Consider the following 57,671-nt stretch of genomic DNA (forward strand, 5'->3'; position numbering starts at 1 on the left):
TAATTTTTCAGCCACCGGAGCTGGAGCTGGTGATGGCGCTGGGCTCGGTGATGGCTCCGGATTTGCTGGAACCGGCGCTGATCCTAGTACCGCAGTTTTCAACACACGAAAGCGCACCATTACTTTTTTATTTTTAGAATCATACACCAACACCTTCACCTGACCATTCTTGCTGCCGGTAGTAATTTTACCAGAGGCCGACACCGTGGCCGCTCCGTAAGTGACTTGGTATCGGTACGGACTTACTCCACCACTGACTCGTAATTGAAATGAAGTTTCAAAAGGCACGGTTTCGTGCGGTGAGCTGGCACTCAGATTTGCAGACCAGCCAAGTGCGGGTATCAAAAGAGTTACTAGAGTTGCTGAGAATAACTTGAACATTCGAGATTCCTCCTGGTTCACTGATCATGAAAGAAACCAGATGGATTTTCCAATTGTTCTTATTTCGGGACTTTGTAAAGACTCATTCTGCGCCCTTGCTAAGGACGCACTGTAAAATGATCAGTCACATACTGCTCAAGATCTTGTTTTGAAGGATTAGATTGAAGCAAATAGATCATTAAGGACTGGGTGCGCACGCTGGAATTGTGGCCATAATTAAAGACACCCGCCGCATAAATATATTCATGCATATAAAGCACCGCGCGCTGGGTTTGATTCATTTTTTTGTAAATATCAATGTCTATGAAAACACGCTCTGCGCGACGTAAAGCCACTTGGGCTTTGTGACAGCCTTCTGGCAAGGGGAAGGGTAAAGCAGAGTCTTTCGCTGCCGCTAAAGGCCCTTGCACGAATGAATCTTGGTCTATCTTAATTTTCAAGGCGGCTTGTTTTACGAGATTCTGAAACCAGGGAACGCGCGCGAGCTTTTTGTCAAAAAAATCGACACCATCTTTAAACGATTGAAGTTTCTCAAATCTTTGCACCTCCGCCGCTACAGGCTGCATGGGCGCCCCAACCAGAGACATCCAGAAATCTAAAACCAGCACTTCTTCCCCTCCTATCGGAGGCGGCAAAGGAGAATTGCAGATAACCGCTTCGCCCCCATTTCCCACGTAAACTCCGCCGCCTGTATTGGGGTCCGCATGTACTCGGAGCGAGCAGAATATCAAAATCAACATCAAAAAATTATTCATAAGCCTCCCCCACGGGAATAACGAAGGATTCAACATGCACGACCTGGTCGGCATCTTTAGCCAATGAAAGTTTTAAAAGATTTTTGTGTAAAGATTTAATTTGTTCAACCACTTCAGCATAGGCCCATTTCGGAATAGACAAGGTCGTCCCTTGAAAATTCCTTTTTTCCATCGCGCCATTCAATAAGGAAAACTGAGCCGACTGCAGCCAGCCCTCATGATAGGCTCTAATGGCTCTAGATGATTCTCCAGGATCAATATTGAGTGCGACCGGGTCATGGGGAACCCACTGCCCATCTTCGTTTTTTACGAGCTGCGCTTTTTCTAGGTTCTGCATAATCTCGAGAAAATTCGGTGTGTCGGGAGAAGCCTTCCAAACTTTGCTAAAACCGTCGTGAAGCTCTTTATTCTTTTTAAGACGTAAACATTCTCGCACGGAAAGATATCTGTAGTCAGAGATAATTTCAGCTGAGCTGACGACACTTTCAGACTCATTAGCTTTACGATCTGAGTCCTGCAGTTGCAGGACTTTTAAAAGCGGATTACGAACTTCTTCGGGAACATCTTGAAGCGCGACCATTTGAAAGAAATAAAGGCGCGAGGAGTGTGACAACTCAAGGCGATCGGCAATTAAAACCGCTCGATCCATCGATAAGGCGCGACGGCCACCTAAAACCCGAGATAACGTTCCCACATCCGGAAACTTAAGAAAGGAGGCAAACTGAGACATGGAAAATTTGGGCCGCTTTTTCTGGCGGTCCTGAAGCACGGCCTCCAGATAGTCCGAGGGCCGATAAAATTTAAAGACGTCGGTATTTTCCATGCGGGCTAGATATTTATCACATGCCTCGTGTTTTGCCATGAAACATCAAAAGCGTTGAAATAATCCCTTGCTCAAGGCGCACTGATGTTTTGCAAGCGCCCCTCGTTTTTTATCGCGGAAGTGTCGATAAATTGTCCATGAAGACATCTCGGACGTTACTGAATACATGTTTTTTTGCCTTAGGCATTTTAATGCCTCTTGAGGTCCTTGCATCCCCGCCACTCCTGAGCTATCAGGGCCGCATCGTCAAATTAGATGGTAGCCCATTAGAATTCCCCAGCGTCAGTTTCTTATTTGAAATTACGTCAGCCTCTGGAACTTGCGTATTATATCGAGAGCAAGTCAATGGAGTAAATATGACAAACTCTAAGGGGGTTTTCGATTCCCCTATCGGCCACTCCCATAGCTATCCAGGATCGCCGACCTTTACCATCTTAGATAGTTTTAACAACCAAGGTTCATTGACCTGCGATGGCGGGCTGCCGTTTAATCCGGCCGCCGACGAAGGACGACGCCTGCGGGTGCAATTTCACGACGGAATTTCATGGCATCGCATTTCCCCGGACACCGTCATTCGCTCCGTTCCCTATGCGGGTTTTAGCCTTGCAGCTCAAAAGTTAGGATCAAACACGGCGGCGGATTTTATTCTAAAAAACACTTTACCCGTGACTCCGTGTGCGGGCACGGAAGTCCTTACCTTTAACGGAACCAGCTTTACATGCGTGACGGATCAAGGAGGCGCCGGAGGTGCCTCGGGTCCTGCCAGCGGAGATCTTTCAGGCACATACCCTTCCCCGACTGTAGCCCTAGGTGCCATAACCCCCGCAAAACTTTCTAACGGCACATCCAGCGGTCAAGTCTTGCGTTACGATGGCAGCGCGTGGAGTTACGCAAAACTGCGTTACACAGATCTGGTGAATGCCGGTGGCACGAGCCCTTGGCCGACCGGCTCTTGCACCGCAGGTCAGTACATTACTTGGGTTTCAGTCTCTGACGGGTTTGGGTGTGCAAGCTTTGTCTCTTCAAATGTGACGACCGCGTTAGGTTTTGTTCCTTTAAATCCGGCAAATAATCTCAGCGAACTAAATAATGCCACAACTGCCAGATCAAATCTTGGATTGGGTGCCATCGCCACTTATGGCATCGCTTCTGGAGGAGCGGTTTTAGACGGAGGAAATACCCTCACCGGTGAGATGAGTATCGGATCCTTATCCGCACACTCCGTGTCGTTACAAACTCAAGGTACAAAAAAAATGACCGTGCTTACTTCAGGCTTCGTGGGTATTGGCACTGAAAATCCGGCGACCACCCTGCACGTGGCAAGCACCATTCCCGATACCACCACTCAGCCCGATCGCGCCGGGTTGATCGTGGATGGCGAAGGCACGGGCTTTGGCGGACGTTTAGCGATACGATCTTTTTCAGACACGCAAGCTGCGCACTTAGTGGCCTATCGCTCGATGGGAACAAAGGCCGCCCCGACGGCGATTACTTCAGGAAAAACTATTTTCAATATCTTTGGCTACGCTTATGACGGCACAGGATGGTCGACCAACACAAACTCTCCCGGGCTCTCGATGGTCGCCACTGAAAATTGGACCCCCACCGCCAAGGCTTCTCGGTTAGGGTTTTGGACCACACCGCCGGGCACCGCCACCGCCGAAGAACGACTGCGAATTACCGCCGAGGGCAAAGTCGGCATCGGGACAACAACCCCTGAAAGCACATTGCAAGTTGCGGGCTATTTACAAATGGCAACGGTTTCTTCAGCCCCGGCCGCGACGGATTGTGATAGTGCCGCCGAATATGGTCGAATCAAGTCTGATCCCACCAATGATCGCCTCTATCTATGTGCCGCGTCCGGATGGACCACGTATATGACGGGCGGTCCCAACACCTGCCCTGCGGGCTTTACTTTGATCGGTGCCGCGGGACTGCCTACAAGTTATTGCATCAGTACCAATGAACGAACAGCGGCGAGTTTTTTAGATGCTAAAAATTCTTGTTATTCAGTGACAAGCACTCGAGGCCCGGCCTCGCTTTGTTCAAATGAACAATGGTATCGCGCGTGCAAAAGTGGGTCGGCCACCGGCATGACAGGGAATGAAGAATGGGCCAGCAATGTTTATCATCTGACCGGAGGGACAGTTTCCGTGGCGACGATGGGGTCTGCAAATTGCGAATCGATGGGCGAAGGCGCGGCGAGTGCGACCCGCGCCTATCGTTGTTGCCTAAATTAAATTATTCTTGCGGAGGTGTCGGAGGCGCCACTTTTTCTGGCCCACCTTCATGCGGGGGTCTTGGGCGAAGACGTCCTTCAGCTCCTTTTTTAGCAAGCTTTGATAGCACCGGATTTTCAGGAATATCAATTTGCTCTAAAACGTCCGCCACACGATTGATGTTGCTGACCCAGTCCGTGATGATCAGTTGATTGTTGATAGCAACGACATTCATTTCACCATCTCTGGATGGCAAAATTCTAAGATCGCGGTTTAACTGCAACACAGAAACATTTTTAGGAGTGTAAACCCACGTATACATACGCTGTGGTTTCATCGAAGGTCTTTTCGTCGAAACTTCTAACATATTTCTTTGCACGTTGCGGGCGCTTTGCACCACCATCACGTCTTCTTGCTTGCTGATGGCAAAGCCATTTAAAGCCAGGCCATTAGACAACTGACTGAAAAATTCTTCTTTGGTAATCGGCTCTTGATTTAAGATCGTGATTTTACCGCGCACGCCGGGATCAATGATGAATTTTTGCCCGGTGGCTTTGGCGTAGTTTTCAATAACTTTTGTCAGCTCTTCAGAGTTGAAATTGACTTTTACTTTGTCGTCGGCAAAGACCGAAAGAGTGGTGAAGAAAACCAAGATAACCGCAATAAGTTTCATAAGGTACTTCCTTTCCCAAAAAGGGTTGAGATTGGGTTTATCAAGGAAGTCTTTCACACACAAAACAAAGATCCGAACCTAGACCTTATGAAGCAGCAGCACAGTTCCAACTTGGAACTGTATTCCCAAAAAACAAAAGCCACGAAATTAACTTCGTGGCTTTTTATGTACCGAATTTTTACTAAAAGAAGCTGGTACCTTAGAATTCCCAAGGTAAAGAGACTGATAGCACGTACGCGTTGTTTTTCGCGTCCGGGCTTAAAGAGCCTGAGCTTTGTTCGTCAAAAGTTTCCATCAAGTATTCAAAGTTCAAACAAATGAATGGAAGACCCGTGAAGCTTAAGCCCAGCTTTGTGCTTTTACCTTTGATTTTATTGTTGTAGTCGTCAAATTTGATTTCATTCATCAATCCATACCCCAACCAACCTCTAAGCAAGATCGGAAAGTCCACTCCCACCACGGCCCATAAAGTGTTGCGTTTCGCGTCCGAATCAGAAACATTGGCCGTGTCAGAATCAAAATTAGCACTCACCGTCGTCGCGTAATCTAACCCCGCCCAAAACATGACAGGTGCCGTCCACGCTACGCGTGCTCCCAAAAGTGTCCCATTCATTTTACCGTCAGCATTGTCTTTAAAAGTCCCCATCTCGTAACCCAAGTAAGGCTCAAGCAAAAGACCGGCATTCGCCGCACTTCCAAATCCTAAAATCAACGCGCACACCGCGAATAGCTTTTTCATCAAACTCTCCTTGTTAAATATCGAACAATCAAAGTTTGAGCCGACTCGCAAAAAGGGTCAATCAAATCACGACCAGCAAAAACTTTTTCGCCAAATCGAACCAATGAGTTTTTATGTTACGCAGGATAAGCATTGCCGTCTTTGGCCATAATGCTCAAGCTCGGGTCAAATGACAAAGGGGCCAAAATGTTAGATGTCGTGCAAAGCGCAGTAATTAACGTAAAGCCGCTATCGCGGTTTTATAGTCGCGACCAAATACGAAACTTCCCGCCACAAAAACATCGGCTTCGTGACATAGCTTCGCAGTTTCGGCGTTGATACCGCCATCGACTTCAATCAGGCAAGACAGTTTCTTAGAGCTGATTTCCTGGCGTAAACGCGAGATCTTGGCAATCTGATCGGCCATAAAGGATTGACCGCCAAAGCCAGGCTCTACGGTCATAACAAGCACTAAATCGCTTAAAGGGAGCAACGGCAGAACCGTGTCCAGAGAAGTTCCCGGACGCAAAGTGATGCCGGCTTTCGCCCCCAACTCACGGATGCGTTTAAGCACCGCCGCGGGATCTTTTGTCGATTCGACGTGAATGGTCAAATAATCACTGCCCGCTTTGATGAAGTCTTCGATGTAGCGTTCAGGTTCTTCAATCATCAAATGAACATCTAAAGGGATCGGAGAAACTTTTTTTAACGACTTCACCACCGGGATACCGATTGTGATATTCGGAACAAAACGTCCGTCCATAACATCCACATGAATCCAGTCCGCCCCTGCTTGTGATACCGCGTGAATTTCTTTTTCTAGATTTGCAAAGTCCGCGGATAAAATTGAAGGCGCAACCATTTTAGATGCCAAGTTTGTCTCCTACTTTAAGATCATGACCTTTAAGAAAATCTTGAACCTTCATGCGGGTGCGCGATTCGGGCTGCACTTCCAAAAGTTTTAATGAGCCTTCCCCACACGCCACCACGATATGATCGTCCGCGATCGCCGTGATAGTGCCGGGTTCTGATTTAGAAGACTGATCTAGGGGCACCGCTTTATGCAACTTCAATTTTTTACCTTGAAGCAAAGTGTAAACGCCCGGCCCATAAACAAAACCGCGCATTTTTCCATCGACCGCACACGCCGAAGTTTTAAAATCAATAAAACATTCTGCCTTATCAATTTTTGGCGCAATCGTAACTTGGGATTCATCTTGAGGAATCGGTCCGATATTGCCGCGCACATAGTCCATCAATTCAACCCGTAAAAGATCGGCACCTAAAACCGCCAATTCATCATGCAATTGCATGGCGTCCATATCTGGGCGAATCTTAACTTTCCGAATGCCGATGATATCCCCGGCATCTAATTTTTTAACCATGCGCTGTAAGGTCACGCCGGATTCTGCATCCAAGGCTTCAATCGCACGCTGAATGGGCGCGGCCCCCCGCCAGCGCGGTAAAATAGAACCATGCACATTCACGCAACCAAAACGGAACGAGCTCATAAAGTCTTCGGTCAGGATTTGACCAAAAGCCACAACGATTCCGACTTCCGCTCCCCAAGAGCGAATTTCCGCAACCGCGGCCGGATCTTTTTTTAAAGATTCAGGGGTCACCACACGAAGACCGTGTTCAAGAGCTAAGGTTTTTACCGGGCTTGGGGTCAGCTGAAGCTTACGACCCGCCGGACGATCTGGTTGAGAAACAACGCCGACAACTTCAAAGTGCTCATCATCAAGCAGCGCTTTCAGGGACGTGACGGCAAATTCTGGCGTCCCTAGGAAACACACGCGCACCTTGCTCACTAGCGTTTGTCCTTGGCTAATTCTTTTTGTTTTTCTTTTTCAGCTTCTTTTTCTTCCTTCACAGGATAGCCGTATTTTTTGATCTGATTTTTAATTTTGTTCGATTTCACAAAGCTTAAATGATCGACAAATAAAGTGCCTTCTAAGTGATCCAGTTCATGCTGCATACAAATCGCCAGCAGACCGTCGGTTTTTACGATGAACTCTTTGCCGTTAATATCAAAAGCTTTCATTTCGATGTAATTAAAACGCTCGACGGTTTCGTAATAACCCGGGATCGACAAGCAACCTTCATCAAAAGTTGTTTTGCCTTCCCCTTTAACGATTTCAGGATTAATCAAGATCAGTGGCTGCGGAACGGCCTTTTCAAGATCCGACATTTCGTCATACTTGTAACGGCGTCCCCCTTCATCTTTAGGACGAGTGTCGATCACGATCATGCGTTTTAATTCACCAATTTGCGGAGCCGCCAAGCCAATGCCGTTCGCATCGTACATGGTTTCAATCATGTCCTCGGACAGCTGTTTAAGCTCTGGGGCAAACTCTTTCACGGGAGTTGAAACTTCCCGCAATTTCGGGTCTGGGAATGTGAGGATTTTCTTGATCATGAGGGACCTCCGAGAGGCCCCCATTATATCAGCGTTTCAGCCTTTTGAGAAGAACCAAGCCTAAAGTGGCCATGATTATATTCGGAGCCCAAGCGGCTACGACCGGCGGTATTGTTCCGTGCTGCCCCAGGGTAATCCCTGACGAATAAAATACGTAATAAGCAAAAACCAGGGCTAAACAAATCCCCACGTTCAGCATAGTTCCGCCGGAACGCGCCCGGCCAACACTGAAAGGAATACCCAATAAACACATCACGATACCCGCAAAAGCAAAGCCAAATTTCGACTGATAGTCGACCTCATAAGCCAAGGTATCAAGACCCGCCTGGCGGTTTTTTTCGATAAAATGTTTCAGTTCTTTTTGTGACATCATGTCGGCGGTTTGCCCGGCACTTTGCAAGTCTTTTGAGTCTTCGGCCATCACGATGTTTTTAGTTTTAAAGTGACTGGTCAAAGGAAAGCTTGATTCTTTAGTAAAGACCGTGACGGTGCCTTTTTCTAGGGCCCATTGCGCCCCTTGGATGCTGACTTCACGAGCCGTGATCATTTGCACCAAGTCCCAGTCCTCGTTAAAGAAATACATCGTCAAACCTTGGGCCTTGTTCCCTTGCGCATTCAAGGTTTGAATATTGAATAAAGAATTTTTTGAGCGATACCAGATCTTGTCCGTTTTAATTGTGGAAAAACGATGCGGCTCTTTTTTTAAGTCGTAATATAAAATATAGTTCTTTTCTTTGATCGTTTTCGGAATGATGCGGTCGGAAGACACGTAACCCACGGCCGAAATCAGCGTCACCCAGATCAGCATGGGTAAAGCCACGCGAAAAAGACTCATCCCCGCGGCAAATAACGCAACGAGTTCATTTGCTTTATTCAAACTTGAAAGCGTTAAGATCGTGCCCAATAAACAGGCGACCGGCAGAAGCTGGCGGATGATTTCAGGGAAATAAAAAAGATAGTATTTCACGAGGGCCGAGGGCGCTACGCCCTTGTATTCGGTCAGGGTGGACATCGCGTCGACGGCAGAAAACAGCGTCAAAAAGACGGCCATGGCCCCCAAAAAGTAGCCCCAAAAAAGCCAGGTTGTATATCGATCGATGCGGTTCACAGCTGCCTACTCCCAGATCACGCTTGACTCATTCAGCCTTTCCGATTTTACTTTTAAGTATGGCTTTACGCGTCTTGCTTGCAGATGAGAGTTCCACAATCAAAAAAGTAATGCAACTGGCATTGTCTGACTTCGCTGTCGAAGTTAAATCCGTGCCCGTGGGACTTGATGTGTTGGCTGTCACAAAGACCTTCAATCCTGATATTATTTTTGCCGATGTTCTTTTGACGAAGCGTTCGGGCTATGAAGTCTGCGCCGATATCAAAATGGATCCTGCGACAGCTCAAATTCCTGTGGTTTTGATGTGGAGCGGTTTCATGGAAATCGACGAAGAAAAAGCGACCACTTGCAAAGCAGATCGCCGTTTAGAAAAACCTTTTGACGCAGAACATTTGCGCTCTATCGTAAATGATTTGGTCGTGAAAACTAAAGCCAATCCGGTCAGTTCATTTTTAAGTTTCCCGGAAATGCCCGAGTTCGAAGAAACTCCGGCCGAAGCAAATGCTCCTGCTGAAGATCGCCTCTCAAATTCGGATGTTTTTGCGATTCCGGAAGTGGAAGATGCTGATGCCTTTTCGGTTCCCGGAGAAGAATTTTCAGCGGTGCCACTGACGAATCCTCGATCTCAAGATGAGGCCGAAGAAGGTGGCTGGGCACACCAAGATTTAACTAAGTTTAAAATTCAAATTCCTGAAGCCGAAAACGATTTCGCCTCGAAATTTGTAATTCCGCAAGATGATGATCTTAACAACGCTCATATCGAAATGGATGGTGAGTTTGAAGAGATCAGCTTTGATAAAAAAACGACGCCCAAGCTTCCGGCCGCAAAACCGGCTCCGCACGCAGCAAAAGGTGGCACTTCAACACCGAATGTCGATTCTTTTGTTAGCAAAGTTGAAAAATCCGTCAAAGAACAAATGATGGAGACTCTGCAAAGAGGATCTGCTGCAGCCAAAGCGCCGGCAGGCCCCGCCACTTCTGCGCCTAATGCTCAGGGTAAAGCGCAATCCAAGGGTGACTTAGATCCACAAATGATGGAAAAGATTATTCGTGAGGAAGCTCGCGAAGTGATCGAGTCCATTTGTTGGAAAGTCCTTCCAGAAATCGCCGAACGCATCGTTCGTGCCGAACTCAATAAGCTCCTCAAAGAAACTGAAAAGAATATTTAGTAGGCCCTTTAGGACCTACTCGTTTTGAGAGGTCCCATCGATGAATTTACAAGAATTGATTCGCGCTGCCATTAAGGAAGACATGCCTCAAGGCGATGTCACCACGGAGTCTTTGGCTTTACGACCTCGCCAAGGACGTGCCCGTCTAAAAGCGAAAGAAGACATCGTTCTGTCCGGCACGATGGCGTTTGAACAATCCATGCAGGCCCTCGAGCCCAATGCACGCGTGAAATGGCATTTTGAAGAAGGTGACGAGATTTTAAAAAATCAAATCATCTGCACGATCGAAGGGGATTTGGTCCAAGTCCTAAAGGCGGAACGCGTGGCTTTAAATTTCTTAGGCCATCTTTCCGGGATCGCCACCTTCACTCGCCGCTTCGTGAAACAGGTTGAAGGCACTAAAACTAAAATCTTAGACACTCGCAAAACAACCCCCGCTTTCCGTGACTTAGAAAAAAAGGCCGTGGTCCATGGCGGTGGTGTGAATCACCGTATGAACTTAAGCACGGCCATCTTGATCAAGGACAATCACATTTCTGTGATGGGTGGTATCACGAAGGCGGTCGAACGCGTGCGCGAGCACAGTCAGCTCAGTGTTGAAGTCGAAGCTAGCACCCTTGAGCAAGTCAAAGAAGCTGTGAGCCTGAAGGTGAACCGCATCTTGCTTGATAATATGAATAACGACATTTTAAAACAGGCCGTGGCTTTGATACCTGCAACTATCGAAACCGAGGCCAGCGGTAATATGAATTTAGAGCGCGTGCGTTCGGTGGCTGAAATCGGCGTGAATTTTATTTCTGTTGGCGCCTTAACTCATTCCGCCCCTTGTGCTGACGTGAGTCTCGTCTTTCATTGGGAGGAATAATGGACAATCCCGTTGCTGACGTTCGCATCGGAAACCTGACCGCCCAATGGGCGGAGAACAACCATCTGTACGTTCATTATCGCACAGAACAAGAAAGCACGAACTCCGCGGCTAAAGATGAAGCTTTCAATGAAAACCTGATGGAAGAAGCTTTATGCCTTTACGTCACCGACCACCAAACCACCGGCCGCGGTCGCGGTAAAAACAAGTGGACGGCCAAAGCGGGCAGCTCTCTATTAAGCTCTTGGTCTTTTTTATTAAACGTGAAACCGCAACCCACGACATCGTGCTTGGTGGGTTTAGCTTTGTATCGCGCCTGCAGCAGTACTTGGCCTTTTTTAGATTGGAATCTAAAAGCTCCGAATGACATTTATGTCGGCAATAAAAAAATTGCCGGCATTTTACTTGAAACCGTCATGCAAGGTGATGATGTAAGACTTGTGATCGGCATCGGCATGAACATCATCTCAGCACCCGAGTCTGTGAACACTTCGACAAGCCTTTTAATGTCTTTGCCTCCTGGCGCGCCCCTTTTAGGTCAAGACTATATGGGCTTTTTAGACCGTTTGCTTTTTGAATTAACCGATGCGGTTTCTCATTGTGAAAATCCTTTAAGTACCACAGACCGCCTGTCACTGATGCAAGCTTTAAACAATCATCCCCTTTTAAAGACGCCGTACACCAAGATGGAATCCGATGGCAGCCTGTGGATAGATGATAAAAAAATAAACTGGATGGAGCTTTAATCATGGCCCTGACCTTTACGCCCTTTCCGGATTTAGGAAAAAGCATTCCGGAATTCAAACTGCCAGCCACCGATGGGAAAACATATTCCCTCAAAGACTTCCCGGCAAACACGCCTGTGGTCGTGATGTTTATCTGCAATCACTGTCCTTACGTGCAAGCGATCGAGGATCGTTTGATTCAGCTTGGGCATGATTTAAAAAAGCAAGGTGTTGCGGTGATTGCGATTTGTTCTAACGATGCAATCAGCCACCCGGAAGATTCTTTTGAAAATTTAAAAAAACGCGCCGAAGAAAAATCTTATCCATTTGTGTATCTGTACGATGAATCACAAAACGTCGCGCGTGAATTCGGTGCCGTCTGCACCCCAGACTTCTTCGTTTACGATAAAGCCCATAAGCTTTCATATCGTGGACGTTTGGATGACAGCTGGAAAGACGCTAGCAAAGTAAAACAAAGAGAACTTTTTGAGGCGGTGCAAATCCTGCTTCAAGATAAGAAAGTTTCCGATCAACAAACAGCCTCTATGGGTTGTTCCATCAAATGGGTTTAGTATGAGATATATATTGGTCTTCGTCGCTGTCGCTATCGCCGCTTTTGGGCTTTTCCTTTCTAACTATTTAGGAGCTTGGAAAGGGGTGGATATCAGCCACGCCAATCAAGGTCCTTATATCACCGTGTATCTTGAACACGTGGGTCCTTACCACAAAGTAAATAAAATTATCGAAAAAGTTGAAAAGTACATGCAAACCCAAGGGGTTACTTGCGGTCGCACTTTCGGTGAATACATGGATGATCCGCAAGTGGTCGAAGAAGCGCGTTTGCGTTCTAAAGTGGGCTGCTTAGTAGAAAAGGTTCCTGAAAATATGCCCGAAGAATTTAAATCCGGCGAAATCCCACAACGTGATTACGTGGTGGCGATCTTTACCGGCTCCCCCGGCATTGGACCTTTGAAAGTCTATCCCCGCGTGAACGACTATATGTTAAAACAAGACATGAAACAAAGTGGACCGGTGATTGAGATTTACGAAATCCATTCAATCACTGAGAAAAATGCCATGACGACCACTTACCTATTCCCGTATCAAAGCAGCAAATAAAGCAGCCTTAAGATTTGGAAAATAAAAAAGCGTATGGTTTTTCGCCATACGCTTTTTTTATTTGGTCTTTGAATTTAAATCTTACTGAATTTCGTATTCCGCAGAAACTTCAACACGAACGCGAACTTGACCGCCAGAAACCTCAGTTGAAACATCAGAAGCTTTCATCATCATTTCCGCACGCGCAAATACCGGACGTGGGCCACCACCATCTGAAGTGGTGTGAGAGATTTTAGAAACGTTGCGGATTTTAACTCCCGCTGCTTTGGCGATCTCTTCTGCTTTGCCTTTAGAAGATCTCACCGCATCACCCAGCGCCGCCGCGATCGCTTGGTCGCGTTTATCTGAATCCCAGTTGATGGATTGAACGTTCACGCCCGAATTGTTGCCTTTTTTCTCGTCGATCAAAGAATCAAGGAAGTTGCCGGCGTCTTCCACTTTGCGGATCACAACCGTCAAACTTTGCGTGACTTGATAACCCGTCAACTGATTGCGCTGAGCTTTTTGGTCGTATTCATAAGTTGGTGACAAAGAGTAGCCAGTGGTTTGGATGTCTTCTTTTTTGATTTTGAATTCATCAAAACTTTTCTTAACTTGTTTGTAAGATTGAGCGGCCAAGCTTTGTGCTTGTTTAGCCGTGTTCGCTTTGCTCCATACAGAGATTTCTAACTGGACCATGTTCGGATCCAGACTTCTTTCTGCCACGCCATTGACAATAATCAAACGATCTTCAGCCTGGGCCGAAAATCCAGCAAAAGTGAATGTCAATAGAGCTGCAATTAAAAACTGTTTCATAAAACGCCCTTTCCTTACATAGAGTCCACGGATGATAAACGAGACTGTCCAGAGGTGCAACATGTCTAAACAATGCTCTTGATCATGAAAATTTTTACGACTTTAATAATGATTCCAACAGGAGAAAACTTAATGAAAAAGATGATTTTAATCGCCACGGCGGCAGCTTTAATGTCTGCAGGCTGCCAAACGACGAAAGACAACCCAAATACAGCTAAAGGCGCTGGTATCGGTGCAGCAATTGGCGCCGTGGCCGGAGCCGTCATTGGTCACCAAACAGGTCGCCGCAACGAAGGTGCATTACTTGGTGCAGCGATCGGTGGTGGTGTCGGGGCTATGGCCGGCAATCGCCTAGATAAACAGCAAAAAGAGCTAGAAAAAATCGCCGAAACAAAAAGAACCGAACAAGGTTTGATCACCAAACTAAAAAGCGACATCTTGTTTGATACTGGTAAAGCGGATTTAAAACCTGCCGCAGTGACCAATATCAACCAGCTTGCAGCCATCATGAAAAAGTACCCAGAAAACGTTTTAACCATCAAAGGTTATACAGATGACACTGGTGCTTCGGTCGTGAACAACCCATTGTCACAACAACGCGCTGAAGCAGTTCGTCGTCAGTTGGTTTCTGCGGGAGTTCCTGCTGCAACAGCTACGGCTATTGGCATGGGTTCTGCTGACCCCATTGATCCGGCTAAAACCAAAGAAGCTCGCGCTAAAAATCGTCGTGTAGAAATTGAAATCACGGTGGATGAATCTAAGATTCCTAAGCAAGCGACAAAATAGTTATTTCAGTAAACCGTGGGCGAGCTCTAAAAATCTCGCCTCGGTCACCTCCGGTGGCCAAGGAATAATCGGGAAATCAAAAGGCTCATCCTCCGCAATATTCCAAGACTTTAAATCCTTCGTGATCAAATCCCGCACTTCGGTCGCTAATAATCTTTTATCAATTTGTTTTACAACCTTCGGCAGTGGTGATTCTAAACCAAACTTCTGCGCGATGGCCCAATGAATGCGCGATTCAATGATTTCAAATTCAGGTAAAAGCGCTTTCACTGGCGAAACCAAGTCCCCGACATAAGCTTCCGTCGCATCGTGAAAAAGCATATGCCGAGCAATATCTTTAGTTGGCGCCACTTCTGCTCCCAGGCAAGAGTGCTGGCCAACGCTGTAAAAAAATCTTGTATGCCCATTAAAGCGGGCCTGACGGGCCAAAGCGCAGGCGATGTCCTGTAAAAGGACAGCCTCGGGATCGGGTTTAAGGATGTTAAAGCGCTTCCCCGAAAGCGTAATAACCCAAGATTTTTCAATGACTTCCGGTCGATTCAGTTTTTCGCTTAAAGCAGGCATTTGTGACATACCCCAAGGGCTTACCAGGTTTTGCGTAAGTCCTTCAATCTCAAAATTTTTTCATGTAGCAGACTTCCCTTGAGCTTTCCCCGGTTTCCCCCTATTTAGACGCCATGCAAAGACGTGACTTCCTAAAAAGCTCCCTTTCCGCGGCCGCTATTTCCTCTTTAGGTTTGCCCAAGATGGCTAAGGCCTCTGCCTGGGCTTCAGAAAATTTGGCGGATGATTTACCAATCGCTCAGATCGACACCCCCTCAAGTATTGATTTTAACGGAGACATGCCGACTCGCCCGCACAATATCTTGTGGGACGTGAACGGCTACTTTGCAAAAAAAGGCGGCGTTCCACCGGTCAGTGAACACCTTGATGTGGTCGTTGTTGGTGGAGGTGTGGCGGGTTTAACGGCGGCTTATCATCTTCGTCATAAAAAAGTGGCGCTGATTGAACAAGACATGCGCTTTGGTGGAAATGCTAAAGGTGAAGTTTATAAAGACGCGGTTTATTCCATTGGCTCGGCTTATCTTTGTGAGCCTGAAGCTGATTCAGATTTAGGAAAACTTTTAACAGAATTAGATATCTGGAAAAAAGGTCGCACCGAATCTGGTGAAGAGACTTCCGTGTTTTTTGGAAACGCGTTCCGCAAACCTTTTTGGGAAGGTGCGAGTGATCCCGAAGCGGCGGCGGACTTTAAAAAATTCCACGCCAAGATGGTAGAAATTTATAACGAAGCTGATTTTGATCACGAAACTTCAGAGTGGGCCAAAGCCAATGATCGCCTCACGATGGAAGAATGGATTCAAAAAGAATTCGGCACCTTACATCCGCACATCATGGAGTATTTGCAGCTTTATGCCTGGAGCTCTTTCGGGGCTTCTTTAGATGAATTATCGGCATTGCAATACTTGGGATTTATTTCGGCTGAAACCGGATCGCTTTTAGTTTTCCCAGGCGGAAACTCTTACGTTCTTCATAAAATGGTGCAAAAAATCCGTGCGGAATCTAAAACGGCCTCTTTGCGTTCGGGCTGCTTAGTCATGCGCGTAAAAAACGAGGGTGACGGCGTCAGCGTCGTTTATGAAAATGCCCTGGGAGAACTCATCCATGTGCGAGCAAAGCATGCTATTCTAGCGTGCCCCAAATACGTAGCTAACTATTTGGTTCCCGAAGCCGGCATGGAAAGATTCAATATGGTTCGCCGCCTGCCATACCGTGCGTATTTGGTGGCTAATTTATTTATTAATAAACCATTCAAAGCCCCGAGCTATGAGCTTTACTGCCTGCGTGGAGAAATGCCGCCGGCACCAAACCCGTCTCGGCCACCCAAACGGAGTTTTACTGACATTTGCTTCGGAACTTGGGCACAGCACGACAAAACCACTCACGGAGTTTTCACTCTGTACCACGGAATTGCTTATGATGGCGCCCGACAAAACCTGTTCATCCCTTCAGCGCATGAGAAATACAAAAACCAATACCTGACGGACATTGAGCCTGTTCTGCGTACATTGGGACTAAATACTCAAGATATTCACGGCATTAGAATGACTCGTTGGGGACACGCTCTACCGGTGGCTCGTGCCGGAATGTTGGTCGACGGAACCGCGGCTGCGGCAAGTGCGAGTGTGGGAAATATCCATTACGCCAACCAAGATAACACGATGAATCCTAGCTTTGAGTCGGCTTTCCAAGCCGCCTTAACGGCCATTCGCCGTGTCGAATAAATTTGTACCCAGAGGCTTGGCATCGACATAGAATTGCTTCATGAGCGATAACAAGGCCCATGTGTTCCTGATGGAATGTGCGGACTTCTCTGAAGCCCGCGTTGCAAAATCTTTCTTAGAGTCCCAAGGATTTCATCCGCATGTGCGCGATGAACAGCTTCGCAGTGTCGCCCCCCATTTAGGAGATGCCTTAGGAAAGTTGATTTTAGAAATTCCAGAGCATGAGTTTTTAAGTGCCTCCCAAGCTTTAGAAAAAATCGAAGCCCCTGAGGTGGCTTCCCCGATCACGGATTCTGAAGAAACTCAAAATCTTGCTAAAAAAAGTCTGTGGAATTCTATTCTGGGACTGATCATCGTGCCGGTGCTTTGCAATGTCTATTCGATGGTCTTGGGTTGGCGAGTTCTCGCACGGGAAATGCCGCTGTCAAAAAAAAGCAAGCAACGTTTAGTTTTGGCAATGTTTATCAATGCCGCCGCTTTTTACTTTTGGCTGACAATCGGTTTTAAAACAGTGCGAAGTGCGTTCACATTATGAAGCGCATGTTTTATTGCACGAGACAATTCATCAAGTTTTTCTTAACTCTCAGATTTTATACTCTATGCGTATGCTTCGAAGTTTGATTCTTTCTTCTTTGATGTTCTGTGCGTCTTCGGGGTTTGCGATGACCATCGTGGGCTTTGATGGTGAACCTTTTTATTTTAAAAACGGATCTGAGGGTATTGCGGGCGCCTGTCATGAGATCATGCAAAAACTGTGTGATAAAGAAAAGCTTCATTGCAAATTTAAAATCGCCTCTTTACCCCAGGTTTTGGAGATGATGAAAACGGGCAAAGCCGACGCGACTTGCCCCCTTTCCGAAACTCAAGATCGCACTGAATACATAGGTTTCAGTAACAAAGTTTTTAAAACTCGTTTTGCATTTTTTGGACTGCCCGATGTGGCGACCAAAGTCATTCAGCTAAAAGATCTTTCGGGGCTTTCCGTCGGCGTAAACACGCCCTCCCGAGTCTCTGAAAGTCTTGAAGAAATACGTCAGAACTCACCTGTGAAATTTGAAATCATCAAGGAAAGTTCCAATATTTCGACGTTGATGCGAGCAGAAAAAATCTCGACCGTTTTGGCCTACATTAATCATGAAATTGCCATGCGCTGGATTGAAAAGTCACACAGCCCCTTAGTCGAAGCACCGCTGAAGGGCGAAATTCTTTCTTACAACATCGGTTTTTCTAAAAAGACTTTGTCGAATGAAAAAATCGCTCGTTATGTGACGTCCATCCAAGAAATAACCGACGATAAAGAAACCCAAGACTCCGTGGCAAAATTAGGTTTAACTTTATGGTCTGAAGCCACCAGCCTAAAAACTGAAGCTGACGTAAAATCCGCTACGCCTGCACCCACCGCCAGCATCGTTCCGGCCTCGACACAAGGCTTAACCCCGTCCGTGACCCCGTCGCCTCTTGCGACCGCAGTTCCTGGTGCTAAAGAAAAATCTGAGAAAGAAGATTCGGAATAAAAAAGCCCCTCGAATCTCGAAGGGCTTTTTTGGCTTGCTTGTTTAAATCGTCCGCGATCTTAAAGACCGCGGATTAAGTTCAACGCACTTCCCGCGCGGAACCATTTTAATTGTTCAGCGTTATAGGTGTGCTTCAGTTCAATATTTTCGGTTGTTCCGTCTTTGTGCTTAAGAACCATGGTCACCGGTTTTCCAGGTGCTAGGTCCTTAAGGTTGATCAAGCTGACCAAATCAGTCTCTTGGACTTTGTCGTAATCTTTTGGATTAGCGAAAGTTAAAGCCAAGACACCTTGTTTTTTCAAATTGGTTTCATGGATACGCGCAAATGATTTTGTGATCACCGCCGTACCACCTAAGAACCTTGGCGACATCGCCGCATGTTCACGTGAAGAACCTTCCCCGTAGTTTTCATCGCCAATGATAACCCAGCCCTTACCTTGTTTTTGGTAATTGCGCGCCACTTGTGGGAACTCGATGTGCTCTTCACCGGTGAGCAAGTTTTTACCTTTACCAATTTCCGCAGTGAACGCGTTATCCGCACCCAACAACATGTTGTTAGAGATGTTGTCTAAGTGACCGCGATAATTTAACCACTTACCCCCCGGAGAGATATGATCCGTTGTACATTTGCCTTTGGCTTTGGCTAAAACCAGGTTGTCCACAAAATCTTTTCCATCCCATTTTGTAAACGGAGCTAGTAATTGCAAACGCTCAGACGTGGGGCTGACCGCCACTTGCGCTTGAGCCCCCGCAGGTTTTTGATAACCTTCGGTGTCAGGGATAAAACCTTGCGCTGGCAATTCAGGCGCCACCGGTGCTTGAAGTTTGATTTTGCCTTTAGGTCCTTGAAGCTCATCGGTCGCTGGATTGAAATCCAAGCGTCCGGCTAAGCCCAACGCCATCACGATTTCTGGGGATCCGATGAAAGCCAACGTCTCAGGGTTCGCATCATTACGTGCACGGAAGTTGCGGTTGAATGACGTCACGATAGTATTTTTAGTACCCGTTTTGACGTCATCACGGCGCCATTGACCGATACAAGGTCCGCAAGCATTTGCCAAGACTGTCGCGCCCACTTCGTTGAACGTCGCCATTTGACCGTCGCGTTCAATTGTTTTTTGGATCTGTGTGGAACCCGGCGACACTAGGAACGGTTGATTCATTTTAACACCGATATCCATAGCTTGTTTGGCGACGAAGGCCGCTCTGCCAATGTCTTCGTAAGAAGAGTTCGTGCAAGAACCAATCAACGCGGAAGAAATCTCGATCGTGTAACCTTTTTCTGCAGATTCTTTTTTAAGGGCCGAAATAGGACGCGCGATGTCTGGAGAGTGAGGACCCACTAAGTGGGGTTCTAACGCTGACAAATCGATTTCGTAAACCTCGTCAAAGTATTTACCTGGATTCGCCATCACATCAGCATCGGCGGACAAAAGATCTTTGTGCCCATCAGCCACTTGTGAAAGCTCAGTACGGCCTGTTGATTTTAAATAGGCCGCCATACGATCATCATAAGGAAACACAGAGCAAGTAGCCCCAAGTTCTGCCCCCATGTTCGTGATCGTGGCTTTACCCGTACAAGAAATGGAAGACGTTCCTTCACCAAAGTACTCAACAATTTTATCTGTTCCACCTTTAACGGTGAGCATTCCGCAAAGTTTTAAGATCACGTCTTTTGCTGACGCCCAACCTTGCAATTTACCTTTTAAGTGAACACCAATAAGTTTTGGATTTTTAACTTCCCAAGGAAGTCCGACCATCACGTCCGAAGCGTCAGATCCCCCGACACCGACGGCACACATCCCCAAACCACCGGCATTCGGTGTGTGAGAGTCTGTTCCGATCATCAAGCCACCGGGGAACGCGTAGTTTTCTAAGATCACTTGGTGAATGATACCCGCACCTGGTCTCCAGAACCCGATGTTGTAACGAGACGATGTTGTCGCCAAAAACTCAAAAACTTCTTTGTTCGACATGTTTGAAGCGTTCATGTCCGCTTCTTTACCTTTGTAAGCTTGGATCAAGTGATCGCAGTGGACTGTTGAAGGAACGGCGGCTTCATCTTTTCCCGCAAGCATGAATTGCAACAAAGCCATTTGCGCCGTCGCATCTTGCATCGCCACACGGTCCGGTCTTAACAATAAGAAACTTTCACCGCGAACAAGCTCTTGATTTTGAGGGTCATCCAAGTGACCAAAAAGAATTTTTTCTGCAAGAGTCAAAGGACGGTTCAAACGGTTGCGGATCACCGTCAAACGTTCTGCGGTTTTCTTGTAAACGTTTTGCACCATCTCGGGAGTGGTTTCGATTTTAGAAGCCATGAGTATTGCCTTTCTGTAAAGAACGGCCCATCCTAATGAAAATCAGTTGAAAACTCAAACAGTTGCACCCCTTTGTGCGAAGCGATAAAGTGCCTCTATGAACCGCGAAATTTTTAAAAATATTGTGATCTTAACCGGTGCTGGAATCAGCGCTGAAAGCGGCATTCGCACCTTTCGGGATCAAGACGGATTGTGGGAGGAGCATCGCATTGAAGACGTCGCGACTCCAGAAGCATTTCAACGCGACCCCGCCTTGGTTCAACGCTTTTACAATCTGCGCCGTGCACAGCTTAAAGATGAAAATGTGCTACCAAATAAGGCACACGAAGCCTTGGCCCGCTTAGAATCAGAATGGGAAGGAAACTTTCTTTTGGTCACGCAGAATGTCGACAACTTGCATCGTCGTGCGGGATCTAAAAACTTACTGCACATGCATGGAAGGTTGGATCGCGTGTTCTGTCAAAATTGTGACGAACACTGGGATCACAGCGAAAATTTGGCGGTGGACGAGGCTTGCATCGCCTGCGGTCGTCGCGGCAACGTGCGCCCCGATATCGTGTGGTTTGGCGAGATGCCCTATCACATGGATGAAATTTACGAGGCTTTAGATAAAGCCGATTATTTTATTTCTATTGGCACTAGCGGCCTGGTGTACCCGGCCGCGGGCTTTGTCCAAATCGCATGGAAAGCGCGAAAGATTGAATTTAATATGAAAGAAACCGGGATCTCCCCGGCCTTTCACGAACACCGCATGGGTCCGGCCACTGTCGAAGTGGACCAATGGGTGAATGAGATTTTAACTGACTAGGCAGATTAATAAGTCGAGTAGCACTTCTTAGATGTCACAACAAGATCGGCATTGCGAACCATGAAGTGGCAAGAGTCTTCGTTGCGGTGAAGGTACACGCGCACGTGCGGCTCAACTTCGCCTTTTTTATTTACGACTTGAGTGTCTTCCGCCTGGATGTCCCAGATTCTTTCTAAAGTGCACATCTCATCAACGCTCCATTTTGCGTTTTTCGCTACAACCTGGATGGCTTGCATATAGCGAGGGATGCCAAAATATTTTTCGCATTTATTTCCCGCAGGAACATTTTGAGCAAAAGCGGCTGAAGAAGCCAAAACAAGAGCCAAAGAAAGAATAATACGCATTGGAACACTCCTTAAATTTGGCCGACAACCTAAAAAAACAGTGCCGGGATGTCAACGCGGGCGGCCCGGGCACCCTTATCGCAAACGGAATGATAATAGCGTGCCCGCCATGGCCCGGCACCCTGTCTAAATCAAAGGCAGATCCAACAGGTCAAAACGCTTATATTGGCCCAGCCCCTGGCATTAGGTTCGCAAGCTTTCGACTCATGCAGATTTTTAAGTACACCTTAATGTTCGTTCTTTCTTGGGTGGCGCTGGCAGAAGCGCGGGTGCCGTATGCTCCCCTGAAAGCCCCGGGGCGCGTTTCTTTCAAGGAAAACATCGTTTACCAAGGCACCGAGGCGACCGAAAGCAGTCCTGCCTGGAAAAGCATCGTGCAAATCCAATTTGCCGATAAAGAAGGTAATGCCACTGCCTGCACCGGGGGCATTTTAAGTGCGAACGCCATCCTGACCGCGGCTCATTGCATTCGTGATACGAATTTAGAATACATTGTCGTTAACTTGTTCCGCGGCGCTAAAATAGTAAGCCAAAAATTTTATACCAAAGGAAATTTCCTAGGCACTCGCAATCCTTCCTATGAACTTTCAGCTTACGATACGATTCACGACACCGCGGTGATTGTTTTAAAAGAAAAACTTTTTGAAGCGTCTTCCGAATATAAACCCTTAGCCATTTTGAATTCGACCACTCGCGCGAAGATTCGTCTTGCCGACACTGTCTATGTGGCGGGCACCGGATTAACGGAGTTAGAGCTTAAAGTCTTAAGCGAAGGCAAGCTTATTCATACCACCGGCTACCTGACTTCATTTGAATCCGAAGATGCCATCGAAGTCGAAGTCACAAAACCTTCCGGTCTTTGCGCCGGGGATTCGGGCTCTCCGATTGTGATGAAGATTGACAACGAATATATCATTGCGGCCATTTCTTCGGCGGTGACACCCAACTTAAGCGATCTTTGCGGGACGACCCTGCATGGCACCTTTATGAGTGCCAGCGAGTCTGAATGGATTCTATCGGCGATCGCCCAGGGTCTGGTTAAATTAAAAAACTAAGCCGGCCTACTCGGCGTAACGCTTTACTTCGTTTCAATAGCGTTAATAACGGAACTTAAAACTTTTTTAGCTCTTTCAATATTCTTTTTCATCGTGCTGGGGTCTTTCAAAGAACCTAGCATTTCATCCGGCGCAAAGCTCATGGTTTGGAAGATCTCAAAGCTGCTAGCGATTTCCGCGCCATGGTCACGGCGCACACTGGGTGGCACCTGTTCTAAAAGATTTTGAATTTCAACGGCGGCACCACCGGTCCCCGACACCACACCCAGAACGGTGTAATAGATGTTTGTCATCTCCACTCCCACTTTGCGGTAATCGTCTTTCTTTAAGGCCGCATCAACGACTTTATAACGTTTTTGGACTTGTTCTTTTAATGTGCGACGACGACGTCCCCATCCAAATTCACGTTGCATGCGGGCTAATAACGCCACGAGAGCACCGCCGTAAATCACGGCCCAAAGCCACGGACGATACAACACGCCGGCTTGAGCTGCGGGTTCCCACGTCGTGATAATTTGGGGCAATTCTTTTTTTGCCGGAGTCGTCGGAGGTGTTTTCACGTCCCCCAGGCGCTGTGAAGATCCCACCGGGGCATTCGGGTTGTTCACGACTTTTAAAGAAATCGCTTCCGTCGTTTTGGTGTAATATTTTTTTGCGACGGGATCAAACATGCCAATCGTCATCGCGGGGATCGTAATATCGCCTTCTTGGCGCGGAATCAAAAGAACTTCGAATTCCTTATAGCTGCGCCCGTTTTTAAAAAATTTTGATTCTGACTTAGAATCGTACTGTTCAATACCTGTTGGCAAATTCATCGCGGGTAAATCAATGACCTTGGCGTTCCCCGCACCTTCAAAGCGTAAAATCAAACTGAAAGGCTGATTCACCGGGACTTGTTGGTTGTCAACTTTCGCGTGCACCTCAAACTGACCAACAGCACCGGTAAATTCTGGCGGACGTCCTTCCACCGGCAACGGATTTACTTTGATCGGCACGCGCGCGGAACTTTTGGTGTATTCATAAGGGCGTCCGTAAAATCCGCCCATGCCTTGATTTAAGATACGCACACGGGATTTGATTTTATACTCATCAATCACCGCCGTGCCCGGCTTGATCGGAAATAACGCGTGGGACGCGAGTAAAGCCTTTTTCCAAGGAACGCCGTTAACGATTTCTTCCGTGAACTGAATTGAAGGAACTTCCTCGATGATCTCTTTCCAGAAGCCTTTAAGGCTTGGGAATTTTAAGCGATCTAAAGTCTCCATTTGACCACGAGTATAAATATACCAGTTGGCCGTCACTTGTTCGCCTTCAAACACCTCAGTTTTGTCGATCTCTAAAGAAATAAAGAAAGCCTCATTGGGATTTGTCGGCAAACTGCGAAAAGCCGCATCCGGAATCCCGACATTGGCTTGCGGCAGTCCTGGCATTTGCCCCATCTGCCCCATGTGCTGCTGCAGTAAACGCTGACGTTGACGCAAAAGCTGATTAAAGATTTCATCTTCGGCACTGAAAGGGTCTTCGTCATCAAATTGCGAAGGACGACCCGGTTGCGGACGCGAGTGTTGACCGGTCCCTTGTGCGCCTACTTTTATCACGATGGGCTGCGTGCGAAAGACTTTACCATCGATAACCACTTCAAAAGAGGAAATGCTCAAGGTTCCCGCACGACGCGGACTGAGCTGATAATAAAACTCTTTACGACGTTGAGTTTCAAACTGCATCCCTTGAGAGGTTTGCACCAGCTTTTGCGCCACCGCCGTTGAAGACGTCGCCCCCATCAACTCAAAACCGTCTAAATCTGGAACACGAGGCTCTTGAATATCGACGTTTTCATTAGAAACCACGGACACCGTCAAAGCGAAAGTATCCCCCAAGCCCACATCATCACGATCCACAGTGGCATTAACGGTAGTATTCGCGAGCCCGACCGATGACAACAGAGTCACCAAAAACAGCGCATTTAAAGCGCAAAATGCAAGGCACGAGGAGGAAGGCGTACTAAAAGTACGTCGACGACGAAGAAACGCAGTCAGTTTGCGTTTTAAATGTGCTGTCTTACCAATCTTTTTCACGGGGGGATTCCTTTATGTCTTGGCGATTGTATTCAGCACGGATTTTTTCTTCCTGCTGTTTTAATTCGCCTAAGATCTTCTTTACATCACTCTCTGACAGCTCTTTGCCTTGGAAAGGGCGAGGTTTGTATTTCGGAGACTGCTGAGGTTGTTTTGGCTTATCGTCTTTTTTATCTTTATCTTCTTTGTCTGAATCTTTTTGATCCTTTTGGTCTTTTTGGTCCTTCGGATCTTTTTGTTCTTTTTGATCTTTGCCTTGACCGCCACCTTGTTGGTCTTGGTTTTCGTCTTTGCTATCGCCTTCACCCTGGCCTTGTTGAGCCATGGTTAAAAGTTCGATATTGGTTTTTACTTCCGTTGAACTTGGAATGATCTCTAAGGCTTTCTGATAAAGGGCTAAAGCCTCATCCACCCGTTTTGCTTTTCCTAAAAGTTGAGCTTGATTAAAGCGCGCCATAAAAACCAAAGAAAGATTTTCTTCTTTCAGCGCTAAATTTTCAGCTTCTTTATAAGACTTTAAAGCTTGTTCGGCTTGTTGTTGCCCCTCCAGGGAAAGGCCTAAATTTAAATGCAAATCCCCGATGAAAGGGTCAAAGCTTAATGCTTGGATGTATTTATCCATCGCCGCGGGGAAGGCTTGCTTTTCAAGAGCTTTATTTCCCTCGCGGTTGAGCTCGAGTGTTCGTAAGTCCGGGCGCCCCGGCCCGCAGCCGACTAAAACAAACAGTCCTAAAAGTGAAATTTTACGCAGTCTCATCATGCGGGTGGCACCTCATAGCGACCTTTCCAGAAAAGGAAGCCTCGACGTCTTTCACCTAAGAAAAGTTCTAATAAAGCCAAAATAATCCCGAACATCAAAAGACTTTGAAATCTTTCTTCGTATTGCGTGGCCATGGTCGAATCAAACTGTGTTCTTTCTAATTTAGAAATATCTTCGACCAACAACTTCGTCTGCTCGCCACCAAAAGTAGCAAAATAGAAACTACCACGGCCCGCTTCGGCCAAGGCTCTTAAAGCATCCCCCTTAACCGTTGTCAGAATGGTTTGTCCTTGGCGATCTTTTTTATATCCTTTTAAAAACCCCATGCCGTCACGAACAGGGATGGCGCCCCCTTTTTCCGTGCCGTAAGCTAAAGAAAAAATTCGAATCCCATCATCCGTCATTTTTTTTGCGGCCTCTAAAGCCCCCGGTTCATGGTCTTCGCCATCAGAGGCAAATAAAATCACGCGGGTGACTTTAACCACGTCATCAGTAGCAGCTCCCCCGCGTTCAAAAGCATCTTTAGCGACTTGCAGAGCTTGCGTGAAGTTTGTCCCTTGGGTGGAAACGGAACCAGGCTCTAAAGATTCCAGATACATTTTGATCGCGCCAGGATCATTGGTTAACGGAGAAAGTAAAGCGGCTGATCCGGCAAAGGCCATAACACCCACTTTATTTCCCGGCATTAAATCCACCAAGCGACTGAGCTCCGCCTTGGCTTGGGCTAAGCGTGATGGTTTTACGTCTTCGGCCATCATACTTTCTGACACGTCGACGGCAAAGATGATTTCCACGCCTTCGCTTTTGACTTGCTGTTGGCTTTCACCCATTTGAGGGCGTGCCAGGGCGATCACAAAAAATAAAACCGTTAAAACTTGTAAGAAAGTTTTAAGTCGGCGTTTCTTGCTTGAAACCGAGCTTGAAAGAAATGGATACAAGCGACTGCCAATGGCCGTTTCCATTTTTTTGCGCGCGCGACGTTCGAAAAAATAACCCATCACGAGGATCGCCGGGATCAGCCACAGATATTGAAAGGCAGCGATGTTTTCAAAGCGAAACATTACGGCACCCTCCTTAACCAGGAACGGCCCAAGAAAAGACCGGCAAAATAAAGTACTAACGCCATGACTAAATAAGGCGGATATTCTTCCGTGTAATTGGTAAATTTATTCACATCAATTTTTGTTTTTTCTAAATTGTCGATGTCGTTAAATACTTTTTTAAGCGCATCCCCATTTTCCGCGCGATAATATTTACCACCGGTTTCTTTCGCCATTCTTTGCAGCAAGTCTTCGTTCACGGTGCTTTCAAAGGGTTGGTAAGTCTTTACCTTCTGACCAAAAATATCGCGCGTGTAAACCGGAATGCGTGTCGGACCATCTTTACCGATACCAATCGAATAAACTTTGATGCCATAACCTTTGGCGATTTCTAGGCCTGTTTCGGGATCAATGGTTCCAGAGTTATTTTCCCCGTCCGTCATAAAGATCATGACCCGGCTTTTTGCTTGGGAATCTTTTAATCGTCCGGCAGCATTAGCCATCGCAACACCCAAAGCGGTGCCATCTTTAATTTTAGCACTGGAAGCACTGGTGATTTCATCTACGCGCTGTAAGATGACTTGATAATCCAGTGTCGGTGGAACCATGGTGAATGACTCCCCGGCAAAAACCACCAGGCCGATGCGATCTGAAGAACGTGCGCTGATAAACTTTTTAATCGTTTCTTTGGCGGCTTCCAGACGATTTAGCGGTTTCATGTCTTCAATCAACATACTGTCCGAAACGTCTAAGCAGATAACGATATCAATCCCTTCCACATTTTTTCGAACCTTGGTGTTCATCGTTTGCGGGCGCGCTAAAGCCATAATGGCTAAAACAAGGGCCAAGGCTTTCAGGAATATAGGCAAATGCATTAAACGTGTGCGCAATGTGGGTGTTACGCCTTTAAGAAGTTCCACCGAACCAAACTGCAGGGTGGGCACTTTCTTTTTTCGTTGCCAAAAGATCCACATCAAGACCAATGCCAGCGGAATCAAAAATAAAAAGGCCCAGGAAGAATGGTAGGTCATTTAAAGGCCTCCATTTTTTCCACCAAAGTGCGGGTGCGCGCGGTGAGGTTTAAAATATCCGTTTCGGATAACTTCGTTTTGTCTTTCGCCCCGTGAGAATATTCGCGGTACAGTTTTTTAATGTCCGCGCCAAATTCTGCAAATAAGCGGGAATGGTATTTTTTAAGATCACGCAAAACGAAACGCTCGCCCCACTCAAAGGCCGGAACGCGGTACTGACGAGTTAAAAATAATAAAAAAGAGCGGTGTAAAGACTCAAAAGCGGCTTGCACGTCTTCCGCTGTTGCGGGCACGCCAAAATAAACCGGGTTTTTTCGCTGCAAGCGTCGTAAGTCTTGATGAAATTGCGAAAGCGGCGTCATGGCCGAGTCATGTTCGCGCAAGCGCTCTAACATCGAACGACGCTGAACCACGCGGTAAATGCGCCCTAAGATCATTAAAAGCACTAAACCAATAACTCCCGCTAAGATCGCCCAGTACAACATCGGCACCGGAAGTTTTGCCGGACCTATGGCGCCGTAAGGTTCTTGTTTGGCTTGTTGTTCGCCAGGCTGCTGGGGCGGCAAAACGCTTTCAATTTTATAAGCAATTTCACCCAAGGAGATAGTTTGAGAGCCATCGGTGATTTTTAAATCAGGAATTTTAAAATCGCCCGCACGATAACCGGTCACTTTAATATCGGCGGTGGTGGGGTTGCGGAATTCAAAACCTAAAAGGTGAATATTGTATTTAAATTCGGGCGGAATGATCAGTTGCACTTTATCGGTTTGTAAATCGCGCGAAAATTCCCCTTCACAGGCTAAAATAAACTCGCGGCCCACCGTGAGCGTATTTTCTTGCAGCCCTTGGACTGCGGGGATTTCCATTTTACATTGAACCGCTGCCATTATTTTCTCTTCTTAAAAAAAGCCACCAAAGGATTGACATAGTCTTCGCTGGATTTCACATCCACACGTTCAACTTGGGAAAGTCTTAATAATTTATCTCTTTGGTCTTTACGCTTTAAAACTTCATCTTCGTATCGTTTTCTAAAATCAGCGGAGGACGTATCCACGGTGACGATCTCTCCGGTTTCCGCATCTTGCACTTCAATCACGCCCATATCAGGCAAGGAATATTCTGCGGCGTCATTCACCACACAAGCGACCACGTCATGCTTGCGCCCCAAAAGGCGCAAACTTTGATCAAAGCTGTGATCCATAAAATCGCTAAATACAAAAACGGTCGCGCGTTTTTTTAAAACCCCCTGCAGGTAACTAAAACCTTGGGAAAGTTTGGTGCGATGACTTTTGGGTTTATAATAAAATAAATCCCGCAACAGACGATTCACGTGACCGCGGCCTTTTTTCGGGGGAACAAAATGTTCCACTTGATCGCTGAACAATAACAAGCCTACTTGGTCATTATTTTTCACCGCCGAAAACGCCAATAACGCCGCCATATGAGTCATAACCTCACCCTTAAAGTAAGGCCCGGTGCCAAAGTCACTGGAGCCACTGACGTCCACCGCGAGGATCAAGGTCAGCTCGCGCTCTTCTTCGAAAGTTTTGATATAAGGTTTTCCGGTGCGCGCGGTCAGCGGCCAAGAAATACTGCGGATGTCATCCCCCGGCACGTATTCGCGGAAATCAGCAAAAGTCATCCCCTGGCCCTTAAAGGCGGTGTGGTATTCACCCGCAAAGAGATTATTCACCAGGCGTCGGGTGCTAATCTCTAAAAGTTTTACTTTTTTTAAGACCTCAGGAGGCAAACTCACTAGGGAACCTCGACTTGGGTTAGAACTTCTTTGATGATGTCATCAGTTTTGATATTTTCAGCTTCCGCTTCATAAGTCAGAATCAAACGATGACGAAGCACGTGGTAAGCAATCGCTTTCACGTCTTCGGCGGTCACATAACCACGACCGCGCAAGAATGCGTGGGCTTTCGCGGCACGGAACAAACTGATGGTCGCGCGCGGTGATCCGCCCACGTTAATCAAATTAGCTAAGCGACTCAGACCGTATTCCGCGGGCTTGCGTGAAGCCATGATGATTTCCACGATGTAGTTTTTAATTTTATTATCCACATAGATTTGATCGGCACGAGCCGAAGCGCGCAGCAAATCTTCTTGCGAAATCACGGGTTGAATTTGTGGTTTTTCGTTTGAACCCATGCGGTTTAAGATCTCTAGCTCTTCACCCTTTCCTGGGTAAGACACGTTGATCTTAAACATAAAGCGGTCCATTTGAGCTTCCGGAAGAGGATAAGTTCCTTCTTGCTCTAGCGGATTTTGAGTTGCAAGTACCAAGAAGGGATTCGCCAATTTATGAGATTCATCACCAATGGTGACTTGTTTTTCGGCCATGGCTTCTAAAAGAGCCGATTGTACTTTTGCCGGCGCACGATTGATCTCATCGGCCAGAACGATATTTGTAAAGATCGGTCCCTTGCGCGGAGCAAACTCTCCTGATTTCGGATTAAAGATCATCGTACCGATCAAATCTGTCGGCAGAAGATCGGGCGTGAACTGGATGCGTTGAAAATCAAGCGAGATCGATTTTGAAACCGACGCGATCGTTAAGGTCTTTGCTAAACCCGGAACACCTTCCACCAGGATGTGTCCGCCTGTCAGCAAACCCATCATGATGCCTTCCACCATTTCTTTTTGTCCGACGACAACTTTATTGATTTCGGTCATCATCTTGTCGATGAATTGCGACTCTTGTTTAATGGCGGCGTTTAGGGCCATGATATCGACTTCGCTCACAGTACATCCTCCTCAAGGCAGATCCCCTCCTATTTCACTGTTTTCCTAGGGAACTCGCAAGCTTAGACTTTCTTAAGCGCTGCTTCCTCTACCCTTGCCAAGGGCCCAAGAAAGTGGGACATTTTTAGCATGCTTAACAACAATACCAAGGTCTGGATTTTCATTCTTTCAAGCTCCTTTGCCCTGCTAATTTTAGGTTATCAGTTGGGCGAAAGACTGGGGCTTTTCGTTGGCTTCCTTCTAGCACTTGCATTAAATTTCTTCGTTTTCTTTTATGGAGAAAGCCGCGTGCTTGCAAAATTAGATGCTCGTCGCGTGAAGGGACAAGATTCTTGGGGCTTGCTTGAAAAAGTTCAGCGTCTTTCAGAAAAATTAAACATGCCCACTCCCGCCGTTTACGTGACCCCGCATGCGGCCGTGAATGCGTTTTGCGTGGGACATTCTTGGAAGCGCGGATCGTTGGGATTCACGGCCGGGCTTTTAAAGTCTTTAAATAATGAAGAGCTTGAAGCCGTCGTCGCCCATCAACTTTGTCATATCCGACGACTTGATACTTTTGCCTTTAGTGTCAGCAGCACGATTGGAAATTCCGTTGTCGGTATGGGTCAGTTTTTTGATTCTTTCATGCCGTACAAATTAAAACTTTTTATGCCGATGCTTTCACCGGTGGGGTGGGTGATTATTAAAACCGTGGTGGGTGAAAAGTCTTTTTTTGAAAATGATTTGATGGCCGCGGATCTTTTAGAAAGCCGCTTGCTACTGGGTGAGGTTTTATGGCGCATGGAAGGTTTAGCCCAAACCATGCCTTTAGAAATCCCCGCCTGCACCAGTCATTTATTTATGGTGAATCCCGAAGGATTCCAGCAAAAGAATTTATTTTTAAAATCTCATCCCTCTATTGAAAATCGCATTCAAAAGTTGATGGGTTATTATCCGATCTAAGACGGACGAAGTAGGAGAATTTTATGCAAGAAAAAATGGAAGCCTCGTTTTCTGTTTTAATTATGTCCATCGCGTCTAGTGCCATTATGGCAATGGGTCTGGCGCCCGATCCTCAGTCCGGGAAAGTTTCTAAAGATAAGGAACTTGCCAGATTCAATATCGACCTCTTAGTAGTCTTGCAGGACAAGACCAAAGGAAACTTGTCTAGCGATGAAGGCAAATTTTTGGAAAACTTAATTAGCGATTTACAAATGAAGTTCGTTTCTGTTTAAGGCCTATTAAGGAGATTCAAGTTTATGAAAAAGATGTTGTGCTTAACGATGTCATTGGTGCTTGCGGCACCTTTTTCTTTTGGACAGACAAAACCGTTACCTCAAGATCCCCCAAAGATGAATCTGTCAGCCCCGTTGCCGGCAAATTTATTTGTTGAACTGGCAAAGGCCATCAACCCGGCGGTGGTGAATATTTCCACTTCGGCTATTCCGAAAAATGTGCGCGGGATGCGGGATCCGATGTTGGATATGCTGGAACAACTGTATGGCTTGCGCATGGGACCTCAAGGTCAACAAATGCCACAACAACAACAGCGTCCTCAGCAAGTGGGTCTAGGCACGGGCTTCATCATTCGTGAAGATGGCTTGATTATCACCAACAACCACGTGATCGCGGGGGCTGACCAAATCAACGTGCAATTAAGCGAAGATTCCAAAGACGCTTATGAAGCAACACTTGTCGGTAGCGACGAGCGCACGGACATTGCGCTTATTAAAATTACACCGAAAAGCAAACTGCCGGTGGCCGTACTTGGGTCATCAGCAAGCCTTGAGGTCGGCGACTGGGTGGCGGCTTTCGGTAATCCCTTTGGTCACGGTCACTCGATGAGTAAGGGAATTATTTCCTCTAAAAGTCGCAACATCACCGAGATTAATAAAATTCCTTTGTTACAAACTGATGCTTCGATCAATCCCGGAAACTCCGGCGGTCCGTTAGTTAACACCAAAGGACAAGTGATCGGTGTCAACTCGGCCATTGATGCGCGTGCGCAAGGTATCGGCTTTGCGATTCCGATTGATGAAGTGAAAGCCATTTTACCTATCCTGGAATCTAAGGGTCGTATTGCTCGTGGTTATATCGGTGCGGTTCTTGGGGATCTTGATCCGGAAGCGGCGGAATACCTGGGGATGGGCGATGTGAAGGGCGCTGTGATTACAAACATGGATCCTAAAGGCCCGGCTTACAAAGGCGGCGCAAAGGTTTACGATATCGTGACGGAATTTAACGGTAAAACCATTCGTAATTCGTTAGACCTGATGGATGCGGTGGCCGATGCACCGATTGGCAAACCGGCTAAGGCCGTTGTTCTGCGCAATAATAAATCAGTCTCAATGAATTGGACTATCGCTGAACGCACCGAGGATAAAAAGATCGCTCCGGTGGCTAAGAAAACTTACTCCGGACAAAAAGCTCCGTTTGATTTAGGATTCACGATTGTTGATCCTAACGCCGATTTGCGCAAAGACTGGGGCTTTCCCGATGATATGAATCAGCCCGTGGTCATTGAAACGGCTCGCGGTGGCTTTGCAAGCAAAGCGGGCCTACGCGTCGGAGATGTTATCTTAGATGTGAACAAACGCCCGGTTGAAAACAGCAAAGATGTTTTGAAACATCTTAAAAAATCCGGCAACACTTTGCGTATTGCGCGCAACACCCGAATCCAAATCATCAATCTTTAAGATTTCATTTCTTAAAAACCTATTCTGACGGCTCCCCGCTTTTGATGCGGGGGCGCTAGCTGACGCGCCACCTACTGCTATATAAATAAGCACCGTCTTAAAAAGAGGCGGTTTTTTGGGGTTTTCGGTCAGTGTCTCGAAAAAACCAGACCTAGGTCTTTAGTTTTTGTCCTGTTCGCCGAGAAGTTGTTAGGACCATAGTATGGCTCCATAGTTCGCAGCAAGAATGGCAACTAAGAAAGGGCAAAGATGAAAGTCACCGAGGTCAAAGTTTTTCCGGTCAATGAAGATCGCCTGAAAGCCTATGTTTCAATCACATTAGATAATTGCTTTGTGGTTCGAGACTTAAAGGTTATCCAAGGTACCAGCGGCCTTTTCGTCGCCATGCCTAGCAAAAAACGCAAAGACGGACAGTTCCGAGATATCGCGCATCCTCTCAACCAAGAGACGCGCGCGATGATTGAAGACCTGGTTTTTGAGGCTTACGAAAACGAATTAAAATCCATGGGTGCAACCCTGGTAAATCTGAAACGCCAAAAGGCGCCTAACAGCGACCATGGCGGAGATGATTACTAACAGGTTCAGACGACTTCCCTCGTGGAAGTGGAGCTCCCTGCTCACTCGCCAAGTATTTCCTTTGAATGTGGAGAGGAAGTACCAAAAGCGCGGCTTGAACCCCGTGGAATGTTTGCCCGTGATTACTTCGGTAATGACGGGCTTTTTTTATCGTCCTATGATGTTTTATATGAACATCTTCATGTACGACGACATCCGAGTTTACTTGCAAGAAAAAATTGCGAAACTTCCCAATCGCGGTCGCGGCGAGGTCGGCAAAATCGCCAAGCACATCGGTGTTCATTCTACCTACATGAGCTTAGTGATGAATGGCTCTAGACACTTATCCCAAGAACAAGCTTTTGATTTAGCTGATTATTTACAGCTGACTGAAATGGAAACGGACTATTTCTGTTTGCTGGTGCAATGGGATCGCGCGGGAACTCAAAACTTAAAAAAACATCTTAAACAAAAGCTTTCCAAACTTCGCGAGGATTCTTTAAATCTTTCAAAACGCCTGAAGCATGACAAAAAATTGAGCGACCAAGAAAAGGCCGTCTTTTATTCAAGCTGGATTTATTCCGCCGTCCGGCTTTTTGCTTCGACCAATGACAAAGGCGTTTCGCTAGAAGCCCTACAAGAAAATTTCGACATCCCTCGAAAAAAACTGATCGAGGTTTTAGAATTTCTGGTCTCTAGCGGTTTACTGATTTTAGAAAAAAATCTTTATCGCCTGGGCACGCAGCAAACTTTCTTAGAAAAAGGCTCGCCCTTTTTATCTAAACATCATGCCAACTGGCGCATCAAAGCTTTGCAGCAAAGTGAGAATATTAGCGAGGACGAGTTGATGTTCACGTCCCCGTTTTCAATTTCCGAAAAAGATTTTTTGCTTTTACGTGAAGAACTTGCCGAATGGCTTAAGAAGTTTTCCGGCATCGTGCGGGACTCCCCGGCAGAAGAAGTCGCATGTTTGAATATCGACTTCTTCCGGGTACAGAAATAGTTTATCGAGTTCGGCGTCCTAAAGCTTTATCCCAGCATGCGCGGGTCTTAAGGTCGTTTTTTCTAACAATCTCTATTCTTCGCTCGAAATCTTCCTCTTCTTGAGGCAAAGCCCACTTAGCATTGTTGACGGCGTCTTCGAGTTTTTTGTCGTCTTGACCCGCTCTGGGGTTAGCACAGAATTTCTTGGTTCTTTGCGCTAAAGCGGCTTCGTATTTAGCAAACAACGCATTCACGTGACGAATATCAGAGCTTGTACGGAATGATCCAAAGCCCGCGCGCTTCACAGCGGTTTGCAATTCGCTTTCCGTGATATCAGGATTGCGGATAGCGCGACTGACTTCGCGAACGCCCTCATCATTGATGCGATCTGGATGATAGTTTTCTTCGTTCACATCGTGGGGATCACTGGTCCGGTGAATCATTTGATACACCAACAGTTCATGAATCACTAAAGCTGGGAAAGATTTTTGGTTGGCTTTAATAAACTCTTTATCAATGCGCACCGCAAGTTTGGACTGGCAAGCGCGCACCACACGGTTTACGGAAAGTGTTGTTTGATTTAAGCAGGCCCCGGTTTGCGCCATTTCTTTTGGCTCCAAATACCAGGTCGTACCTTTGATTCCTTTGCGCAACATTTTAGCGAATGATGGCATTTTAGCTTCAAGCGGTTTTAAGTAAATATCCGCCGCCGCCGAAAGTTCTGCGACCGAGATTTTTTCACTGCCCTTATTTTCATAATCATCAAAAAGCTCATCCCCGACGAAGTTGCCTCCGCCCGCATCCGAGCCCCCTTGGCGCTGTAAAAGTCTTTCGCGGATTTCCGCCTTATCTTGTCCCCAGGCTTGGGCGCGTTCTTGAAGTTCACGCAACTGGGCCTTTTCCTCTGTCGAGAGATCATTCGCGTGCGCAAAAAGCGGCGCTGTCAGGCTTGAAAGTAAGGCCAAACTCAAAATAAAAGACTTCATAGAGTGAACTCCTGATTCGGAGTGAGTAGAGCAATTTGAATACCATTTCATTTTCTATCTCCAGGTTCATAGGTCGAATGCAGCAGGAGGATAGACGCATTGAGTTAATTAATCCGCATAATTTTAGTAAAAAAGTCTCAATATTCGTTACTTTTTGTCATTTTTTGGTGATTTATGTCGTAATTTTAGGCACTTAAGATGTAGATAGAATATCTTCACCAGCCCCATTTCGATTTTTTTTCGAAAACCGCTGTCAGCGGCACTCAAAGCAGCTAACGCACAAAATCTCTTCTTGCCAATGAGGCCGAAAATCCGTAATTTAGCTTTTCGATAAGTCATTATCACTGGGGTATCGTCAAGTTGGTAAGACAACAGATTTTGATTCTGTCATTCGCAGGTTCGAGTCCTGCTACCCCATCCATTTAAACCACCGCAAGGTGGTTTTTGTGTTTGTGGGGTATGACAGTTCACCACCGATGCGGTTCTGCGGAGTGGCATTCCACCATTAACTGGGAACAACCCAACCTATTCAATTTCATTCAAGCCGTACATAGAAAACCAGCTTTGAAATTCAGAAAAGAAAAGACTGCTCTCCTCCACTTGGGGGTTATGGCTACTGTTTTCGAACACTCTAAAAGTGAGCTGCTTAAACATTCCTTTGAGAGAATTCCAAGTCCAGTGAGGTGCCACCTGATAGTCCATTTTTCCCAATACCATTAAAACAGGCTTATCCAAATCTTTAATCAGTTCTTCCACCCTTATATCTCGGAAAACTTCACCATATAGATAATCTAAAGCTGGCATAAAAGCCTCAACACCTTCCCACAGATGGGAAATGTCTTTATCGAAATCCACCCAACTCTTAGCTCGCATAGCTTTGCAAAATAATACAAACTGGTTTGGCATTTTAACGCGCATCTCATTTTCCAATTTTGCCATATCCATTTCAAAACTCCGTTTCCGTCCAGGTGCAGCTGTCTCTTTCCATAACTCCTCCGCATCAGACATGTGAATGCCGTGACTTGGGCCCATAGCAACAATACACACAGATGAAACCCAATTCTGAAACTTGTGAGCATAGCTTAGTGCCATATATCCATGGGCAGAATGACCCATTATACAGATTTTTCCGAGGTTATTTGCTAGCCTAAAATTTTCTATATCCTGCAGGATGACTTTCAATCGGTAGTCGTCGGCAGAGATTTCGCCAGTCACAGAACCAAACCCACGATGATCCAGATAGATCATTCTGTAAGATTCTTCAAACTTTTCATTGAAGGAGCGGCTATAAAAAAGGGCGCTTCCTATCACTAAACACACAGGTTTTCCGGCATTTTGATTATCTATAAAAGACAGGTCAAAAGCACCGGCCTTAAATTTTTTTAACGAATTCATTGCAAGCTCCACTAGTTGTATGATACAACTATTTAGTTGCATCACGCAACTATTTTTGATATAACTCTTTTTAAAAGAGGTTCCATGCCTAAAAAGATTTTAGATTCCCTTATCGGTATCCAAATGAGCCGAACCATGCTGAGCATGAAGCGATATTTAATTGCCGAGTTTGAAGCTTCACAATCTCCATTGTCTTTTGAAGACTGGATGAATCTTTTACCTTTAGTAGAAAATGGATCAATGTCCCACAGAGATCTAGCCCATGTCCTTGGCAAAGATAAGACCACAATATCTCGATTGGTATCGCAATGGATTGAGAAGGGCTACGTAAAGACCGAGCATGATACGGAAGATCAAAGAATTAAACACCTAACCTTGTCTAAAGAAGGAAAGAAGCTCCACAACTCTCTTAACTCTGTCGTTCAAAAAGCTGACAGGGGCTTTCTCAAAGGTCTAGAGCAAAGCGAGTTCGATCTGTTCAAAAAGGTTTTAACGAAAATCCAGGGATCTCTGGAAACCAAAAAAATACCTAGCGCCACTCATTAAGGACTCCCCAACAGTTGATTTGAACAATACTTTTACTTTCTTAAACTCCTTTTCACCCTTACTAAAATCTGGAACTATTAGCTTATGTCTATCCTATCAATTCGCCATAACACCTATGAAGATGCAGATGCACTTTATTCAATATGGCATCATTCCGTAAATGCTACTCACTCTTTTCTTACCCACGGGCAAATTGAAGAAATCGGCAGAGAAGTTAAAGATTACGTTCTCCATGCGCATTTGCTATTAGCTATAGATGAAGAGAAGAACATTTTGGGGTTTATGGGAATGACAGGCAATAAAATAGATTCTCTATTCATCTCCCCTACCCACTTTCGGAAAGGTGCTGGAGCTTTCCTTGTCTCCCATGCAAAGTCTCAATTTAAAGAACTCTATGTAGACGTTAACGAACAAAATCCCCAGGCGATTGCCTTTTATAAAAAAATGGGATTTGCGGTTATTGACCGTTCTGAAAAAGATGATCAAGGGAGGCCTTTTCCCATCTTAAAAATGAAGCTATGAGGCGGGAAAGCTCAGTGAAATAATTACCCCTGTTAACGACCGCCCACCCGCCGCCTCGAAAAATTCGATACGTACCGTAAGCGGGCAGGCCCCATGCTCGTCATGATGATCGGACGTAGTCGGCGCACGCCTGCCTCGACGACGACATTGATAAAGGTTAGAAAATCTGGTGCTTCGATTTCACGAAGCCTCTCCGCAACAGTATAGACAATCAAAATCGAGTTCTTCGTAGCAACGCCAAGCAAGAGCAAGAATCCGATCAGAGAATATAGGTCGAGACCTTGCCCCAAGTTAATGGCGCTTGGTCAGCAATCCCGGAGCATCTTCGACTTGTAGCTGTGAGTAACATGGCCATTCCGATTTATATGGTCTAGCAACAAGAAACTTGCTCTTCTCATCTCAGACCTTTTCTTAGCCTTGTCGTCGAACGGCAGAATGTCCTAACCCATAGATCTGAATGCCTTGTTCTTACGAACGAGCTGATTAACCAAGGCAAGCAGGGTCAATTCCGATCCAGTAGATTCCCCTCACCATCCTTGACACCTCCCAATTAATTATACACTGTATATTAATTAGGGGGTTCCATGATCACCGGACACGTATTCATCGCGACAAGTCTTGACGGTTTTATCGCGCGGGAAAATGGCGACATTGAATGGCTCCTAACTCGGGATGATCCGAATGAGGACCATGGTTATAATGACTTTATTAAAGACATCGACGGAATTGTCATGGGCCGCGGAACGTTTGAAAAAGCGCTGACTTTTGATAAGTGGTACTACAATGTTCCCGTGGTCGTTCTATCGACAACACTTACCGACAATGACGTCCCCCAACCTCTCAAAGACAAAGTTCAAGTTTTAAGACATTCTCCCAAAGACATAATGTCGCACTTAGAAAAAAAAGGATGGAAACGTGTCTATGTGGATGGGGGGCAAACTATTCAATCCTTTCTTAAAGAGAATTTGATTGCAGATCTAGTGATCACCACCGCACCTGTGCTTATTGGCGAAGGAAAGCCGCTTTTTAGTTCTTTGGCTAAAGACGTCTCGCTGAAACATCTTCATACCAAAGCCTTTCCATCAGGCCTGGTTCAATCAAAATACCAAGTGATCCCATGACAACAAAAAGAGGGCGCCCTAAAACAGATCACGGCATCAGCCTGGATGTGATCCTGGCGATGGCGCTAGAAATGCTAGAGCACACCGGGCCCCAAGGATTTTCAATGCGGGCCCTGGCCACCCGCCTTAAAATCACCCCGATGGCGATCTATCATTACTTCTCCAGCCGAGACGCCCTTATGAGGGAGTTGTCCGACGCCGTTTATAGCGAGGTTGTTAGGGATTTTGAATCTGCTCAAGGTGATGCAAAAGCGAAAATAAAACACCTGCTGACAAGCTATTACAAAATAGGACTTAAACATCCAAATCTGACCATCACCGTCTTTTTAACACCCGAGGCTTTTTCGGCTGAGGCAAAACGCATCACGGGGTTTTTACGCGAACTCTTAGAGGCCACACAACTTTCCCCCAAAAGAAAACAGATGTGGTTAGACATCCTAATTGATTTCACTCATGGCAGCTTTATCGCGACGGCCCTGGCGGGCCGGTCTAACGTGGCTTTTGCGAATAAACAGAGCCTCGCCTATGTCCGTCAGCTTGAGGAACTGCTGGATCAAATTTTTTAGCTCCAAGGGGCTCCCGGGCAGCTCCCTATGTTCACAAAATGTTAATAATTTTTTTAAAGATTAAGAATTGGATATGCTTTTCTGAGGTGGGGCATGATATGCAGCTCCTCTGAGAGAGGCGCAAAGATGAACCGAACACTAAGAAATCTGGGACAGCGGGTGTTAGTACTTTTAATGGGGCTCATAGCCTTTCCCGGAATTGTCCTCGCTCAAAATGCGCCCACCCCCCAACAGCCCTACATTACGTTTATCATTGCCGAACACTATCAGAACTCAGCCCTCCATCTTCTTAAAAGAGCGCAAAAAGCCGGAGTTTCTTACCTGGGCACTGAAAACCCGGTATCCCTAGATACGTTGATCCAGCGTGCTTCAGAAATAAAATACGTCGCCTTAGAAAATTTCGTAAAGCCCGAAGGCGCCTACCGCCACACCGCTTTTTATTCTCCTTCCACAAAGACCGTCTTCATCAACCTTTATTCGCCGGTCGACACGGATCTTATTTCCGTATTAGCCCTTCATGAAATCTTGGGCGCACTGGGATACAATGATTCAGACTATGACATCAGCCTGGGATTGTTTCTGTATACCAATGCTTCACTCAAAGCCCCTGGCAAGGTTTCATCGGACCAATCAAAATACATAACTCTTTCAGAAATCAATCGCGCCTTTGATCGTCAAGCCTTTGTCATTCCCGGCCCGGATTCGTTTTTAAACTATGGCGGAGTCAACTTCGTCGGTGGTGCCGGGGACATTCGCAGCCTTCGCTATAAACATGATATTTTAGTTCTTCTGTGGAGCTTGGATTTCGACGAAACGATAAAGCGCCTTTATTCAAAAGCCTTTTTCCAAATGAGTTTCGAGTTTGGCAGCTCAAATTCAGAGATCCAATTTGTAAAGAAGCGACAACCCCTTCGATCGTTAGGTGATGTTTTGGTCATCGTCCCTGAAGATCGCAATTTACTGCCTGCAATTCCCACTGCAGATCTGCTCACTATCGCCTCTTTCGTGAATGATCATTTAGGACTTATCCATGACGCCAAATAGTAATGACATGATTTCTGGAATTTTGCGTGAGGCCTTTGCTCGCAGAAAAAAAGAAAACAAATTCTTTTCTTTCCGTTTGATCGCCAAAAAAATGGATACCAGCGTTTCCTTGATTTCACAGATCATGAACGGAAAGCGCTCGCTGACCCTTGAAATGATCGAAGATTTTTCGAACGTTCTTGATTTAGACAATGATCAGTACGACGAACTGGTAAAGCTTATCATGAACAAAAAAAAGGTGCGTGCTTCCACGGGCCCCCTGCACCTTCCTGACGTGAAGGCACCCCTGACAATCTCAACACCCGTTGATTGGAATGCCCAACCCAAACAAAACTTTTGGGTTTTGCAAGACTGGCATTATCTTGCGATCTTAGATGCCACGTACCTGGCCGACTGCGATGGCACACCGGCGTATTTTGCAAAAAAATTAAACCTTGACCTGGATGTCGCCACTGAAGCCATCGAAGAAATGCTTCAGGATGGATTGCTTGAATGGAAGGACGGCAAGCTTATTAAGTCGGCCAATTATAATTCTTTTCAATCCAAAGCCAACCGTGCCGATATTTTGAGTTATCACAAAAGTGCTCTTAAAAAATCTCTAGAGATTTTAGAAACGCAATCAGACGAAGGCCAGGCTGAACACCGCCTCGTCAACTCGATGACCTTGACCGTCCCCGAAGACAAAGTCACCTGGGCTAAACAGCAGATTTCGCAGTTTCTAAAAGCGATTGCGGTAGAGCTTTCTCAAGGCCCTGAAGAGCACGTTTACCAATTGTCAGTGCAATTCGTTCCTTTGTCGGTGCGGGAATAAGCGGACCGACCTTTACTGGCAGCGATAATAAAAGTTACTAAAATAGACACATATAGCGCCCTCAGGGTAACAGGTACCACCGCTCGGAGCAGCGGAGGGACAACCGGGGGCAGAGCTGGGACGACCTGAAATTTGCGTCCATCTTAACTGGCGCGCGCAAGAGTTACTCACCACCGATCGGGTTCCATTGTTACAACGATAAGAGCAAGATCCGGAATAACCACTGGCACAAGTCCCTGAAGCGCCGTTGTGAGCAGAGGCTGAATAGTTACAATTACTCGTGGCACCCGCCGCACACCCCGAAGAACAACTGCCATTGGCATAAGTCCCAGAAAGCGTTCCCGTATTGCACGTCCTTGTTTGACTGACCGTCGAACATGCCGCCCCCACGGGCGCCGTGGACGAATACGCTGTCACTGAACCACCATGCGCTAAAGTTCCACCCCAAGGCAGATTACAACTTGCAGGTGAACAAGAGTTGTCAGAGGCCATCCAGGTTTTACGGAAACACGAATAACTGCAGGCCCCCGTATAACCACTCACACAAGTTCCGCTGGTGGCTCCACTTCGAGATTGAGATAAACTGCAATTGCTGATGGTGGTGCTGTTGCAAGAAGCGGGATTTTTAAAAAAACTACTTCCCATTGCGGATACTTGAGCCAGCGCGGACGGAGATGTCAGTAGCGCCACCAAGAAGACTCCCACCAAACTTCTTAAAGCGCTCACAATCCCGGACTCCAAGAAACATACACGTCAGAACCCAGTACTAAAAAGTTATACAACGTGTGTTTTGCAGAGGTTGTCGCGCCATGATCTATCGGCATATGCACCGTCAGTGCCCCCGTCCCAAGACCACTGTAAGCCGTAAAAGAACATGTGGCGACCGAAGTGCCCTTAACCGCAAAAGTGTAAGCTCCTCCGTCTTTCATATTATTAAGCACAAACGACTGACAGTTCAAAGCCGTGTGTTGCAGATTTCCGCTAGAGAAATTAACATTCACCGACGTGTTATTGACCGAGCCTGCATTGGTGATATCGCCGTTGACTTGCAATCTGCTCACAGGCGTCGTTGTTCCGATCCCGACATGACCGCCATTGGGATTCACCAGCACATAGCCACGAGTTGAATTGCTGGTGGAATTAATTGTCAGCGTCTCACTGGCCGCCGTTCCGCCATAAATAGTCTGTCCACCCGTGCGCCCCGCCTGCAGGACGTACTGATTAAAAATATCACCGGAAATCGCTTGGAAACCAGGGACGCCAGACCCATTTGTTGTTAATATCGCATTATTTGCGCTCGCTAAACCTGTCAGGGCCCCGGCGCTGTCAGAGGCAACGACTCTTATACCTGCCGCGCTTAAAGAAGACAGCGTCATGCCCGCAAATGTCGGGGTGGCCGCCGTATGAATGTTTTGCGGAGTCGAAAGCGTGATAGACCCGGCGGCGTGAGACACGATCACTTGCTGAGTTGTGCCGTTAAGGGTTTTATACTCGTAACCTGAAGCCCCGTTGTTCATTCCTAAGAGTTGATGGCTTGTTCCAAGGCCGCTTAAACCTGCCAGCGAAATCGAAGGAGTATCACCCCCAGAAGAACTGAGCGGCGAAGTTGCAGAGACCGAACTAACTCCGCCACCGCTTCCGCTGGGTAAGCTTGCGGGAACCCAACTGCTGGTGCCGGCGTCGTATCTTAAGACATCTCCCGCGTTGGGGGTCGTCGTCGCTACGTTCACATTGCGAATTTTGGTCACCGTGGTACTAGATTGTGTTCCGGTGACGTCACCGCTTAAAGAACCGGAAAACCCCGCGGCCGTACCGGAAATATTTCCACTGACCTGAGAGGCGGGAATCGCGATATTTGTACAAGTAAATCCACCCACTGGAGAAACAAAGGTCATTGTTTGCGCGGCGGTGCAAGAAGTCGGAAATTGGGCATAGTCCGGTTTGCCCGCCAAATTTGTACTAAGATCCGAAATATCCGAAACGGAGATCGCTCCATTGACCCAGCTTCCGGCGCTATATTTAAGAATGTGACCATTTGCCAGGGAAGAAAAAGAAAGAGGTGTATTTTTAATTTTATCAACACTGATATTGGCAGCCGTGCCACTGACGTCTCCACCAAAGCTCGTCGAAGCACCCAGTTTATTATTAAACGTAGTCCAATCCGTCGAGGTTAAATATCCATGTTGAGAGTTCGATGCCGCTTGGATCGTGATATGTGGTGTGGATTGTCCATTGCTTACCGCTAAAGGAGAAGCCACGGTCACATCGGTCACCGTCCCCCCCGCACTTCCACTGACTCCGGCGCAACCAAAGGATTTAGTCGTGGCATTCCAAGTTAAAAAACTTCCCGAGTCACAAGAGGCATTGCCGTTGACGGAATCTTTTAATACGAAAGCATTGACTCCATGGTCTCCTAATTTTTGCGCCGCCAATGAAAAAGCCGCGTAAGGCACGGTGCGAATCACGTTATCCGGAGAAATCGCCTTCCAACTATGGCCATCATTAAACTGAACTCTTAAAAGTCGGGAATCCGTGTTGACCGCAGAATAAGTGCCTCCGCTGCTTACACACGTGTATCCTGAACAACTGCCACAGCTAAAAACCGAATTATTATTAAACGAATCTAAGATAGAGAAACTTCCCCCCGTGGGCCAAGAAACATTTCCCGTACCAATGGGGACATCAAAGACGCCCTTCGAGTTCGTCATGTCTATGCCCGTTACGTATTCTTGATAGATCACACATTGTCCACTGGGATCCGTGATTTTAAATAAAAAACTTATATTTTGATGTTCTAAAGGAGTTCCATCCGCGCGAACGATACGCCCTTGGTATGTTAGGGTGACCGGAGCAGAATGACTTGGTTGAAAAAAAAGAAGGATCAAAAAAACGATAAATACGGGCATCCAACACGCTCCTTGCCATAGGAGTCTTATCGGTGTTTACGAGGTCTTCTTAAAAACAAAGAAAACTTTATGTTCACGGTTTGTGAATCTTTTCGTTCACATTTTGTGAAAAATTTAAATACTCCGTCGTTATTGGCAACGGAAGTTGTAAATGCAAGGCCCCCCACCACAGTTTCCGTAAAGGATATAACAAGTCTTCCCAATGGGGGAACACGTCCCCGAGGGAGCAACATTGTTCGTACACTGCGCGCCCGAAGAGCCGCCGTTGACCCAAGTCCCCGTAGGCACCGCACAAGAGTTGCTTACGACCGATCGTGTTCCGTTGTTACACCGATAAGAACATGAGCCTGTGTAACCGCTGACGCACGATCCAGAGGCTCCATTGTGAGCCGCAGCAGTATAGCTACAATTACTCGTTGTACCAGCAGCACAACCCGACGAACATGTGGAGTTTGTATAGCTTCCAGAAAGTGTTCCCGTACTACACGTCCGTGTCTGGCTGACCGTAGAACACGCCGCCCCCACCGGAGCCGTTGAGGAATATGCCGTCACGGAACTGCCATTGGCTAAAGTTCCACCCCAAGGAAGAGTGCAACTTGCAGGTGCACAAGAATTTGCAGAAGCCGTCCAAGTTTTACGAAAACAAGAGTAACTGCAGGTGCCCGTGTAACCGCTCACACAACTTCCACTGCTAGAACCACTTGGCGTTGTGACCAAATTGCAATTGCTGATGGTGGTACTGATGCAAGAAACGGGATTTTTAAAAAACCCACCTCCCGTCGCCGAAACTTGGGCCTGCGCGAAGTTGGACGCGAGCAGCGCCCCTAAAAAAGCTCCCATGAAATTTTGCGATATCCGTATTACAAGCCTGTTCATCATCTGTAACCAGTTATAAAAGCATGGCAGGTGGCATTGGTAGATCCTAAACTTGCATTAAAAGCGATATAAACTTTGTTATCACTGGTCTTCGGAAGCCAAAATGAACTTGAGTTCCATGACCAGCTAGTTTGTCCCGCATAAGAATAGGCATACAAATAATTATCATAAATAGCTGCACCTTCTTTGGTGTAGATCCTGATATCAGCACCCGCGTTGACAGCAGCATTTCCCGTGCGGCATCTCATGTAGATTAAAACTTCTCTGGCGGTAGTGGCCGCAACTGGAATATCAAAAGCCTGTTCACTTGTGGTCGTAACACTGACCGTTCCCAAAGAGGTTAGACCCAAACTTGTCCACGTGGGCCCGGTGCTTGAAGCCGTCGTTTGCACACTTCCATCAGGAAACTTAATTCCATTTCCGGATCCCGCAACTTTGATATTACCGGTGACTTCCAACTTCTCGGTGGGGCCGGTAGTGCCAATACCGACATTGCCGTTTGTGTAAGAAGTATTCTGACCATTCACTGACCATGGGTTGGCGTTGCCAGAAAAGGCGCCGCCCGTGGCGGATTGAAAAGAAATTCCGTCTAACGCACTCCACGTGGAAGAGGAGCTATAAGCAAGTACGCACCCATCCGACGTGACATCTATACGGCCCTGAGTATTCGCGTTGATGATTTGATCAAAGAGTTCTCGATTTGCCGGGCGGTAACCTACTGGGAGAGTAAAGATACAAGCACTTAAGGTCCCGGACTTAACCAACCCGCGAATGTGGACTCTTCCAAAAGGATCTTTATAGTATCCTACCGGGTTAAATGCGTTTTCATAATTCACCCAACCATTCTGCAACGTCGGAGTCTGCCAAGATTCCAAAGTGAATCCGCCGCTAGCACCCACTTCATTCCACGAAGAGCCCGTGTAGACATGCGTGGTTCCGGTGGTCGTATTAAACACCATCATGCCTGCCGTTGGCGAACTGATCGCATTCATCTGGGTGGTGGTCATTGAAGGTAAACCGAGGCCCTTACTTGTCGAAGAAAAATCAATCTTATCCAATGTCACCGAATTATTTTGCAGCTGAGTGGTCCCAACACTATTGGCTCCGCCGACGCCACCGATGTCTCCCCAGGTACTTCCGTTAAACACATTCATGGAATTAGATGTGGTGTTATAAATAAGTAATCCTGTCGCCGGAGACGTGATCGCGTTTTTCTGAGCGTCCGTCATGCGTGGTGGGAGAAAACCTTTGGCCGTGGAACTCAAATCTAAAAGAGCACTCGCTGTAGGTGTCGAAGTTCCTATACCGACGTTTCCGGCGTTGTCGATGATCATTCGCTCCGCGCCAGCAGTGTCGAAGCGGATTCGATCTTCATCAGGGCTTTTTTCCAACATGATTTTTGTATCGTGGTCTGCATCTTCTGCGAATGCTCGGATATTATTACCAAAAAATCTACCTTTACCTTCCGAAATAAAATCAGAGATATTTTTCGAAAGGCATTCGACATAGTCTCCCGCATTTAAGTGGCTGTTCCAGGTTTTATCCGAATTGAAAATGAGATAACGGTTGTTGACCTCGTCTCCTGGAATTTCATAATAAAGTCTATTATCACTGTTGGAGTAATTACCAGCGAAATGAAAAATTCGAGGCTGCTTGGGAGCCGTGTCTACATTCTGCACGCAAACGATCGCATCGGGCCACCCTGGGTACAGTGCGGAGGTGGTCGCTCCACCAAGGTCAGTTATATCATTAATGATAGTTCCATCGGGAAGTTTGAACCCGCCGGAAGTGGATTCGATAACTCCGGAAACAGTTAACTTTGAAGTCGGCGACGTAGTACCTATCCCTACATTTCCGCTAGTCCGATAAACATTCCCACTAGACTCTGTCCAAAGGGCATTGGTCACTGAACTCGGCAAGCGAGCGGCATCTAATGTTCCGGAGGTAATTTTCTCTGCCGCCAGATTTCCAATGGCCTGACAGGTAAAGGAGTCGGTCAAAGAAGACCAGGCGACAGTTTGATCAGCGCCGCAAGCCCCGATATTAAACGCAGAGGTGCCCGAAGAATTTTTGATATCGCTGAAAAGGATGTCTTGACCTGACCAAGAAGTTCCGTTTGATTTTAAAAATTTTCCAGAAGCCCCTGAAGCTGCCGGTAACGCGGCCACCGTATTCGTGGTCACTGCGGTGATACGGCCTTTTGTATCGACGGTGATACTTGGGATGCTCGTGGAACTGCCGTAGGTGCCAGCCGTTAATCCCGAAACCGTCGCCAGCTTGTCTTGAGTGACTGCTCCATCATTGATTTGCGCAGTATCAATCATTCCACCACCGCCCGAGGGCCAAGTGTTGATACAAGTTGAACCCAAACAAAACTCATCGGCTTTTACTTTTCCCGAGACGTCCAGCTTTACTGTAGCCGAAGATTTCCCAACCCCGACATTTCCATTCGCGGAAATATTAATTCCTTCATTGTCTCCATCACTGGAAATCCAATTGGATCCAGTCACCAGATTTTGGGCTAACGTGTGATTTCCTAAATTGTCCGCTCCCGCAGAGCTAGCACCGGCGGCCGTTAATGGGTAAGCGATAAATTCAGATGACGTAGTATTGCCCGAGCTTATGTCATAGTTGATCTCGACGTAATCAGAGGTTCCATTCAGATCGAGAACAGTCACAACTTCAACGTAAGCATTGCTAGAAGAAGTGGAACGCGTGAAGTTGTAATCTCCCAGGACGCCATTTTTTGCAACTCGGGCAAAAAGGTGACCTCCCACCGCCATGCCCTGCCCGTCATGGCGTGCAATGATGAGATATTTCCCCGCACTCACAGGTTGGAAGCGGCCCGTTGACAGATTGAACTCATTTAATGAGTCAAAAGGTTTAGTATTGAAGCTACGCACACCCGATCCGGACTGCGATAGAGAGCTCTTTGCTCTGACAATATTGTTCGCGGTCGAATAAGACCAATTACTTCCGTCAAAAAATTCTAAGCGTTTGGTGTCGGTGTTATAAATATGCAAACCCGACGCCGGAGAAGCAATGGCATTTCTTTGCGCCGTCGTCATTCGCGGCATCAAAACGCCCTTCGAAGTTGAAGAGACATCCAAAGCCGCAGAAGTATTCGGAGATGCTGTGCCTATACCCACATTTCCCGTGGCTTGGTAAATCAACGAGTTCGCTAAGGTGTTAGCACCGCTATAATACGGCACGTACCCGGCTGTTCCTGAACCTGACAAAGTCCCGCTCGGAAGATCACCAGAACTCAAACTCGCTGGCGCCCATTGAGAGCCATTGTATTTTAAAACTTGATTATTCGTGGGCACGGTTGCTGACACGACAACCCCTTGCAATTTACCCACGACGGTTGCTGACTGGGTGCCCGCTACATCGCCACTTAAAGAGCCGCTAAAACCCGAAGCCGTGCCCGAAATATTTCCAGACACTTGAGAACCCGCAATCGCAATGTTCGTGCAAGTAAAACCACCCACAGGCGAAATAAACGTCAACGTCTGTGCCGCCGTGCATGTGGTCGGAAATTGAGAGTAATCAGGCTTACCAGCCATCACTCCACTGAGCCCCGAAATATCCGCGATCGCAAGCGTGTCATTAACCCAGTTGCCACCGCTGTACTTTAAAATATCTCCCGAAGACAGACCCGAGGTCATGACCGAAACATTTTTAATCTTATTAACGCTGATATTCGAAGCCGTCCCGCTGACATCTCCCGCAAAAACAGTCGCTGGGCCTAACTTCGCATTGAAGGCCGTCCAGTCTCCTGAAGACAAATAACCACCCTGCGTGGCGGAGGCCGCTTGAATAGTCAGATGCGGAGTCGAAGACTCCGTCCCCGCCGCCACCGAAAGCGGAGACGCTGCAGTCACTTCCGTCACCGTGCCACCGCTAGCGCCAGAAACACCCGAACAACCAAATGTTTTGGTCGTGGCATTCCAAGTGAGAAACTGACCGCCACCACCGCAAGAGGTGTTGCTGTTGATTTCGCTTTTTAAGACAAAAGAATTTGCATCATGGGATCCCAGTTTTTGTGCTGAGAGTGAGTACCCCGCGAAAGGCACGGAGCGGATCATGGTGTTAGGAGAAATAGTCCTCCAGCCATTGCCATCATGAAATTGAACTTTTAACACACGGCCATCATCCGTCAAAGGACCGTAAGAACTTGAAGCCGCCGTACATGTGTATCCCGAACAAAGACCGCAAGAAAAATTCGCAGAGTTATTAAAGGCATCTAAAACACTAAAGCTCCCCGACGTCGGCCAAGACACCGTGCCAGAGCCAATCGGAACATCAAAAACCCCTTTAGAGCCGATCATGTTATAACCGGTAACCTGTTCTTGATAAATTACGCAGGAGCCAGAGGGATTGGTGATTTGGAAAATAAAAGCGACGTTGTTATATTCGAGTGCGGTGCTATCACTTCTTAGGATGCGGCCTTGATAAGTTAACACGGCGGGGCTTGCTTGCACCCATTGACCCAAAAATGCCACAATCAAAATAATCCAAATACGCATCAAAACGCTCCGTGTATATGTAACCTATCGACAGATGCGATAGGTCTCTGAATATCACTCTTAATTTACTGTTCACAAAATGTGACAAGGTTCTTATTTACAAATCGAAGCCTTCGGATCTTTAGAGCACAAATACGCTTTGAGTCTTTCATTTTCAGCCTTCACCGCAGCCAGTTCGCGATGAATATTTTTGCTGTCGTCAAACCAGCGATGGTAAAATTCTTTAATGGCATTGACGACCGCCCAGTGGATCGGATCCACGTTCAGCTCCAGATATCCGTCTTCGCGTTTATTCACAGCTTCAGGTATCACCTTTTGAACTTCTTGAGCGATAAATCCGGTCTTCACAAAATCCGAAGGCAACCCCAACGCATTGTCTTTTTTGTAGTTATATAAAACCGTGTGCAGCTGCAATACTTCATCCAAGCCTCGGGGGTAATCCCCATGGATGTCTTTTAATCTTAAATCCGAAGCATTTGTCCAAGCCGTGCCTGTACTAAGACCTGCCGTGCCCACAACGTGAAGTTTGTAAGAAGGTGATGTCGTGCCAATTCCAACATTTCCAAAGCTGGGCTGTAAAACCAAAGGAGAAGTCCCAACACCGCTGGCCCACCCGGCAATCCACGAGTAAGCCCCAGTGTCATTTCCTCCCAGGTGAACGCCATGCACATTGTCTTTGAATGAAGCTCCATCGATTGCTGCAGAGCCATTGCCACTCGCTCCGACAACATGAAGCCTTGTACTGGGATTTGTTACACCAATCCCTACGTGCCCCGTTGTCGTATCCACAGTAAGGTGATCGGTGATGGTCGCGCCCGAAGTATTTGGAGGAGCCGAGCTCAAGTTTATTTTATTCTGAGTCATTCTAAGTGCCGTGCCACGCACCGTCGCATGGGTTGAGTTCCACTTAGTTCCATCCCAAGAGAGGTCCATAGCAAAATAGGGATATCCACTTGTTCCTAAGCCTTGGTAACCAAAAGATCCCGTCCTGATAATCGGAAATCCGCTGGAATCAAAAATGTGCAGATTCGTCGAGGGACTTGATGTTCCAATACCGACTTTTCCTGCCGAATAGAAAACATCAGATCCATTCGTGGTCCACTGCCCGGTAGAGCCACTTCCGCAACGATATTGAATACTGGTCGTCGCTGAGGAACCGTAATACATATTATTGTTATAGTTATCGTCAGCGCTATAAGTCAGAGCTTTATTCGAAGAGTTCACTATTCTCCAACTGGCCGTCGTGGCTCCAGAGACCGTGTTCGTGATGGCTCCGAGAGAGTTTGCATGGACCCAACTGGCGCGAATGCCATTAAGTACGTACTCACATTGAGGATTAAAATCCGCCGTATCAGATAATGAAAGAGTGTTCCACGTCCCGCCAGCGCCGGAAGTAACAGCGGTGGTTTGTATCGATCCATCAGGAAACTTAAATCCGCCTGACGTGGACTCAATGACTCCAACCACAGTTAACGGTGAAGCAGGATTAGTTGTACCTATGCCCACATTCCCCGTATTCCGGTACACATTCCCACTGGCTTGCGTCCAAAGAGCACTGGTCACAGAACTTGGTAAGCGAGCGGCATCCAAAGTTCCGGTAGTGATTTTATCTGCATCTAAGTTTCCGATCAGCTGGCAGCTGAATGAGTCCGTCAGAGAAGACCAAGCCACCGTTTGATTGGCTCCACAAGCCCCGATATTAAACGCTGAAGCGCCCGAAGAATTTTTAATATCACTGAAGCGAATATCTTGCCCCGACCACGAAGTGCCATCGGATTTTAAAAATTTACCAGATGCCGCAGAGGCTGCGGGCAAGGCGGCCACCGTGTTCGTTGTTACGGCTGTCACCCGACCTTTGTTATCCACAGTAATACTAGGAATTGTCGTCGCATTGCCATAAGTGCCGGCCGTTAAGCCTGAGACGGTGGCAAGTTTATTTGAAGTGACTGCGCCATCCTGAATATGAACTGTTGCCACGCTGTCATTGCCAAGAGATCCTGAGGCCGCCAAAGGTCCCCAGCTAGTGCCATTAAAGATATTCATCGCGTTGGTGGTGGTATTATAAACTATCAAGCCCGCAGCAGGAGACACAATCACATCACGCTGAGCTTGATTCATGCGAGGCACAAGCAGACCCTTATTAAAAGAAACTAAATCTAAGATGGCCGAAGGCGATGGCGTGGATGTTCCGATACCCACTTGACCATCATTTTTGATGCGCAAAATTTCCGAGCCCGTGCTCGCGAAATCTCCGTTATAATCCACGGCGGTTCTAAAAGTGATATCCGCTGTTTCCGAGGCGAAGACCATCGCATTGTCGTCCACGGTGAATCCGCCGGTGTTGGAGCCTGTTTTTTCTAAAATCACATGAGGGTTGTCATACGAGCGAATCACCAATGAAGCATTGGGATTTGAGACGTTGCTATGGGCTCCCCCGATAGAGACGCTGCCTCGCACATCTAAAAGACCTTCCGGGCTGGTGGTCCCAATACCCACTTGCCCCGCAGACTGAGACACCACCGAATCAGCCAACACATTAGCGGCGCTGTAATAGGGCAAACGGCCCGTAGTTCCTGATCCCGATAAGGTTCCGCTAGGAAGATCGCTCGATCCCAAAGTCGCCGGAGCCCACTGAGAGCCGTTGTATTTTAGAACCTGATTATTTGTGGGCGCTGTCGCTGATACCGCGACTCCTTGCAATTTGCCAACGACCGTCGCGGCTTGCGTGCCTGTCACATCTCCGCTTAAAGAGCCTGTGAATCCCGACGCCGTTCCAGAAATATTTCCTGATACTTGAGAGCCTGGAATTAATCCAGAAATATCCGCGGCCGAAAGACTGCCGTTCACCCAATTGCCACCGCTGTATTTTAAAACATCGCCCGCAGAAACTCCTGAAATCGAAAGAGCCACGTTCTTCAATTTATCTACGCTTATCGCCGAAGCAGTTCCAGAAACATCCCCGGAAAACACCGTCGATGTTCCAATTTTATTATTAAACGTTGTCCAATCCGCGGCAGAAAGATATCCCGGCTGTGAACTCGAAGCAGGTTGAATTCTGATATTTGGTGTCGAGGATTCCGTTCCCACATCCACGATCAACGGCGAGGCCGCCGTCACTTGCATCACCGTCCCCCCACTTGAACCAGAAACCGCCGCGCATCCGAAGGTTTTAGTTGTGGCATTCCAGGTAAGGAATTGTCCCCCACTGCAAGAGGTATTGTTATTAACATCGTTTTTAAGAACAAATGAGTTGGCATCATGAGAACCCAGTTTTTGCGACGCCAATGCATACCCGGCAAAAGGAACCGAGCGAATTGCGGTGTTCGGAGAAACACTTCGCCAGCCGTTGCCATCATGAAACTGAACTTTTAAAACACGTCCATCCTCTGCCACGGGATTGTAAGACCCGGATCCCGCAACACAGTTATAACCTGAACACGCACCACAGGAAAAATTTGAAGCGTTATTAAAAGCATCCAGAACACCAAACCCACCCACCGCGGGCCAAGATATAGTTCCAGATCCGATCGGCACATCAAAGACCCCTTTTGTGCCCGCCATATTCACGCCGGTAACTTGCTCTTGATAAATCACGCACAGACCCGATGGATTCGTAATTTGGAAAATGAAAGCGACGTTAGAATGCTCAAGAGGTGTGCCATCAGATTTTAGAATACGGCCTTGATACGTGAGAGCCGAAGGACTTGAATAAGCCCACTGTGCCAGAAATGCTGATATCAAAACGATATATATATGCATCCAAAACGCCCCGTGTATATGAACTTTTCGGCGCGAGATGTGAGAAACTAAAACGGAACATGCTATCAAACGCTCTGCTGGTAGCTAAAAGCGCTAGAGAGAAATTTTGCAGACGTTCACAATGTGTGGACGTATTATTTTGAGCACTTGCAATTATTCTAGACCCACACAAGCGCTGAACTCTAACATACAAAAAAAGGATGTTAGATGCCGCACGCACAAGAAAAACTGAACAAACCATTTTTTAAGGATTTCAATTCGGCGGCCGATTTTTTATTCGCAAAATACTTATTCTATCGGCAACAAGGACATTTTAGCCTTAGAAGACGCTGTATTGACGTCGGAAAATATACGCAAGCCTATGTGTCGCAAATCTTAAATAAGAAAAGAAATATTTCAGAAAACAACTTACCGGCCCTGGCCGAAATATTTTTACTTTCCTCTGAAGAAGAAAAACAAATTTTAAAAAGCCTGAATCCCACGCAAGACGAGGCGTCTTCATTCACCACCGAAGGAGCCCATCGTCGTATCGGTCGCCTTATCAAACATTGGTACTATCCATATATTTGGAGTGCTGCCAACTTAAAGAACTTCACTGATGATCCTCAAGTGATACAAAAAATGCTCTTAGGTTTGGTGCCGGCGCACAACATCGAAAAAGCCATTACGTATTTCCTATCCGAAGGCCTTTGGCGCAAAACCATGGGCGGCAAGGTGGTTCCGGATACTCATCAGCTTATTGACGAGAAAACTCCGGCCTACATTTCGGAACAGCTCCACAAAAAAGCTTTAGAAATAGTCGCTCAGAAAATCGAAACGCGCCAGACTCCCTTGCCTTATCTAAGTACAACCTTGTTGGCCGTTGATAGCCAAAAGCTTCAACTGATCCAAGAAAGATTAAACTCGCTGGAGCAAGAGTTGCGTCGCCTCAATGATCAGCCCTCCCCTGAAGCAAATAAACTTATCCAAGTCACTCTTCATATGGTCACCGTGGGGGAGACCGTTGAATAACACAAGATGATCAAAATGAACTGAACCTACCACCGCATCGGTTCTGCAGCGCCAAATAAAAACACAAATGCACTGTGGCGTTTTTTCTTAAGGCAAACAAAAGTCCCTATTTTCCATATTCCCGTGGGTCAAAAATCCACGAAATTTTGAATAAATTCATTCATCTCTAATTATTTCGATCTGAGGCTGTGCCACCAAATTGCAATAGTGTCTGTCGTAACGAACTTCCTTGCGCTTCTGGAAGTCAAACACCCCGACCTCGACGTCTGTGGGTTCTTCAGAAGAGTCGCGGCGTCAGTGCCTTTTAATCCTTACATTCACTTCCCCCGGTCTAGGTTATCGCAAGTAACCTAGACCTCCCCTCCCTTTCTCACCTATTTTTTTTGAGAACAAGCTGAAAAATGGGACTAGATTGAAGTGGTATTTTTCTTTTCAAGGATGCTAGAGAAGAACAACGCTAAAACCGCGTAAGTCATAAAAAGGTAAAAACCGGCTTGCAGAGAAGTTCCGTTGGTCGTTAAGAACACGATCTCGTTGTCCGCCGAATGCATTTTTCCGAATTGCGAAGCAATCACACCATTAAAGCCGATATAAGCCATAAAGATCGCGATGATCATCACATCCGTCATCGACCACTTACCGCTTTTATGAACAAAGAAATGCACCACTTTATTTTTTTGCATTCCCGCGATGTTATAAAAATAAAGCATTGAGGCAATTAATTTGGATACGGGGAAAACTATACTGAACATCACCATCAAAATACCGACGATCTGCATCTGGATGTCCGAGTCCGTGATCATGAGCCAAAAGACATCGACCACACTCTTAGTTTGAAAATAAAGAACTTGGTTTAAAAACTTTACCGGGTGATCTAAAAGCACAAAGCTCATTTCAGAAATCTTGGCTTCCAGATCAATCATCGGCGTGGTGACACCACAAACGAGCAAAATTAAAAGGCTTAAGGCTAGTACAATATACTGAGCACTGGTTAAAGCCGCCTTACTAAACCCTGCCACCACGAATAACAAACAGCAAATCGCGATCAACACCCAGCTTAAATGAAAGATGCGCTTTTGAGTGGCCGCGATCTGCTGATCTAAGATGTCTTTAGCCGCTTGCATTTCGGTCACACCCAGCTTTTGCATGATGGTTTCAATGGGAGTGAGGTCTTGTTCTTCATAAGTTCGTTCGAAGTAATTTTCCACTTTATCAGCGACCAAGTTGCGCAAAGTCTTTTTAGTGCTGGGTTTTTGCATAATAGCGAAAATCTCTTCGGCGTATTGGGGTACGCCCGCCTTGATATCTTCTATATCGACAAAGGCGTTGATAAAGGCCTGCTTCATGCGCCCCTTGAAGGTCTCTTTATTTTTTTTCTTCATTCGCTGATCAACCGTATCGATCAGTTTGAGAAGTTGTTTTTCAATCAAGGGCTTCAGCGCGGCTTTGTTTTCTTTAGGGTCAAAGTCTTTAACTTCGGCATTGATAATGTCTGAAAGCTGGCGCTTCCATTCATTGATACTGAAAAGTCCATACTTGACGTTATTAATTTCGGCATAGTCGGTTTTACGTTTTTGATTATCAATGGAATCCTTGATGATCAAAAAACCCATAGCGGCCGAAACAGCCAGCAGGACGCAGAAGACAACAGATTTCGCATACTTCATAAACTCCCCACTGGCTTAAGACTGTGTTTACAATTTAATTTCAGCTTCTTCTTTACCATTCCAAAGATGAATGCGTGAAGCGTGAACTTTTATCATCACCAAGCCTGGAGTTTCAACACCTTGTTCAAACCAATAGTCCAAATCCTTGGTCCAATGAGCTTTGAATAGCGATTTATCTTTGATGATTTCACCTTTTCCCGCTACGTGGATGAAGGCGCCTGGCTTGCCTAAAAGGCTTTTACCTTCAGCGAAGGTCAATCCCACTTTAGGATTGGCCTGGATGTCGGAAACCGCGGTGGTGGACTCTAATGAAAAGAAATAGGAATCGCCTTGATAATCCACTTGGCGATTGTTGCTCATGGGGCGGCCGGCAAGTTCTCCACTTTTAGAGCTTTCAGTGACCAACATGCAAAAATCCAGATCTTTCAGTTTTTCAGAAACGTGCTTTAATTCCATTTTAAGTTCCCATCGTTAAGTTTGTTGTTAAGAAAGTCATTCGCACCCCTGCGCAAAACGCAAAAAGGGATCATCGTTAGATAGATCCCTTTTTTAGGCGCTATGAATGATCGCGCTGGATCATTTATGCTTTATAACTTAACAAATGACATTAAGACTTTTGACATCACGTCAAGCGTCAATTGCGGCGTTGCTATTTTACCCGGGAAAGCCACTCTGCATTTTCTTTAAAATCAGGCGCCCCTTCGGTGGCTTCCTTCAAATACGCGATGGCCTTTTTATTACTTCCCCCCACAATTGCCGGCATCTTAAGGTACATGATTCCCAGGGTGCGTGCGGGAGCATAATGATAATATTCGGGGTATTCCTTGTGAGCATGAAACAAGAGAGACTTAATATTAGAGAGTTCTGAAATTATACAGCCAGGGATTATTCGCCCCTTGTCTGCAAGTTCGCACTGAAAGGTCAAAAAGACCGCGCGCCAGTAATGACGGTAGGAAAAATCAGGATTTTCATCAAGCAAGGCTAAAATCGATTCAACGGATTTCTTTTTTTCCTCGAAGTCCCCATTTTTGTCGTTAAAGGCCTGACTGGCCTTAACAAAAATATCTACCGGAAGGGGAGCTGAATATTTCGCACCAAAAGACCTTTCAAAAGAGATAAAAAAGAAAAGTATCAGGAAGATCATCTTAGGCATATATGACCCTCATACTCTTCCAGGCTCTT

56 protein-coding genes and 1 tRNA gene (2 of these 57 only partly in view) are annotated in these 57,671 nt (G+C 46.6%); 25 read left to right on the plus strand and 32 right to left on the minus strand.

Translation table 11 applies throughout. The features are described 5' to 3' along the window. The 3 genes from AZI86_RS00810 to AZI86_RS00820 all read right to left on the minus strand — a co-directional run. A protein-coding gene (locus AZI86_RS00810) for a right-handed parallel beta-helix repeat-containing protein (protein ID WP_061833194.1) crosses the window boundary here: on the minus strand, window positions 1-381 show its start. Its footprint begins 975 nt before the window's first position; only the first 381 of its 1,356 coding nucleotides appear in the window; its start codon is at window positions 379-381; its stop codon lies beyond the left edge, outside the window. A 98-nt stretch (window positions 382-479) separates the two neighbouring features. After that, window positions 480-1,136 (minus strand): hypothetical protein, encoded by a 657-nt coding sequence (locus AZI86_RS00815; RefSeq protein ID WP_157684587.1) that lies wholly within the window; start codon window positions 1,134-1,136, stop codon window positions 480-482. Further along, window positions 1,129-1,998, minus strand: a complete 870-nt coding sequence (locus tag AZI86_RS00820) for a TIGR02147 family protein (protein ID WP_061833196.1) — start codon at window positions 1,996-1,998, stop codon at window positions 1,129-1,131. Before AZI86_RS00820 ends, AZI86_RS00815 begins: the two co-directional genes overlap by 8 nt. A 317-nt stretch (window positions 1,999-2,315) precedes the next feature. On the opposite strand from AZI86_RS00820, the gene AZI86_RS00825 reads away from it, so the two are divergent. After that, entirely contained in the window at window positions 2,316-4,199 is a 1,884-nt protein-coding gene (locus AZI86_RS00825) for a hypothetical protein (protein ID WP_061833197.1), read from the plus strand. A 1-nt stretch (window position 4,200) separates the two neighbouring features. On the opposite strand, the gene AZI86_RS00830 is transcribed toward AZI86_RS00825, so the two are convergent. The 6 genes from AZI86_RS00830 to lptG form a co-directional block, all read right to left on the minus strand. After that, window positions 4,201-4,851, minus strand: a complete 651-nt coding sequence (locus tag AZI86_RS00830; protein ID WP_061833198.1) for a hypothetical protein — start codon at window positions 4,849-4,851, stop codon at window positions 4,201-4,203. A gap of 199 nt (window positions 4,852-5,050) precedes the next feature. Then, window positions 5,051-5,590: a hypothetical protein gene (locus AZI86_RS00835; RefSeq protein WP_061833199.1), complete on the minus strand. Its 540-nt coding sequence runs from the start codon at window positions 5,588-5,590 to the stop codon at window positions 5,051-5,053. 214 nt (window positions 5,591-5,804) lie between these two features. Next, the gene (gene rpe, locus AZI86_RS00840) at window positions 5,805-6,431 is read right to left on the minus strand and encodes a ribulose-phosphate 3-epimerase (protein WP_061833200.1); all 627 of its coding nucleotides are present in this window, start codon (window positions 6,429-6,431) and stop codon (window positions 5,805-5,807) included. Window position 6,432: 1 nt separating this feature from the next. Then, entirely contained in the window at window positions 6,433-7,380 is a 948-nt protein-coding gene (gene fmt, locus AZI86_RS00845; protein ID WP_061833201.1) for a methionyl-tRNA formyltransferase, read from the minus strand. Then, window positions 7,380-7,988: a peptide deformylase gene (gene def / locus AZI86_RS00850; RefSeq protein ID WP_061833202.1), complete on the minus strand. Its 609-nt coding sequence runs from the start codon at window positions 7,986-7,988 to the stop codon at window positions 7,380-7,382. The genes fmt and def overlap by 1 nt, the downstream gene beginning before the upstream one ends. A gap of 28 nt (window positions 7,989-8,016) precedes the next feature. After that, window positions 8,017-9,096 (minus strand): LPS export ABC transporter permease LptG, encoded by a 1,080-nt coding sequence (gene lptG, locus AZI86_RS00855; RefSeq protein ID WP_081111735.1) that lies wholly within the window; start codon window positions 9,094-9,096, stop codon window positions 8,017-8,019. A 59-nt stretch (window positions 9,097-9,155) separates the two neighbouring features. Between lptG and AZI86_RS00860 the strand changes: the two genes are divergently transcribed. The 5 genes from AZI86_RS00860 to AZI86_RS00880 are packed head-to-tail and all read left to right on the plus strand — an operon-like array spanning window position 9,156 to window position 12,974. Continuing rightward, window positions 9,156-10,265, plus strand: coding sequence for a response regulator (locus AZI86_RS00860; protein WP_081111843.1), 1,110 nt, complete (start codon window positions 9,156-9,158; stop codon window positions 10,263-10,265). Window positions 10,266-10,305: 40 nt separating this feature from the next. Then, entirely contained in the window at window positions 10,306-11,130 is an 825-nt protein-coding gene (gene nadC / locus AZI86_RS00865) for a carboxylating nicotinate-nucleotide diphosphorylase (protein WP_061833203.1), read from the plus strand. After that, window positions 11,130-11,876, plus strand: coding sequence for a biotin--[acetyl-CoA-carboxylase] ligase (locus tag AZI86_RS00870; protein WP_061833204.1), 747 nt, complete (start codon window positions 11,130-11,132; stop codon window positions 11,874-11,876). The genes nadC and AZI86_RS00870 overlap by 1 nt, the downstream gene beginning before the upstream one ends. Before the next feature lie 2 nt (window positions 11,877-11,878). After that, complete coding sequence (locus tag AZI86_RS00875; protein WP_061833205.1) at window positions 11,879-12,427, plus strand: thioredoxin family protein; 549 nt, start codon at window positions 11,879-11,881, stop codon at window positions 12,425-12,427. A gap of 1 nt (window position 12,428) precedes the next feature. Further along, on the plus strand, window positions 12,429-12,974 hold the full coding sequence (locus tag AZI86_RS00880; RefSeq protein ID WP_061833206.1) for a GyrI-like domain-containing protein: 546 nt from the start codon (window positions 12,429-12,431) through the stop codon (window positions 12,972-12,974). Between the two features lie 81 nt (window positions 12,975-13,055). On the opposite strand, the gene AZI86_RS00885 is transcribed toward AZI86_RS00880, so the two are convergent. Beyond that, window positions 13,056-13,769 (minus strand): SIMPL domain-containing protein, encoded by a 714-nt coding sequence (locus AZI86_RS00885; protein WP_061833207.1) that lies wholly within the window; start codon window positions 13,767-13,769, stop codon window positions 13,056-13,058. A 132-nt stretch (window positions 13,770-13,901) separates the two neighbouring features. On the opposite strand from AZI86_RS00885, the gene AZI86_RS00890 reads away from it, so the two are divergent. Beyond that, window positions 13,902-14,555: an OmpA family protein gene (locus AZI86_RS00890; RefSeq protein WP_061833208.1), complete on the plus strand. Its 654-nt coding sequence runs from the start codon at window positions 13,902-13,904 to the stop codon at window positions 14,553-14,555. On the opposite strand, the gene AZI86_RS00895 is transcribed toward AZI86_RS00890, so the two are convergent. Next, window positions 14,556-15,128: a hypothetical protein gene (locus tag AZI86_RS00895; protein WP_061833209.1), complete on the minus strand. Its 573-nt coding sequence runs from the start codon at window positions 15,126-15,128 to the stop codon at window positions 14,556-14,558. It lies immediately after the preceding gene. Window positions 15,129-15,232: 104 nt separating this feature from the next. Between AZI86_RS00895 and AZI86_RS00900 the strand changes: the two genes are divergently transcribed. The 3 genes from AZI86_RS00900 to AZI86_RS00910 all read left to right on the plus strand — a co-directional run bounded on the left by AZI86_RS00900 (window position 15,233) and on the right by AZI86_RS00910 (window position 18,354). Then, window positions 15,233-16,840 (plus strand): FAD-dependent oxidoreductase, encoded by a 1,608-nt coding sequence (locus tag AZI86_RS00900; RefSeq protein WP_061833210.1) that lies wholly within the window; start codon window positions 15,233-15,235, stop codon window positions 16,838-16,840. A gap of 40 nt (window positions 16,841-16,880) precedes the next feature. Further along, a complete protein-coding gene (locus AZI86_RS00905; RefSeq protein ID WP_061833211.1) occupies window positions 16,881-17,375 on the plus strand; it encodes a hypothetical protein in 495 nt (164 codons plus the stop codon). Between the two features lie 70 nt (window positions 17,376-17,445). After that, complete coding sequence (locus AZI86_RS00910; protein WP_157684588.1) at window positions 17,446-18,354, plus strand: substrate-binding periplasmic protein; 909 nt, start codon at window positions 17,446-17,448, stop codon at window positions 18,352-18,354. A 59-nt stretch (window positions 18,355-18,413) separates the two neighbouring features. Here the strand turns inward: AZI86_RS00910 and AZI86_RS00915 are convergent, their stop codons facing one another. Next, complete coding sequence (locus AZI86_RS00915) at window positions 18,414-20,675, minus strand: aconitate hydratase (protein WP_061833213.1); 2,262 nt, start codon at window positions 20,673-20,675, stop codon at window positions 18,414-18,416. Window positions 20,676-20,772: 97 nt separating this feature from the next. On the opposite strand from AZI86_RS00915, the gene AZI86_RS00920 reads away from it, so the two are divergent. After that, window positions 20,773-21,483 (plus strand): NAD-dependent deacylase, encoded by a 711-nt coding sequence (locus AZI86_RS00920; RefSeq protein WP_061833214.1) that lies wholly within the window; start codon window positions 20,773-20,775, stop codon window positions 21,481-21,483. Between the two features lie 5 nt (window positions 21,484-21,488). On the opposite strand, the gene AZI86_RS00925 is transcribed toward AZI86_RS00920, so the two are convergent. Continuing rightward, entirely contained in the window at window positions 21,489-21,827 is a 339-nt protein-coding gene (locus AZI86_RS00925) for a hypothetical protein (RefSeq protein ID WP_061833215.1), read from the minus strand. Window positions 21,828-22,033: 206 nt separating this feature from the next. Between AZI86_RS00925 and AZI86_RS00930 the strand changes: the two genes are divergently transcribed. Further along, window positions 22,034-22,882, plus strand: a complete 849-nt coding sequence (locus AZI86_RS00930; protein ID WP_157684589.1) for a trypsin-like serine protease — start codon at window positions 22,034-22,036, stop codon at window positions 22,880-22,882. Window positions 22,883-22,905: 23 nt separating this feature from the next. On the opposite strand, the gene AZI86_RS00935 is transcribed toward AZI86_RS00930, so the two are convergent. Genes AZI86_RS00935 through AZI86_RS00965 form a run of 7 tightly spaced genes read right to left on the minus strand, consistent with a single transcriptional unit; the run spans window position 22,906 to window position 30,518 of the window. Next, on the minus strand, window positions 22,906-24,957 hold the full coding sequence (locus AZI86_RS00935) for a BatD family protein (protein WP_253715556.1): 2,052 nt from the start codon (window positions 24,955-24,957) through the stop codon (window positions 22,906-22,908). After that, window positions 24,941-25,717 (minus strand): tetratricopeptide repeat protein, encoded by a 777-nt coding sequence (locus AZI86_RS00940; RefSeq protein WP_061833217.1) that lies wholly within the window; start codon window positions 25,715-25,717, stop codon window positions 24,941-24,943. Before AZI86_RS00940 ends, AZI86_RS00935 begins: the two co-directional genes overlap by 17 nt. Further along, entirely contained in the window at window positions 25,714-26,778 is a 1,065-nt protein-coding gene (locus AZI86_RS00945) for a vWA domain-containing protein (RefSeq protein ID WP_061833218.1), read from the minus strand. The genes AZI86_RS00940 and AZI86_RS00945 overlap by 4 nt, the downstream gene beginning before the upstream one ends. Beyond that, the gene (locus AZI86_RS00950; protein ID WP_061833219.1) at window positions 26,778-27,788 is read right to left on the minus strand and encodes a vWA domain-containing protein; all 1,011 of its coding nucleotides are present in this window, start codon (window positions 27,786-27,788) and stop codon (window positions 26,778-26,780) included. The genes AZI86_RS00945 and AZI86_RS00950 overlap by 1 nt, the downstream gene beginning before the upstream one ends. Further along, complete coding sequence (locus tag AZI86_RS00955; RefSeq protein WP_061833220.1) at window positions 27,785-28,675, minus strand: hypothetical protein; 891 nt, start codon at window positions 28,673-28,675, stop codon at window positions 27,785-27,787. Before AZI86_RS00955 ends, AZI86_RS00950 begins: the two co-directional genes overlap by 4 nt. Then, a complete protein-coding gene (locus tag AZI86_RS00960; RefSeq protein WP_061833221.1) occupies window positions 28,675-29,544 on the minus strand; it encodes a DUF58 domain-containing protein in 870 nt (289 codons plus the stop codon). Before AZI86_RS00960 ends, AZI86_RS00955 begins: the two co-directional genes overlap by 1 nt. After that, the gene (locus tag AZI86_RS00965) at window positions 29,544-30,518 is read right to left on the minus strand and encodes an AAA family ATPase (RefSeq protein WP_061835007.1); all 975 of its coding nucleotides are present in this window, start codon (window positions 30,516-30,518) and stop codon (window positions 29,544-29,546) included. The genes AZI86_RS00960 and AZI86_RS00965 overlap by 1 nt, the downstream gene beginning before the upstream one ends. Window positions 30,519-30,665: 147 nt before the next feature. Here AZI86_RS00965 and AZI86_RS00970 point away from each other — a divergent pair, with 147 nt between their 5' ends. From AZI86_RS00970 to AZI86_RS00990, 5 genes are all read left to right on the plus strand, one after another. Further along, window positions 30,666-31,478, plus strand: a complete 813-nt coding sequence (locus tag AZI86_RS00970) for a M48 family metalloprotease (protein WP_061833222.1) — start codon at window positions 30,666-30,668, stop codon at window positions 31,476-31,478. Window positions 31,479-31,501: 23 nt separating this feature from the next. Further along, the gene (locus tag AZI86_RS00975) at window positions 31,502-31,750 is read left to right on the plus strand and encodes a DUF1844 domain-containing protein (RefSeq protein ID WP_061833223.1); all 249 of its coding nucleotides are present in this window, start codon (window positions 31,502-31,504) and stop codon (window positions 31,748-31,750) included. A 24-nt stretch (window positions 31,751-31,774) separates the two neighbouring features. Continuing rightward, window positions 31,775-33,211, plus strand: a complete 1,437-nt coding sequence (locus tag AZI86_RS00980; protein WP_061833224.1) for a trypsin-like peptidase domain-containing protein — start codon at window positions 31,775-31,777, stop codon at window positions 33,209-33,211. A gap of 249 nt (window positions 33,212-33,460) precedes the next feature. Continuing rightward, entirely contained in the window at window positions 33,461-33,787 is a 327-nt protein-coding gene (spoVG, locus tag AZI86_RS00985) for a septation regulator SpoVG (RefSeq protein ID WP_061833225.1), read from the plus strand. Between the two features lie 118 nt (window positions 33,788-33,905). After that, window positions 33,906-34,769 carry a TIGR02147 family protein gene (locus tag AZI86_RS00990; protein WP_157684590.1) on the plus strand — a complete coding sequence of 288 codons (864 nt, stop codon included), beginning with the start codon at window positions 33,906-33,908 and terminating at the stop codon, window positions 34,767-34,769. Between the two features lies 1 nt (window position 34,770). Here the strand turns inward: AZI86_RS00990 and AZI86_RS00995 are convergent, their stop codons facing one another. Continuing rightward, complete coding sequence (locus AZI86_RS00995) at window positions 34,771-35,736, minus strand: hypothetical protein (protein ID WP_061833227.1); 966 nt, start codon at window positions 35,734-35,736, stop codon at window positions 34,771-34,773. 345 nt (window positions 35,737-36,081) lie between these two features. Here AZI86_RS00995 and AZI86_RS01005 point away from each other — a divergent pair. After that, a tRNA-Gln gene (locus tag AZI86_RS01005) sits at window positions 36,082-36,157 on the plus strand. Window positions 36,158-36,261: 104 nt separating this feature from the next. On the opposite strand, the gene AZI86_RS01010 is transcribed toward AZI86_RS01005, so the two are convergent. Beyond that, window positions 36,262-37,131, minus strand: a complete 870-nt coding sequence (locus AZI86_RS01010) for an alpha/beta fold hydrolase (protein WP_157684591.1) — start codon at window positions 37,129-37,131, stop codon at window positions 36,262-36,264. Window positions 37,132-37,215: 84 nt separating this feature from the next. Here AZI86_RS01010 and AZI86_RS01015 point away from each other — a divergent pair, with 84 nt between their 5' ends. Further along, complete coding sequence (locus tag AZI86_RS01015) at window positions 37,216-37,677, plus strand: MarR family winged helix-turn-helix transcriptional regulator (protein ID WP_061833230.1); 462 nt, start codon at window positions 37,216-37,218, stop codon at window positions 37,675-37,677. An 84-nt stretch (window positions 37,678-37,761) separates the two neighbouring features. Then, entirely contained in the window at window positions 37,762-38,199 is a 438-nt protein-coding gene (locus AZI86_RS01020) for an acetyltransferase (protein WP_061833231.1), read from the plus strand. A 32-nt stretch (window positions 38,200-38,231) separates the two neighbouring features. On the opposite strand, the gene AZI86_RS19485 is transcribed toward AZI86_RS01020, so the two are convergent. Then, window positions 38,232-38,489 (minus strand): efflux RND transporter permease subunit, encoded by a 258-nt coding sequence (locus AZI86_RS19485; RefSeq protein WP_367613513.1) that lies wholly within the window; start codon window positions 38,487-38,489, stop codon window positions 38,232-38,234. 294 nt (window positions 38,490-38,783) lie between these two features. Here AZI86_RS19485 and AZI86_RS01025 point away from each other — a divergent pair, with 294 nt between their 5' ends. The 4 genes from AZI86_RS01025 (at window position 38,784) to AZI86_RS01040 (ending at window position 41,741) form a co-directional block, all read left to right on the plus strand. Then, entirely contained in the window at window positions 38,784-39,320 is a 537-nt protein-coding gene (locus AZI86_RS01025; RefSeq protein WP_061833232.1) for a dihydrofolate reductase family protein, read from the plus strand. Then, window positions 39,317-39,886 carry a TetR/AcrR family transcriptional regulator gene (locus tag AZI86_RS01030; RefSeq protein WP_061833233.1) on the plus strand — a complete coding sequence of 190 codons (570 nt, stop codon included), beginning with the start codon at window positions 39,317-39,319 and terminating at the stop codon, window positions 39,884-39,886. Before AZI86_RS01025 ends, AZI86_RS01030 begins: the two co-directional genes overlap by 4 nt. Before the next feature lie 126 nt (window positions 39,887-40,012). Next, window positions 40,013-40,930, plus strand: a complete 918-nt coding sequence (locus tag AZI86_RS01035) for a hypothetical protein (protein ID WP_157684593.1) — start codon at window positions 40,013-40,015, stop codon at window positions 40,928-40,930. Then, window positions 40,917-41,741 (plus strand): TIGR02147 family protein, encoded by an 825-nt coding sequence (locus AZI86_RS01040; RefSeq protein ID WP_061833235.1) that lies wholly within the window; start codon window positions 40,917-40,919, stop codon window positions 41,739-41,741. The genes AZI86_RS01035 and AZI86_RS01040 overlap by 14 nt, the downstream gene beginning before the upstream one ends. Window positions 41,742-41,753: 12 nt before the next feature. Here AZI86_RS01040 and AZI86_RS19140 read toward each other — a convergent pair whose 3' ends face one another. The 5 genes from AZI86_RS19140 to AZI86_RS01055 all read right to left on the minus strand — a co-directional run bounded on the left by AZI86_RS19140 (window position 41,754) and on the right by AZI86_RS01055 (window position 53,811). Further along, a complete protein-coding gene (locus AZI86_RS19140; protein WP_157684594.1) occupies window positions 41,754-42,467 on the minus strand; it encodes a hypothetical protein in 714 nt (237 codons plus the stop codon). Next, the gene (locus AZI86_RS01045; RefSeq protein WP_061833236.1) at window positions 42,464-44,647 is read right to left on the minus strand and encodes a hypothetical protein; all 2,184 of its coding nucleotides are present in this window, start codon (window positions 44,645-44,647) and stop codon (window positions 42,464-42,466) included. The genes AZI86_RS19140 and AZI86_RS01045 overlap by 4 nt, the downstream gene beginning before the upstream one ends. Before the next feature lie 129 nt (window positions 44,648-44,776). Further along, window positions 44,777-45,487 (minus strand): hypothetical protein, encoded by a 711-nt coding sequence (locus AZI86_RS19145; protein WP_157684595.1) that lies wholly within the window; start codon window positions 45,485-45,487, stop codon window positions 44,777-44,779. 35 nt (window positions 45,488-45,522) lie between these two features. Then, window positions 45,523-50,052, minus strand: a complete 4,530-nt coding sequence (locus AZI86_RS01050; RefSeq protein ID WP_061833237.1) for a hypothetical protein — start codon at window positions 50,050-50,052, stop codon at window positions 45,523-45,525. Between the two features lie 93 nt (window positions 50,053-50,145). After that, on the minus strand, window positions 50,146-53,811 hold the full coding sequence (locus tag AZI86_RS01055; RefSeq protein WP_061833238.1) for a tail fiber domain-containing protein: 3,666 nt from the start codon (window positions 53,809-53,811) through the stop codon (window positions 50,146-50,148). A gap of 207 nt (window positions 53,812-54,018) precedes the next feature. Between AZI86_RS01055 and AZI86_RS01060 the strand changes: the two genes are divergently transcribed. Beyond that, on the plus strand, window positions 54,019-54,822 hold the full coding sequence (locus AZI86_RS01060) for a DUF4423 domain-containing protein (protein WP_061833239.1): 804 nt from the start codon (window positions 54,019-54,021) through the stop codon (window positions 54,820-54,822). 407 nt (window positions 54,823-55,229) lie between these two features. Here AZI86_RS01060 and AZI86_RS01065 read toward each other — a convergent pair whose 3' ends face one another. The 4 genes from AZI86_RS01065 to AZI86_RS01080 form a co-directional block, all read right to left on the minus strand. Continuing rightward, entirely contained in the window at window positions 55,230-56,489 is a 1,260-nt protein-coding gene (locus AZI86_RS01065; RefSeq protein WP_061833240.1) for a paraquat-inducible protein A, read from the minus strand. A gap of 27 nt (window positions 56,490-56,516) precedes the next feature. Continuing rightward, complete coding sequence (locus AZI86_RS01070) at window positions 56,517-56,945, minus strand: pyridoxamine 5'-phosphate oxidase family protein (protein ID WP_061833241.1); 429 nt, start codon at window positions 56,943-56,945, stop codon at window positions 56,517-56,519. Window positions 56,946-57,138: 193 nt separating this feature from the next. After that, window positions 57,139-57,642, minus strand: a complete 504-nt coding sequence (locus AZI86_RS01075; RefSeq protein ID WP_061833242.1) for a hypothetical protein — start codon at window positions 57,640-57,642, stop codon at window positions 57,139-57,141. Further along, window positions 57,630-57,671, minus strand: partial view of a MerR family transcriptional regulator gene (locus AZI86_RS01080; protein WP_081111738.1) — the 3' end only. The gene runs 873 nt beyond the window's last position; the window shows 42 of its 915 coding nt (coding positions 874-915); its start codon lies beyond the right edge, outside the window; its stop codon occupies window positions 57,630-57,632. The genes AZI86_RS01075 and AZI86_RS01080 overlap by 13 nt, the downstream gene beginning before the upstream one ends.

This window comes from Bdellovibrio bacteriovorus (genome assembly GCF_001592735.1).
Lineage (GTDB): Bacteria > Bdellovibrionota > Bdellovibrionia > Bdellovibrionales > Bdellovibrionaceae > Bdellovibrio > Bdellovibrio bacteriovorus_D.

Bases quoted from the DNA above. Each gene is read 5' to 3' on its own strand.
- AZI86_RS00995 (WP_061833227.1), bottom strand. From the start codon at position 35,736: ATGAAGTCTTTTATTTTGAGTTTGGCCTTACTTTCAAGCCTGACAGCG.
- AZI86_RS19145 (WP_157684595.1), bottom strand. From the start codon at position 45,487: ATGGGAGCTTTTTTAGGGGCGCTGCTCGCGTCCAACTTCGCGCAGGCC.
- AZI86_RS00905 (WP_061833211.1), top strand. From the start codon at position 16,881: ATGAGCGATAACAAGGCCCATGTGTTCCTGATGGAATGTGCGGACTTC.
- AZI86_RS00955 (WP_061833220.1), bottom strand. From the start codon at position 28,675: ATGGCAGCGGTTCAATGTAAAATGGAAATCCCCGCAGTCCAAGGGCTG.
- AZI86_RS01070 (WP_061833241.1), bottom strand. From the start codon at position 56,945: ATGGAATTAAAGCACGTTTCTGAAAAACTGAAAGATCTGGATTTTTGC.
- AZI86_RS00885 (WP_061833207.1), bottom strand. From the start codon at position 13,769: ATGAAACAGTTTTTAATTGCAGCTCTATTGACATTCACTTTTGCTGGA.
- AZI86_RS01045 (WP_061833236.1), bottom strand. From the start codon at position 44,647: ATGCCCGTATTTATCGTTTTTTTGATCCTTCTTTTTTTTCAACCAAGT.
- spoVG (WP_061833225.1), top strand. From the start codon at position 33,461: ATGAAAGTCACCGAGGTCAAAGTTTTTCCGGTCAATGAAGATCGCCTG.
- AZI86_RS00945 (WP_061833218.1), bottom strand. From the start codon at position 26,778: ATGTTTCGCTTTGAAAACATCGCTGCCTTTCAATATCTGTGGCTGATC.
- AZI86_RS00975 (WP_061833223.1), top strand. From the start codon at position 31,502: ATGCAAGAAAAAATGGAAGCCTCGTTTTCTGTTTTAATTATGTCCATC.
- AZI86_RS01025 (WP_061833232.1), top strand. From the start codon at position 38,784: ATGATCACCGGACACGTATTCATCGCGACAAGTCTTGACGGTTTTATC.
- AZI86_RS00980 (WP_061833224.1), top strand. From the start codon at position 31,775: ATGAAAAAGATGTTGTGCTTAACGATGTCATTGGTGCTTGCGGCACCT.
- AZI86_RS00875 (WP_061833205.1), top strand. From the start codon at position 11,879: ATGGCCCTGACCTTTACGCCCTTTCCGGATTTAGGAAAAAGCATTCCG.
- def (WP_061833202.1), bottom strand. From the start codon at position 7,988: ATGATCAAGAAAATCCTCACATTCCCAGACCCGAAATTGCGGGAAGTT.
- AZI86_RS00895 (WP_061833209.1), bottom strand. From the start codon at position 15,128: ATGTCACAAATGCCTGCTTTAAGCGAAAAACTGAATCGACCGGAAGTC.
- AZI86_RS00815 (WP_157684587.1), bottom strand. From the start codon at position 1,136: ATGAATAATTTTTTGATGTTGATTTTGATATTCTGCTCGCTCCGAGTA.
- AZI86_RS00900 (WP_061833210.1), top strand. From the start codon at position 15,233: ATGCAAAGACGTGACTTCCTAAAAAGCTCCCTTTCCGCGGCCGCTATT.
- AZI86_RS01010 (WP_157684591.1), bottom strand. From the start codon at position 37,131: ATGAATTCGTTAAAAAAATTTAAGGCCGGTGCTTTTGACCTGTCTTTT.
- AZI86_RS00835 (WP_061833199.1), bottom strand. From the start codon at position 5,590: ATGAAAAAGCTATTCGCGGTGTGCGCGTTGATTTTAGGATTTGGAAGT.
- AZI86_RS01040 (WP_061833235.1), top strand. From the start codon at position 40,917: ATGACGCCAAATAGTAATGACATGATTTCTGGAATTTTGCGTGAGGCC.
- AZI86_RS00965 (WP_061835007.1), bottom strand. From the start codon at position 30,518: ATGGCCCTAAACGCCGCCATTAAACAAGAGTCGCAATTCATCGACAAG.
- AZI86_RS01020 (WP_061833231.1), top strand. From the start codon at position 37,762: ATGTCTATCCTATCAATTCGCCATAACACCTATGAAGATGCAGATGCA.
- AZI86_RS00880 (WP_061833206.1), top strand. From the start codon at position 12,429: ATGAGATATATATTGGTCTTCGTCGCTGTCGCTATCGCCGCTTTTGGG.
- AZI86_RS00915 (WP_061833213.1), bottom strand. From the start codon at position 20,675: ATGGCTTCTAAAATCGAAACCACTCCCGAGATGGTGCAAAACGTTTAC.
- AZI86_RS00830 (WP_061833198.1), bottom strand. From the start codon at position 4,851: ATGAAACTTATTGCGGTTATCTTGGTTTTCTTCACCACTCTTTCGGTC.
- AZI86_RS01035 (WP_157684593.1), top strand. From the start codon at position 40,013: ATGAACCGAACACTAAGAAATCTGGGACAGCGGGTGTTAGTACTTTTA.
- AZI86_RS01060 (WP_061833239.1), top strand. From the start codon at position 54,019: ATGCCGCACGCACAAGAAAAACTGAACAAACCATTTTTTAAGGATTTC.
- AZI86_RS01050 (WP_061833237.1), bottom strand. From the start codon at position 50,052: ATGCGTATTTGGATTATTTTGATTGTGGCATTTTTGGGTCAATGGGTG.
- AZI86_RS00930 (WP_157684589.1), top strand. From the start codon at position 22,034: ATGCAGATTTTTAAGTACACCTTAATGTTCGTTCTTTCTTGGGTGGCG.
- AZI86_RS00820 (WP_061833196.1), bottom strand. From the start codon at position 1,998: ATGGCAAAACACGAGGCATGTGATAAATATCTAGCCCGCATGGAAAAT.
- AZI86_RS00920 (WP_061833214.1), top strand. From the start codon at position 20,773: ATGAACCGCGAAATTTTTAAAAATATTGTGATCTTAACCGGTGCTGGA.
- AZI86_RS00970 (WP_061833222.1), top strand. From the start codon at position 30,666: ATGCTTAACAACAATACCAAGGTCTGGATTTTCATTCTTTCAAGCTCC.
- AZI86_RS00940 (WP_061833217.1), bottom strand. From the start codon at position 25,717: ATGATGAGACTGCGTAAAATTTCACTTTTAGGACTGTTTGTTTTAGTC.
- nadC (WP_061833203.1), top strand. From the start codon at position 10,306: ATGAATTTACAAGAATTGATTCGCGCTGCCATTAAGGAAGACATGCCT.
- AZI86_RS00950 (WP_061833219.1), bottom strand. From the start codon at position 27,788: ATGACCTACCATTCTTCCTGGGCCTTTTTATTTTTGATTCCGCTGGCA.
- rpe (WP_061833200.1), bottom strand. From the start codon at position 6,431: ATGGTTGCGCCTTCAATTTTATCCGCGGACTTTGCAAATCTAGAAAAA.
- AZI86_RS00910 (WP_157684588.1), top strand. From the start codon at position 17,446: ATGCTTCGAAGTTTGATTCTTTCTTCTTTGATGTTCTGTGCGTCTTCG.
- AZI86_RS01055 (WP_061833238.1), bottom strand. From the start codon at position 53,811: ATGCATATATATATCGTTTTGATATCAGCATTTCTGGCACAGTGGGCT.
- AZI86_RS00890 (WP_061833208.1), top strand. From the start codon at position 13,902: ATGAAAAAGATGATTTTAATCGCCACGGCGGCAGCTTTAATGTCTGCA.
- AZI86_RS00925 (WP_061833215.1), bottom strand. From the start codon at position 21,827: ATGCGTATTATTCTTTCTTTGGCTCTTGTTTTGGCTTCTTCAGCCGCT.
- AZI86_RS01065 (WP_061833240.1), bottom strand. From the start codon at position 56,489: ATGAAGTATGCGAAATCTGTTGTCTTCTGCGTCCTGCTGGCTGTTTCG.
- AZI86_RS01015 (WP_061833230.1), top strand. From the start codon at position 37,216: ATGCCTAAAAAGATTTTAGATTCCCTTATCGGTATCCAAATGAGCCGA.
- AZI86_RS01030 (WP_061833233.1), top strand. From the start codon at position 39,317: ATGACAACAAAAAGAGGGCGCCCTAAAACAGATCACGGCATCAGCCTG.
- AZI86_RS00860 (WP_081111843.1), top strand. From the start codon at position 9,156: ATGGCTTTACGCGTCTTGCTTGCAGATGAGAGTTCCACAATCAAAAAA.
- AZI86_RS01075 (WP_061833242.1), bottom strand. From the start codon at position 57,642: ATGCCTAAGATGATCTTCCTGATACTTTTCTTTTTTATCTCTTTTGAA.
- AZI86_RS00825 (WP_061833197.1), top strand. From the start codon at position 2,316: ATGACAAACTCTAAGGGGGTTTTCGATTCCCCTATCGGCCACTCCCAT.
- AZI86_RS00870 (WP_061833204.1), top strand. From the start codon at position 11,130: ATGGACAATCCCGTTGCTGACGTTCGCATCGGAAACCTGACCGCCCAA.